This window comes from Pseudonocardia xinjiangensis (assembly GCF_050948425.1).
GTDB lineage: Bacteria > Actinomycetota > Actinomycetes > Mycobacteriales > Pseudonocardiaceae > Pseudonocardia > Pseudonocardia xinjiangensis.
Map to the genome: position 1 here is coordinate 4,838,085 of NZ_CP192009.1, position 57,236 is coordinate 4,895,320.

At 71.2% G+C, this 57,236-nt stretch carries 50 protein-coding genes (2 of these 50 cut by a window edge); 22 read left to right on the top strand and 28 right to left on the bottom strand.

Features of this window, described 5'->3' with window-relative positions:
* From ACQPZA_RS22765 to ACQPZA_RS22785, 5 genes are all read left to right on the top strand, one after another.
* Window positions 1-520: the 3' portion of a TetR/AcrR family transcriptional regulator gene (locus tag ACQPZA_RS22765; protein ID WP_169393604.1), read on the top strand. It extends 125 nt beyond the left edge of the window; 520 of the gene's 645 nt are visible here — the last part of the coding sequence; its start codon lies beyond the left edge, outside the window; it ends in the stop codon at window positions 518-520.
* Between the two features lie 144 nt (window positions 521-664).
* Window positions 665-2,008: an MFS transporter gene (locus ACQPZA_RS22770; protein WP_433273547.1), complete on the top strand. Its 1,344-nt coding sequence runs from the start codon at window positions 665-667 to the stop codon at window positions 2,006-2,008.
* 119 nt (window positions 2,009-2,127) lie between these two features.
* On the top strand, window positions 2,128-4,131 hold the full coding sequence (locus ACQPZA_RS22775) for a serine hydrolase domain-containing protein (protein ID WP_433273549.1): 2,004 nt from the start codon (window positions 2,128-2,130) through the stop codon (window positions 4,129-4,131).
* 54 nt (window positions 4,132-4,185) lie between these two features.
* The gene (locus ACQPZA_RS22780) at window positions 4,186-5,631 is read left to right on the top strand and encodes a sensor histidine kinase (RefSeq protein WP_433273551.1); all 1,446 of its coding nucleotides are present in this window, start codon (window positions 4,186-4,188) and stop codon (window positions 5,629-5,631) included.
* On the top strand, window positions 5,628-6,338 hold the full coding sequence (locus ACQPZA_RS22785; RefSeq protein WP_433273553.1) for a response regulator: 711 nt from the start codon (window positions 5,628-5,630) through the stop codon (window positions 6,336-6,338). The genes ACQPZA_RS22780 and ACQPZA_RS22785 overlap by 4 nt, the downstream gene beginning before the upstream one ends.
* On the opposite strand, the gene ACQPZA_RS22790 is transcribed toward ACQPZA_RS22785, so the two are convergent.
* Window positions 6,302-7,486, bottom strand: coding sequence for an acyl-CoA dehydrogenase family protein (locus ACQPZA_RS22790; protein ID WP_433273555.1), 1,185 nt, complete (start codon window positions 7,484-7,486; stop codon window positions 6,302-6,304). The two genes, ACQPZA_RS22785 and ACQPZA_RS22790, sit on opposite strands and share 37 nt — an antisense overlap.
* Window positions 7,487-7,684: 198 nt before the next feature.
* The gene (gene oxc, locus ACQPZA_RS22795; protein WP_169393609.1) at window positions 7,685-9,424 is read right to left on the bottom strand and encodes an oxalyl-CoA decarboxylase; all 1,740 of its coding nucleotides are present in this window, start codon (window positions 9,422-9,424) and stop codon (window positions 7,685-7,687) included.
* Between the two features lie 232 nt (window positions 9,425-9,656).
* Between oxc and ACQPZA_RS22800 the strand changes: the two genes are divergently transcribed.
* A complete protein-coding gene (locus ACQPZA_RS22800) occupies window positions 9,657-11,288 on the top strand; it encodes a FadD7 family fatty acid--CoA ligase (RefSeq protein WP_433273558.1) in 1,632 nt (543 codons plus the stop codon).
* Between the two features lie 20 nt (window positions 11,289-11,308).
* Here ACQPZA_RS22800 and ACQPZA_RS22805 read toward each other — a convergent pair whose 3' ends face one another.
* Both ACQPZA_RS22805 and ACQPZA_RS22810 read right to left on the bottom strand, forming a co-directional pair.
* Entirely contained in the window at window positions 11,309-12,241 is a 933-nt protein-coding gene (locus ACQPZA_RS22805) for a LysR family transcriptional regulator (RefSeq protein WP_169393611.1), read from the bottom strand.
* 284 nt (window positions 12,242-12,525) lie between these two features.
* A complete protein-coding gene (locus ACQPZA_RS22810; protein ID WP_433273560.1) occupies window positions 12,526-13,506 on the bottom strand; it encodes a cation diffusion facilitator family transporter in 981 nt (326 codons plus the stop codon).
* Between the two features lie 116 nt (window positions 13,507-13,622).
* Between ACQPZA_RS22810 and ACQPZA_RS22815 the strand changes: the two genes are divergently transcribed.
* On the top strand, window positions 13,623-13,988 hold the full coding sequence (locus ACQPZA_RS22815) for an ArsR/SmtB family transcription factor (RefSeq protein ID WP_433273562.1): 366 nt from the start codon (window positions 13,623-13,625) through the stop codon (window positions 13,986-13,988).
* Between the two features lie 3 nt (window positions 13,989-13,991).
* Here ACQPZA_RS22815 and ACQPZA_RS22820 read toward each other — a convergent pair whose 3' ends face one another.
* Window positions 13,992-16,787, bottom strand: a complete 2,796-nt coding sequence (locus ACQPZA_RS22820) for a Pls/PosA family non-ribosomal peptide synthetase (protein WP_433273564.1) — start codon at window positions 16,785-16,787, stop codon at window positions 13,992-13,994.
* A gap of 970 nt (window positions 16,788-17,757) precedes the next feature.
* On the opposite strand from ACQPZA_RS22820, the gene ACQPZA_RS22825 reads away from it, so the two are divergent.
* A complete protein-coding gene (locus ACQPZA_RS22825; RefSeq protein WP_433273566.1) occupies window positions 17,758-19,206 on the top strand; it encodes a glycosyltransferase in 1,449 nt (482 codons plus the stop codon).
* Window positions 19,207-19,221: 15 nt separating this feature from the next.
* On the opposite strand, the gene ACQPZA_RS22830 is transcribed toward ACQPZA_RS22825, so the two are convergent.
* Window positions 19,222-20,082: a polysaccharide deacetylase family protein gene (locus ACQPZA_RS22830; RefSeq protein WP_169393615.1), complete on the bottom strand. Its 861-nt coding sequence runs from the start codon at window positions 20,080-20,082 to the stop codon at window positions 19,222-19,224.
* Between the two features lie 229 nt (window positions 20,083-20,311).
* Here ACQPZA_RS22830 and ACQPZA_RS22835 point away from each other — a divergent pair, with 229 nt between their 5' ends.
* The 3 genes from ACQPZA_RS22835 (at window position 20,312) to ACQPZA_RS22845 (ending at window position 24,769) form a co-directional block, all read left to right on the top strand.
* The gene (locus ACQPZA_RS22835) at window positions 20,312-21,901 is read left to right on the top strand and encodes an ArnT family glycosyltransferase (RefSeq protein ID WP_433273568.1); all 1,590 of its coding nucleotides are present in this window, start codon (window positions 20,312-20,314) and stop codon (window positions 21,899-21,901) included.
* Between the two features lie 124 nt (window positions 21,902-22,025).
* Window positions 22,026-23,462 carry a lipopolysaccharide biosynthesis protein gene (locus ACQPZA_RS22840; RefSeq protein WP_169393617.1) on the top strand — a complete coding sequence of 479 codons (1,437 nt, stop codon included), beginning with the start codon at window positions 22,026-22,028 and terminating at the stop codon, window positions 23,460-23,462.
* The gene (locus tag ACQPZA_RS22845; protein WP_169393618.1) at window positions 23,459-24,769 is read left to right on the top strand and encodes a glycosyltransferase; all 1,311 of its coding nucleotides are present in this window, start codon (window positions 23,459-23,461) and stop codon (window positions 24,767-24,769) included. The genes ACQPZA_RS22840 and ACQPZA_RS22845 overlap by 4 nt, the downstream gene beginning before the upstream one ends.
* Before the next feature lie 3 nt (window positions 24,770-24,772).
* On the opposite strand, the gene ACQPZA_RS22850 is transcribed toward ACQPZA_RS22845, so the two are convergent.
* The 6 genes from ACQPZA_RS22850 to ACQPZA_RS22875 all read right to left on the bottom strand — a co-directional run bounded on the left by ACQPZA_RS22850 (window position 24,773) and on the right by ACQPZA_RS22875 (window position 30,883).
* Window positions 24,773-25,339: an acyltransferase gene (locus ACQPZA_RS22850; RefSeq protein ID WP_433273571.1), complete on the bottom strand. Its 567-nt coding sequence runs from the start codon at window positions 25,337-25,339 to the stop codon at window positions 24,773-24,775.
* Entirely contained in the window at window positions 25,336-26,463 is a 1,128-nt protein-coding gene (locus tag ACQPZA_RS22855; protein WP_312858846.1) for a DegT/DnrJ/EryC1/StrS family aminotransferase, read from the bottom strand. Before ACQPZA_RS22855 ends, ACQPZA_RS22850 begins: the two co-directional genes overlap by 4 nt.
* 64 nt (window positions 26,464-26,527) lie before the next feature.
* A complete protein-coding gene (locus tag ACQPZA_RS22860) occupies window positions 26,528-27,667 on the bottom strand; it encodes a DegT/DnrJ/EryC1/StrS family aminotransferase (RefSeq protein ID WP_433273573.1) in 1,140 nt (379 codons plus the stop codon).
* Between the two features lie 46 nt (window positions 27,668-27,713).
* Complete coding sequence (locus tag ACQPZA_RS22865; RefSeq protein ID WP_169393620.1) at window positions 27,714-28,709, bottom strand: SDR family NAD(P)-dependent oxidoreductase; 996 nt, start codon at window positions 28,707-28,709, stop codon at window positions 27,714-27,716.
* Window positions 28,706-29,848 carry a Gfo/Idh/MocA family protein gene (locus ACQPZA_RS22870; RefSeq protein ID WP_169393621.1) on the bottom strand — a complete coding sequence of 381 codons (1,143 nt, stop codon included), beginning with the start codon at window positions 29,846-29,848 and terminating at the stop codon, window positions 28,706-28,708. Before ACQPZA_RS22870 ends, ACQPZA_RS22865 begins: the two co-directional genes overlap by 4 nt.
* A 402-nt stretch (window positions 29,849-30,250) precedes the next feature.
* A complete protein-coding gene (locus ACQPZA_RS22875) occupies window positions 30,251-30,883 on the bottom strand; it encodes a TetR/AcrR family transcriptional regulator (RefSeq protein ID WP_433273576.1) in 633 nt (210 codons plus the stop codon).
* 49 nt (window positions 30,884-30,932) lie between these two features.
* Between ACQPZA_RS22875 and ACQPZA_RS22880 the strand changes: the two genes are divergently transcribed.
* The gene (locus ACQPZA_RS22880; protein WP_433273578.1) at window positions 30,933-31,865 is read left to right on the top strand and encodes an NADP-dependent oxidoreductase; all 933 of its coding nucleotides are present in this window, start codon (window positions 30,933-30,935) and stop codon (window positions 31,863-31,865) included.
* Between the two features lie 20 nt (window positions 31,866-31,885).
* On the opposite strand, the gene ACQPZA_RS22885 is transcribed toward ACQPZA_RS22880, so the two are convergent.
* Complete coding sequence (locus ACQPZA_RS22885; protein WP_433273580.1) at window positions 31,886-32,581, bottom strand: TetR/AcrR family transcriptional regulator; 696 nt, start codon at window positions 32,579-32,581, stop codon at window positions 31,886-31,888.
* A 103-nt stretch (window positions 32,582-32,684) separates the two neighbouring features.
* Between ACQPZA_RS22885 and ACQPZA_RS22890 the strand changes: the two genes are divergently transcribed.
* From ACQPZA_RS22890 to ACQPZA_RS22910, 5 genes are all read left to right on the top strand, one after another.
* Window positions 32,685-33,899: a PQQ-dependent sugar dehydrogenase gene (locus ACQPZA_RS22890; RefSeq protein ID WP_433273582.1), complete on the top strand. Its 1,215-nt coding sequence runs from the start codon at window positions 32,685-32,687 to the stop codon at window positions 33,897-33,899.
* Between the two features lie 36 nt (window positions 33,900-33,935).
* Window positions 33,936-34,268, top strand: a complete 333-nt coding sequence (locus ACQPZA_RS22895) for a hypothetical protein (protein ID WP_169393626.1) — start codon at window positions 33,936-33,938, stop codon at window positions 34,266-34,268.
* Window positions 34,269-34,599: 331 nt separating this feature from the next.
* A complete protein-coding gene (locus ACQPZA_RS22900; protein ID WP_433273584.1) occupies window positions 34,600-36,162 on the top strand; it encodes a sulfatase-like hydrolase/transferase in 1,563 nt (520 codons plus the stop codon).
* Between the two features lie 227 nt (window positions 36,163-36,389).
* Complete coding sequence (locus ACQPZA_RS22905; protein ID WP_433273586.1) at window positions 36,390-37,133, top strand: SDR family NAD(P)-dependent oxidoreductase; 744 nt, start codon at window positions 36,390-36,392, stop codon at window positions 37,131-37,133.
* A 35-nt stretch (window positions 37,134-37,168) separates the two neighbouring features.
* Complete coding sequence (locus ACQPZA_RS22910) at window positions 37,169-38,059, top strand: ABC transporter substrate-binding protein (RefSeq protein WP_433273588.1); 891 nt, start codon at window positions 37,169-37,171, stop codon at window positions 38,057-38,059.
* Between the two features lie 10 nt (window positions 38,060-38,069).
* Here ACQPZA_RS22910 and ACQPZA_RS22915 read toward each other — a convergent pair whose 3' ends face one another.
* The 8 genes from ACQPZA_RS22915 to ACQPZA_RS22950 form a co-directional block, all read right to left on the bottom strand.
* Window positions 38,070-38,414: a nitrile hydratase accessory protein gene (locus tag ACQPZA_RS22915; protein WP_433273590.1), complete on the bottom strand. Its 345-nt coding sequence runs from the start codon at window positions 38,412-38,414 to the stop codon at window positions 38,070-38,072.
* On the bottom strand, window positions 38,411-39,007 hold the full coding sequence (nthA, locus tag ACQPZA_RS22920) for a nitrile hydratase subunit alpha (RefSeq protein ID WP_433273592.1): 597 nt from the start codon (window positions 39,005-39,007) through the stop codon (window positions 38,411-38,413). Before nthA ends, ACQPZA_RS22915 begins: the two co-directional genes overlap by 4 nt.
* Window positions 39,004-39,669, bottom strand: coding sequence for a nitrile hydratase subunit beta (nthB, locus tag ACQPZA_RS22925; RefSeq protein ID WP_433273594.1), 666 nt, complete (start codon window positions 39,667-39,669; stop codon window positions 39,004-39,006). The genes nthA and nthB overlap by 4 nt, the downstream gene beginning before the upstream one ends.
* Before the next feature lie 103 nt (window positions 39,670-39,772).
* A complete protein-coding gene (locus ACQPZA_RS22930; RefSeq protein WP_433273596.1) occupies window positions 39,773-40,144 on the bottom strand; it encodes a DUF1622 domain-containing protein in 372 nt (123 codons plus the stop codon).
* 111 nt (window positions 40,145-40,255) lie between these two features.
* Window positions 40,256-40,669: a hypothetical protein gene (locus ACQPZA_RS22935; protein WP_433273597.1), complete on the bottom strand. Its 414-nt coding sequence runs from the start codon at window positions 40,667-40,669 to the stop codon at window positions 40,256-40,258.
* Between the two features lie 42 nt (window positions 40,670-40,711).
* The gene (locus tag ACQPZA_RS22940; RefSeq protein WP_433273599.1) at window positions 40,712-41,506 is read right to left on the bottom strand and encodes a PrsW family intramembrane metalloprotease; all 795 of its coding nucleotides are present in this window, start codon (window positions 41,504-41,506) and stop codon (window positions 40,712-40,714) included.
* A gap of 145 nt (window positions 41,507-41,651) precedes the next feature.
* On the bottom strand, window positions 41,652-42,326 hold the full coding sequence (locus ACQPZA_RS22945) for a M23 family metallopeptidase (RefSeq protein ID WP_433273601.1): 675 nt from the start codon (window positions 42,324-42,326) through the stop codon (window positions 41,652-41,654).
* Window positions 42,327-42,584: 258 nt separating this feature from the next.
* Window positions 42,585-42,836, bottom strand: coding sequence for a hypothetical protein (locus ACQPZA_RS22950; protein ID WP_433273603.1), 252 nt, complete (start codon window positions 42,834-42,836; stop codon window positions 42,585-42,587).
* A 155-nt stretch (window positions 42,837-42,991) separates the two neighbouring features.
* Here ACQPZA_RS22950 and ACQPZA_RS22955 point away from each other — a divergent pair, with 155 nt between their 5' ends.
* Window positions 42,992-43,591: a kinase gene (locus tag ACQPZA_RS22955; RefSeq protein ID WP_433273605.1), complete on the top strand. Its 600-nt coding sequence runs from the start codon at window positions 42,992-42,994 to the stop codon at window positions 43,589-43,591.
* A gap of 60 nt (window positions 43,592-43,651) precedes the next feature.
* On the opposite strand, the gene ACQPZA_RS22960 is transcribed toward ACQPZA_RS22955, so the two are convergent.
* Together ACQPZA_RS22960 and ACQPZA_RS22965 are read right to left on the bottom strand one after the other, a co-directional pair.
* Window positions 43,652-44,392 carry a YoaK family protein gene (locus ACQPZA_RS22960; RefSeq protein WP_433273607.1) on the bottom strand — a complete coding sequence of 247 codons (741 nt, stop codon included), beginning with the start codon at window positions 44,390-44,392 and terminating at the stop codon, window positions 43,652-43,654.
* Between the two features lie 492 nt (window positions 44,393-44,884).
* On the bottom strand, window positions 44,885-46,234 hold the full coding sequence (locus tag ACQPZA_RS22965; protein ID WP_433273609.1) for a Rieske 2Fe-2S domain-containing protein: 1,350 nt from the start codon (window positions 46,232-46,234) through the stop codon (window positions 44,885-44,887).
* A 197-nt stretch (window positions 46,235-46,431) separates the two neighbouring features.
* Between ACQPZA_RS22965 and manD the strand changes: the two genes are divergently transcribed.
* From manD to ACQPZA_RS22980, 3 genes are all read left to right on the top strand, one after another.
* A complete protein-coding gene (gene manD, locus ACQPZA_RS22970; protein ID WP_433273611.1) occupies window positions 46,432-47,643 on the top strand; it encodes a D-mannonate dehydratase ManD in 1,212 nt (403 codons plus the stop codon).
* A gap of 112 nt (window positions 47,644-47,755) precedes the next feature.
* Window positions 47,756-49,969 (top strand): GH92 family glycosyl hydrolase, encoded by a 2,214-nt coding sequence (locus ACQPZA_RS22975; RefSeq protein WP_433282943.1) that lies wholly within the window; start codon window positions 47,756-47,758, stop codon window positions 49,967-49,969.
* Between the two features lie 29 nt (window positions 49,970-49,998).
* Window positions 49,999-51,264, top strand: coding sequence for a glycosyltransferase (locus ACQPZA_RS22980; RefSeq protein WP_433273613.1), 1,266 nt, complete (start codon window positions 49,999-50,001; stop codon window positions 51,262-51,264).
* Here ACQPZA_RS22980 and ACQPZA_RS22985 read toward each other — a convergent pair.
* Together ACQPZA_RS22985 and ACQPZA_RS22990 are read right to left on the bottom strand one after the other, a co-directional pair.
* On the bottom strand, window positions 51,261-52,442 hold the full coding sequence (locus tag ACQPZA_RS22985) for a C45 family autoproteolytic acyltransferase/hydolase (protein WP_433273615.1): 1,182 nt from the start codon (window positions 52,440-52,442) through the stop codon (window positions 51,261-51,263). The genes ACQPZA_RS22980 and ACQPZA_RS22985 overlap by 4 nt on opposite strands.
* 23 nt (window positions 52,443-52,465) lie before the next feature.
* Window positions 52,466-53,008: a GNAT family N-acetyltransferase gene (locus tag ACQPZA_RS22990; protein WP_433273617.1), complete on the bottom strand. Its 543-nt coding sequence runs from the start codon at window positions 53,006-53,008 to the stop codon at window positions 52,466-52,468.
* Between the two features lie 544 nt (window positions 53,009-53,552).
* On the opposite strand from ACQPZA_RS22990, the gene ACQPZA_RS22995 reads away from it, so the two are divergent.
* Window positions 53,553-53,930: a hypothetical protein gene (locus tag ACQPZA_RS22995; protein WP_433273619.1), complete on the top strand. Its 378-nt coding sequence runs from the start codon at window positions 53,553-53,555 to the stop codon at window positions 53,928-53,930.
* Between the two features lie 158 nt (window positions 53,931-54,088).
* Here ACQPZA_RS22995 and ACQPZA_RS23000 read toward each other — a convergent pair whose 3' ends face one another.
* The 3 genes in view from ACQPZA_RS23000 to ACQPZA_RS23010 are tightly spaced (each overlapping or abutting the next) and all read right to left on the bottom strand, a layout consistent with a single transcriptional unit that may run on beyond the window.
* Window positions 54,089-55,066, bottom strand: coding sequence for a biotin-dependent carboxyltransferase family protein (locus ACQPZA_RS23000; RefSeq protein WP_433273621.1), 978 nt, complete (start codon window positions 55,064-55,066; stop codon window positions 54,089-54,091).
* Complete coding sequence (locus ACQPZA_RS23005) at window positions 55,063-55,959, bottom strand: 5-oxoprolinase subunit B family protein (RefSeq protein WP_433273623.1); 897 nt, start codon at window positions 55,957-55,959, stop codon at window positions 55,063-55,065. The genes ACQPZA_RS23000 and ACQPZA_RS23005 overlap by 4 nt, the downstream gene beginning before the upstream one ends.
* On the bottom strand, window positions 55,956-57,236 hold the 3' portion of the coding sequence (locus ACQPZA_RS23010) for an acetyl-CoA carboxylase biotin carboxylase subunit (RefSeq protein ID WP_433273625.1). 78 nt of this gene lie beyond the right edge of the window; the window shows 1,281 of its 1,359 coding nt (coding positions 79-1,359); the start codon falls outside the window, past its right edge; its stop codon occupies window positions 55,956-55,958. The genes ACQPZA_RS23005 and ACQPZA_RS23010 overlap by 4 nt, the downstream gene beginning before the upstream one ends.

The following is a 57,236-nucleotide window of genomic DNA, read 5'->3' on the forward strand; positions in this document are numbered from 1 at the left end:
CGCCGCCAAGACCAGCACGACGAAGCGGATGCTCTACTACTACTTCGGCAGCAAGGAAGGGCTCTACCTCGCGGTGCTCGAGCGGGCCTACGCCGGCATCCGCGCGCTCGAGCAGGAGGTCGACGTCGAGCACCTCCCCCCGGAGGCTGCACTGCGCCAGCTCACGGAGCTGACCTTCGACCACCACGAGTCCCACCCGGACTTCATCCGCCTCGTCAGCATCGAGAACATCCACCGGGCCGAGCACCTCAGGAAGTCGCCGGCCCTCGACGGGTTGGCCGGCCCCGCGCTCGACGTCCTGACCAGCATTCTCGAGCGGGGCCGCACCGCCGGGGTGTTCCGCGACGACGTCGACGCGCTGGACGTGCACATGCTGATCAGCTCGTTCTGCGTCTTCCGGACGGCCAACCGGCACACGTGGAGCGCGATCTTCCGGCGGGACATGCTCGACCCCGCCCGCCGGGAGCACTACCGGAAGCTGCTGGCCGACGTGGTGCTGGACCACCTCACCGCGCGCTGACGCCCGCCTCCTCCCGCCGCAGCCCTTGACAGGTACGGGACGCTAACTCACCATCCGGTACATCACTGAACGGTACATAACCGTTCGGTCCATAGCGGTCCCCCGCCCCTGTCCTGCAGCGACGCATCCCTCAGGGAGCCCAACGTGACGTCTGACCCCGCACCGGCCACGGGCAAGCCCCGAAAGGCGGCCCTGGCTGCCTGGATCGGCAGCGCGCTCGAGTACTACGACTTCTTCATCTACGGCACGGCTGCGGCACTGGTCTTCGGGAAGATCTTCTTCCCGTCGTCGGCACCTGCCACCGGCACGCTGCTGGCGCTGGCCACGTTCGGGGTCGGGTACGTCGCCCGGCCCGTCGGTGCGGTCGTGCTGGGCCACGTCGGTGACCGTTTCGGGCGCAAGCGGGTGCTGGTGTTCACGATCCTGCTGATGGGCGTCTCGACGTTCCTCGTCGGATGCCTGCCCGACCACGGGCAGATCGGCACCCTCGCCCCGGTGCTGCTGGTCGTCCTGCGGCTGTTGCAGGGGATCTCGGCAGGCGGCGAGCAGGCCGGGGCCAACTCGATGAGCCTCGAACACGCACCGGAGCACCGGCGCGCGTTCTTCACCAGCTTCACCCTCAGCGGGACGCAGGCCGGTTCGATCCTCGCCACCGCGGTGTTCCTGCCCGTCGCCGCCATGCCGGAGGACATGCTCCTGTCCTGGGGCTGGCGGGTGCCGTTCTGGCTCTCCGCGATCGTCGTCATCGTCGCGTACATCATCCGGCGCACGCTGGAGGAGACCCCGGTCTTCAACGCCGAGGTCGAGCAGAACGCGCGCGCCGAACTTCCGCTCGCGGTGCTGCTGCGTGACCACTGGGCCGACGTCGTGCGCGTCGTCGTGGCGGCCACCGTTGCCGCCGTGAGCACGATCTTCGGCGTCTTCGCCCTGTCGTTCGCCGTCGACACCGCCGGGCTGGACCGCTCCGCGATGCTGTGGGTGGCGATCCTCGCCAACGTCGTGGCACTGGCCGCGATCCCGCTGCTCGCCTCGCTCGCCGACCGGGTCGGCCGCAAACCCGTCTTCATCGCAGGCGCCCTGGGCAGCGCCGTGCTCACCGCCATCTACCTCTGGTCGATCACCACCGGCTCCTACCTGCTGGTGTTCCTCGCCGGGGTGCTGCTGTCCGGAATCGTCTACAGCGCGGCCAACGGGGTCTGGCCGGCCTTCTACGGAGAGATGTTCCCCGCGCACGTGCGCCTGTCGGGCACGGCCATCGGCACGCAGATCGGCTTCGCGATCGGCGGCTTCGCGCCCACCGTGGCCGCGGGCCTCGCCGGAGGGAGCACGGCGGGCTGGGTTCCGGTCGCGGTGTTCACCGCGGCCCTCTGCGTCCTGTCCGCCCTCGCCGCCGCGACAGCGCGGGAGACCTACCGGACCCCCATGAGCGAGCTCGGCCGGAAGCCGGCAGCGGCGGACGAGCCGGGGGTCCGGGCAGCCCGAGGCTGAGCGACGGGTAGCGCACCCATCGGGTGGTCGGGAGTCGGCTCCGCCTCCTCCGAAGGTCGCAAGCGCATCGGGTACCTGCGCCCGATGTGAGAGCGAGTCCGCACCGAGAGGCTGGACGGGTGACCACACATGCCCCGGTCCGGCGCTCGTCCCGCGGCACCCGGGCCACGGCGCTCGCGGCCGCCGGTGCCGTCGCCGCGCTGCTGGCCGGCTGCGGTGCCGCGGCGCCCGCGACGACGCCCGCTCCCCCGATCCCGGCCCCCGGCACCGCGACGCTGACCGCCCCGGACGTCGACGCCTGGCTGGACGGGCTGGTGCCGGCCGCGCTCGACCGGTCCGGCATCGCCGGTGCCGCGGTGACCGTCGTCCACAACGGGCAGGTGCTCAGCGCCCGCGGGTTCGGCTACGCCGACTCCGGTTCCGAGGGCACCCCGCCGCGTCCGGTCGATCCCGACCGGACGCTCTTCCGGGTCGGGTCGGTCTCGAAGGTCTTCGTGGCGACCGCGGTGATGCAGCTGGTCGAGCAGGGGAAGATCGACCTCGACGCCGACGTCGGCCGGTACCTCGACTTCCCGCTGCCCCGCACGTTCGACCGCGCCATCACGATGCGCCACCTGCTCTCGCACACGGCGGGCTTCGAGGAGCGGCTCGAGAACATCATCACGCTCGGCGAGACCACGGTGAACCTGCGGGACACCGTTGCCGTCGAGCCTCCGGACCAGGTGTTCGAGCCCGGAGCCGTGCCTGCGTACTCCAACTACGGCTACGCGCTCGCCGGCTACGTCGTCGAGCGCGTGAGCGGCACGCCGTTCGACGACCACGTCGAGCGCACCGTGCTCGGCCGGGCCGGCATGACCTCGTCGAGCTTCGCGCAACCGTTGCCGCCGGAACTGCGCAGCCGCCTCTCCCACGGCTACGCCACCGACTCCGGCCCCGCCGCTCCGTTCGAGACCGTCGGGCCCGCTCCCGCCGGCGCGCTGACGGCGTCCGCCACCGACATGGGCCGGTTCATGCTGGCGCACCTCGGCGAGGCCGGTCCGGAGCAGACGCTGCTGCGCCCCGGCACGGCGGCGCTGATGAGGCAGCCCGCGCTCGACTCGACCTCCCTCGGCACCCTGGCCGACGGCCCCCGGATGGCGCTGGGCCTCTTCGACGAGAGCCGCAACGGTCACCGCATCGTCGGCCACGGCGGCGACACCCAGTACTTCCACTCCCACCTGCAGATCTATCCGGACGACCGGACCGGGGTCTTCGTCACGCTCAACAGCACCGGCCGCGGTGCGACCGACACCCTCGACCTGCGGCAGTCCCTGCTCGACGGGTTCGCCGACCGGTACTTCCCCGCAGCGGCGGCGTCCGCCGCACCCAGGACGGCGACGGCCACGAGCCACGCCGCGATGGCCGCCGGCACCTACGAGAACGCACGGGCACCGTTCAGCACCTTCCTCTCCGCGCTGACCGTCACCGGTCAGACCCGGGTGACGGCGCGTGGGGACGGGACCGTGCTCATCGAGCCGGGGCCGCTGAGCCTGTACCCGGCGCTCTACGAGGAGATCCGGCCCTGGGTCTGGCAGGAGGTCGGCGGCCGGCGGATCGTGACGATGCGCGCGGCAGGCGACCGGGTCGAGGCGATCAACGTCGCCGCGGCGTTCACGCTCCTGCCCACCGGGGCGGCCCGCGACGCGGGGATCGCCGTGCCGGTGCTCCTGGCGTCGGCCGCGGTGCTGCTCATCAGCCTGCTGGCCTGGCCGATCGGCGCGATCGTCCGCCGTCGCCACTCCCTGCCCGCACCCGCGTCCCTGGGTCGGGTGGGCCGCACGGCGCGCATCCTGACCCGGGTCGCCGCGGTCGCAGGCGTGCTCGCCCTCGCCGGGTGGGCGGTCGTCATCGTCACCATCTCGGGCCTGCAGGACCTGCCGGCGCCCCTCATCCACGCGCTGCAGGCCGCCCAGTGGGTGGCACTGGCCGGCGTGGTCCCGGCCGCGGTCGGCCTGGTCGTCGCCGTCCGGCGGCGCGCAGGCCGGGCGACCGTCCTCGGCAGCGTGTTCCTGTTGCCTGCCCTGGTCGGGATCTCGTGGTTCGCGCTGGTCTTCGGCCTGCTCTCACCGTCGGTGTCGTACTGACGGCCCGGTCTGGCATCGTCCACACTCTCCGATTCACGAAGATCCGGTGATCGCATGACCTCGCACGGCGGCGGCCCCCGCCCGGATGTCCCTGCTCTCGTCGAGTCCGACATGGCGAACGGCTGGCCGGACCGGTTCTCGGCATGGGTCGACGACCGGCTCACGCGGGTGGGGCTGACCAGCAGCTTCCAGCGGGACTGCGCGCTGGCGGTGGCGGTGGTCCTGGCCTCGACCGTCCTGTTGCTGGTGCTGTTCGCCGACTCCGGGGAGATGGAGAGTCTGGGCTTCGGGCCGTTCCACATGGCCGCGGTGTTCGTCGTGATGACCGCGCAGGCGCTCCTGCTGTGCATCCGGCGCGTGAACCCCGTGCTCTGCCTCGCCGTGGTGGCGGTGCTGCAGGTGGCGCTGATCGCCGTGCTCCCGGTCGAAGGCGCCGTCCGCGGGTTCGCACCGTTCGTCGCCGCGTACACCTGTGGTGTCCTGCTGCCGGTTCGCCGGGCGGTCCGGGTCGTCACCGGCGTCGCGGTGTTCGAGACCGCCGGGTTCGTGGTGACGCACTTCGTCCCCGGCCTGACCATGGCAGCGCAGCTCGGCGGGCAGGCACCGGACGCGTCGTGGACGTCGGCGGTGTGGCTGGCGATCGGCCAGCTGGTCTCGAGCGTGCTCACCTACGCCGCGGCGGCGGCCGTCGGGGCGTACGCCGCCACGCGCCGGCAGTACGTCGAGCTGCTGCGGGTCCGGGCCGCGGAGGCGATCGAGTCGCAGCGGGCGCGAGCGGACGCCGCCATCGGGCTGGAGCGGTCCCGGATGGCCCGGGAGCTGCACGACATCGCCGCTCACCACCTCTCCGGCATGGTCGTCCAGACGGCGGTGGTCGAACGGCTCATCGACCGCGACCCGCAGGCGGCGAAGGACGCGGCAGCGTGGATCCGGGCGCAGGGCAAGGAGACACTGCACAACCTGCGCCTCGTCGTCGGCACCCTCCGCGAACCCGGGCAGGGCGACGCCCGTGGTGACGCCGGTGTCCTGGAGGACGGCGGAGCCCCGGTGCCCGGCCTCGCGGTCCTCGATCGCCTGCTGGGGACGGCGCGTGAGCTCGGGACGCCGGTCGAGTTCGTGCAGGAGGGCGACCGGCGGGAGCTGCCGCCGATCGCCGACGTGACGTTCTACCGGGTCGCGCAGGAGGCACTGGCGAACGCCAGGGACCATGCGCCGGGTGCACCGGCGCGGGTCCTGCTCCGCTTCCTCGGGTCGGAGGTCTCGCTGGACGTCGTCACCGATGCCGGCCCGCCGCGCGACACCGCGACCCCGCCGCGCGGCCATCGAGGGTTCGGCCTGGTCGGGATGAAGGAGAGGGCACAGGTGATCGGCGCGACCTTCGACGCCGGGCCCACCCCGTTCGGCGGGTGGCGGGTGTCGCTGGCACTTCCGGTCGACCGGGAGACCCCGGAAGCGGCGGCACTGCGCGCCTGGGGCACCAGCACCGGCGGTACGTCATGATCAGGGTGGTTCTCGCCGACGACCAGTTCGTGGTCCGGGCGGGGTTCCGGGTCATCCTCGAGCTCGCCGGTGACATCGAGGTCGTGGGCGAGGCGTCCGACGGCCCGACCGCCGTGGCACTCGCCCGCCGCCTGAACCCCGACGTCGTCTGCATGGACGTGCGCATGCCCGGCGGCAACGGGCTGGCGGCCACCCGCGAGATCGTCACCCGGGGAGTCGTCACCGGCGCGCCGCCGGAGTCGTCGCCTGCCGTGCTCGTCGTGACCACCTTCGACCTCGACGAGTACGTCTTCGGTGCGCTCGAAGCCGGTGCGAGTGGGTTCATCCTCAAGGACACCGAGCCCGACGACCTCGTCGACGCCGTCCGGCGGCTCGCGAACGGGTACGGGCTGGTCGACCAGGCCGTGACGCGGAGGGTGATCGCCGAGTTCGCCCGGCGGCGTCCCGCGCAGCCCCCAGGCACCGGCGCCGCGCAGCAGCTCACCGCCCGGGAGACCGACATCGTGCGGCTGCTCGCCCAGGGGCTGTCGAACGCCGAGATCGCGAAGGAGCTCGTCATCGAGACGAGCACCGTCAAGTCCCACCTCGGGCGGGCCATGACCAAGATCGGCGTCCGGGACCGGCTGCAGACGGTGGTGTGGGCCTACCGGAACGGCATGCACACAGCTCCTCAGAGCACGGGCATCGACGGGCTCCGGCCGAAGTAGAGTCCCCCGGCCCATTCCCGCATCAGCTCCTGACCCACGATGTGCTGGCCCAGCGTGGTCAGGTCACGCAGCTGTCGCTCGAGCGGGCACGTCTTCCTGATGGCGGCGGTGCCCACGGTGTCCACGAGGATCCGAACCGCGTCACGACACGTCGACACCGTGTGGACGTAGCAGCCGGCCAGGTCGGCTCGCTGTTGGAACGTCGGCTCGTCGCCGGCCTCCACGGTGGTCCACAAGGAGCCGATGGTGTCGTGCGCGTAGCTGCGGGCCGAGCCGACGAGCGCCCGGGCGCGGGCGATTCCGGATCGCATGCGAGGTTCGTCGCTGGCCGGAGTCATCTGGGGCATCAGCATTTTTCCGGCGATGATGTCGGCGGCCGTCTCGCAGGCGTCCAGGGCCACCCCCACAGGCACTCCCACAACATTGGCCACGAACATTCCGCGCCAGGCGTAGAGCGTTCCGGAGCGATGAGTCTCGCCGGGAAACCAGGTGTTCTCAGCGGGGACGAATGCGTCGGTGATCGTGTAGTCATGACTGCCGCTGCCGGCCAGCCCTGTCGTGTTCCAGGTGTCGAGCACCTGCCACTGGGCCGCGGGGAGCATTGCTATCCGGAACTCCGGCGTACCGTCGGCCGTGATTCGAGGTACCCCGTTCTCGGTCACCTGGGCACCACCGGTGATGACGTCGGCATGGGTCGACCCGCTGCCGAACGACCATCGACCCGACAGCCGGTAGCCGCCCTCGCAGACCTCGAGGGTCCCGGCCGGGGAGATCCAGCCGGCGGTCACCGCGTCGAGGTCGGGGTAGAGCGACCGGGCGGTGGCCTCGTCGACGTAGCCGCTGTAGTAGCCGCTGTCCGATCCGATCATCGCGCACCAGCCGGCCGAGGCGTCGGCTCGAGACAGGGTCTCGATGATCTCGATCTGTTCGAAGATGTCGAGTTCGGGTCCGCCCCAGATCTTGGGCATCGCCATTCGGAAGACACCCGTCGACCGGAGCGCGTCGATGACCGGTTTGGTCAGGCGGCGGGCGGATTCCACCTCGTCGGCATGCTCCCGCAAGAACGGCCCGATCTCGGCCGCTCTGGCGAGAATGGTCGAACTGTCCGGTACCGACTCGGTCTCTGTCACCATCTGCATGATCCCCATGACCGGCACCGTAATCCCGGCCGTTCCGAAACGGTAGGCGCCCCCACGTTGATTCGGTTGCCTTTACCGGGATTTGGAGCGATGCAGATTTATGAATCACTTTCGAGAGGGTGGACACCCACGACGAGCTGCAGCCCAGCTCCTCCACGAGCGAGGAGCTGGGCTGCAGGCCGGTAGGCACTACCGGGCGGGAGTGGCCTACTTCTTCTTCGTCAGGCCGATGCCCTTCGGGTTGAGGTGCCCGATGTTGCCGCTCTCGGTGCCGGCGGAGGGGTCGATCACGCAGTCGATGAGCGCCGGGCCACCCGAGGCCAGTGCCTCGGTGAGGGCCGCGGTGACCTCGGCCGGCGTGGTGGCGCGGTAGCCCTTGCCGCCGAACGCCTCGATCATCTTGTCGTGGCGCGCCTCGATCATCAGGGCCGTCGGCGCCGGGGCGTCCCCGAGCGGGTTGACGTCGTCACCACGGTAGACACCACCGTTGTTCATGATGACCGTGACGACGGGCAGGTTGTAGCGGCAGATCGTCTCCAGCTCCATGCCGCTGAACCCGAACGCGCTGTCGCCCTCGACGGCCACGACCGGGTCGCCGGTCTCCACGGCGGCGGCGATCGCGTAGCCCATGCCGATGCCCATGACGCCCCAGGTGCCGCTGTCGAGGCGGTGGCGCGGCACGTGCATGTCGATCACGTTGCGGGCGAGGTCCAGCGCGTTGGCGCCCTCGTTGACGATGTAGGTCTCGGGGCGCTCGTGAACGACGTCCCGGATCGCCTTCAGGGCACCCATGAACTGCATCGGGTGCTTGTCGGCCTTGAGGCGCTCCGCCATCTTGGCGACGTTCTGGGCCGAGCGCGCCGCCAGCTCCTCACGCCATGCGGTGGGGGCCGCGATCTGGCCCGGCTTGGTCCGCTCGGCGAGCGCCTCGAACACGGACTCGATGTCCCCGACGAGCGGGGCGGCGATGGGCTGGTTGCTGTCCATCTCCGTGGGCTCGATGTCCACCTGGACGAACTTCGCGTCGGGGTTCCACTGCGGGGCCTGGCCGTGGTTGAGCAGCCAGTTCAGCCGGGCACCGACGAGCATCACGACGTCGGCCTTCTTCAGCGCCAGCGACCGGGCGGTGGCCGCCGACTGCGGGTGGTCGTCGGGCAGCAGGCCCTTCGCCATCGACATCGGCACGTACGGGATGCCGGTGGACTCGATGAACTCGCGGATCTGGTCGTCCGCCTGCGCGTACGCGGCGCCCTTGCCCAGCACCACCAGCGGCCGCTCGGCGGTCGCCAGCACCTCGATCGCGCGGTCCACCGCCTCGGGCGCGGGCAGCTGGCGCGGCGCGGGATCGACGAGACGGCTCAGCGTCTTGGCGCCGGCCTCCGCGTCCATGATGGAGCCGAGCACCGCGGCCGGGATGTCGAGGTACACCCCGCCCGGACGACCGGAGATCGCGGTGCGCAGCGCGCGGGCGATGCCACGGCCGATGTCCTCGACGCGGCTCACCCGGTACGCGGCCTTGCAGAACTGCTGCGCCGCGGCGAGCTGGTCCATCTCCTCGTAGTCGCCCTGCTTGAGGTCGACGACGTGCCGCTCGCTCGAGCCGGAGATCTGCACCATCGGGAAGCAGTTCGTGGTGGCGTTGGCGAGCGCGACGAGCCCGTTGAGGAAGCCCGGCGCGGATACCGTCAGGCATACGCCCGGCTTCTTGGTGAGGTAGCCGGCGATCGCCGCGGCGTGCCCCGCGTTGCTCTCGTGCCGGAAGCCGATGTAGCGGATGCCCTCCGCCTGCGCGAGCCGGGCCAGGTCGGTGATCGGGATGCCGACGACCCCGTAGATGGTCTCGACGTCGTTGAGCTTGAGCGCGTCGACGACCAGGTGGTACCCGTCGGTCTGCTCGGCCGGAACGTCGGGGGTCGGCGCAGTCTCCTGCGCTGAAGGGGCGGTCATGGTCCGAGGTCCTCCTGGGGCGGCTGTGCCTGTTCGGATGCTCCTGATCACTTTCCGCAGCGTTCGTCCTCGCGTCCAAGACCTAAAGACGACCAGCCGATAAACAACATCTATCAAATGGTGATCGTTGCATGTCCCACGGGTCGTGAGGCAGGTTGATAGATGCTCGCTATCGGCTGGTCGCCGGTGCGTATTGGACGCACGCTCCGCGCCCGCGCAGGCTCGCCGGGGCATGCTTGATCAGAACTGGCGCGAGGAGGTGGTGATCATCGCGGTTCCGACGGCGGCGTCGGTGAGCGACGCCAACCGGTACCGGCCCCCGGCGGTCACGGGCCTCGCCGACCTCCTCGACCGGCAGGTGCGCGACCACCCCCACGCCCGGGCGCTCGTCGTCACCGAGGCCAGGGCACACTTGTCCTACCACGCCCTTGCGGCCCTGGTCGAGGACGTGACCGGCCGGCTCGGCGGCACGGGGCTGCGCCGCGGCGACGCGATCGGCCTCGTCTGCGCCAACACCGCCGAGTTCGTCGTCGCGCTCCTGGGCGCGGCGCGGGCGGGGCTGGTGGTCGCCCCGATCGACCCCACGCTCCCCGCCTCGCAGATGTCCGCCCGCATCGGGGCGGTGGGGGCACGGGCGATCCTCCTGGGGCCCCCGGCGGCAGGCGACGCACCGGTCGCACAGGCCGACGTCCCGTCCTGGAACCTGCGGCTGGACATCTCCCCGGCCGGGACCGCGACGGTCGAGTTCGAGACCGGTGGGCCCGTGGTGCCACCCGTCCGTGGGGCACGTCACGACCTCTCGGCCGACGACGCGCTCGTGCTGTTCACCGCGGGCACCACCGACCAGGCCAAGATGGTCCCGCTCACCCACGCCAACGTGGCGGCCTCCGTCCGGGACATCTGCGCCACCTACGAGCTCGGCCCCGACGACGCGACGGTCGCGGTGATGCCGTTCTTCCACAGCCACGGCTTGTTCGCGGCGCTCCTGGCCTCCCTGGCGAGCGGCGGGTGCGTGCTGCTGCCCGGGCAGGGGCGATTCTCGGCCGACACGTTCTGGGACGACATGCGGGCCGCGGCCGCCACGTGGTTCACCGCGGTCCCGGCCGTCCACGAGACCCTCCTGGACCGATCGGCGGTGGAGTACCCGGGCCCGCAGGTCGTGCCCGTGAAGTTCGTGCGCAGCTGCGGCGCCCCTCTCAACACGGCCACGCAGCGGGCGCTGGAGCGCACGCTCGGCGCCCCGCTGCTGTCCGTGTACGGGATGACCGAGTCCGCGCACCAGGTGACCAGCGAGCCGCTGCCGCAGCAGGGACCGCTGAAGCACGGGTCGGTCGGCCGGTCGACCGGCGTGGATCTCCGTGTCGTGGACGACCACGGGCACCCGTGCCCACCGGGCACCCAGGGCGAGGTGTGGGTGCACGGTCCCACCGTCACCCGCGGCTACCTCGCCGACCCGGGCGGCACGGCGCAGAGCTTCCCCGACGGGTGGTTCCACACCGCCGATCTGGGCTTCCTGGACGAGGACGGCTACCTGTTCCTCACCGGGCGCATCGCGAGCCTCATCAACCGCGGCGGCGAGAAGATCTCGCCGGAGTACGTCGAGGACATCCTCGCCGGGTGCCCCGGTGTCGCCGAGGCGGCCGTGTTCGCCATCCCCGACGCCGTCCACGGGCACCGGGTCGGCGCCGCCGTGGTGGTCGAGCGCGAGGGCGAGGGCGTCGGGCCCGAGCAGATCCTGCAGTACTGCCGCCAGCGGCTGTCCGCCTTCGAGGTACCCGACCGGCTCGAGGTCGTCGCCGCCCTGCCGCATACCGCCGAGGGCGGGCTGGACCGGCGGGCGGTGGACGCCCTGTACGCGCACTGACCCGGCCGGCCGGCCCGGTCTCACCTGACGCGGTGCTCGGTCGGCAGGGGCTGGTCGAACAGCTCGGCCAGCGACAAGCCCGTTGCCGCCTTCACGAACGCCCGGGCCGCCACCGACCCGGGGGTGGCCGAGTGGATCCCCACGGAGACCTGCGCCCTGACGACCGGGTCGACCAGGCGGACGGCCCTCGTCCTGCCGATCACCGGCATGGCCCGCAACCACGTGTGCGGCACGATGCTCGCCCATTCCCCCGCGCCCACGTGCGCATACAGCGACGCGACCGAGTCGGTCTCCACCTGCGGGGTGACCGCGACCCCGATGTCGGCGAAGGCGCTGTCGATGACCTGGCGGTTCCTCATGTCGGGCGTCAGCAACGCGAGCGGCAGCTGCGCCGCGTCCGCCCACGTCATGGTGTCGGTCTGGGACACCAGCTGGTCGGCCGACACCAGCACCACGTACCGCTCCTCGTAGAGCGGCACCACCTGCAGGCTCTCCCGGTCGTCTGGCGCAAAGTGGGCGATCGCGGCGTCCAGCTCGTACTCGCGCAGCTGGCGGTGCAGGTCCGCCGTGGACAGTCGCGAGCTGACCTGCACCTTCGCCAGCGGGTGCGCCGAGCAGAACGCGGCCACGGGGATCGCCAGGGTGGTGGATGCCGTGGGTTCCGTCCCCAGCCGCAGCGTCCCGGTGATGCCGGACTGGACGGCGGCCACCTCGGCCTTGAACGCGTCCTGCTCGGCGAGGATCCGCTTCGCCCACACGACGAGGCGTTCGCCCTCCGGGGTGAGGCCCTCGTAGTTGTGCCCGCGGTTGATCAGCGTGACGTTGAGCTCCCGCTCCAGCTTGGCGATCGCCGCCGAGAGCGCGGGCTGCGAGACGTAACAGGCTTCCGCCGCCCGCGCGAAGTGCCTCTCCCTGGCCACTGCCACGAAGTACTCCAGCTGGCGGAACAGCACGAGCGACTCCTCTCTGCCTGGGCACCGCGTCGGACCCGGCCGCTCGGTTCGGTCGCTCCGGCGACTCCTCCCATCATCCTGTGGGTGCCGGCCGACGGTGTCACCGCCTCCGCCCGGCGCTCCGTTCCGGTGGCGAGATCGCCGGGCGGCCGGCCGGACCGGTCCGCTGCCGGGCCCACGGCGTCCGATAGCGGAGGAGGAACCCGCTGGGGTGGAGGTTGTCCTCGACGGTGACGGCACGAGCCGCACGGCGCCCTCACGGGTAGGCCGAGCCCCTCCGGGCCCTATCCGGAGATCGCCCCTGCCTCCAGCGCGGCGGGATGGTGGGCGAGCACGGCGTGGTGGTCGCGGTCGCCGGTGTCGCGCGGGCTCACGTGGACCGTGGCCGCCACCAGGCGGGGCACCCCGTGCAGGAGGTTGTGCTCGGCGGTGGTGGCGATGTCGTGGGCCTCCACGATGCCCAGGCGCGGGTCGACCACGATGCCGGTCTCGGCGCGGACGCGGTGCCCGATCCAGCGCAGCCGCAGCTCCTGGACGTCCACGACGCCGGGCACGGCCCGCAGGGTCGCCTCCGCGGTGTCCACGAGCTCGGGGTCGACGGCATCCATGAGGCGGCGGTAGATCTGCACCGCCGCCCCCTTGAGCACCACCAGGATCGCGGCCGTGATCAGCAGCCCGACGATCGGGTCGGCCAGCGGGAACCCGGCCAGCACCCCGAGCGCACCGGCGACCACGGCGAGGGAGGTGAACCCGTCGGTGCGGGCATGCAGGCCGTCGGCCACCAGGGCCGCCGACCCGATCCGGCGCCCGACGCGGATCCGGTAGACCGCCACCAGCTCGTTGCCGGCGAACCCGACGAGCCCGGCGGCGATCAGCACGCCGATGTGCGTGACCGGCTGGGGGTCCAGCAGCCTGTGGACCGCCTCGTACCCGGCCACCACCGCGGACAGCGCGATCATCGCCACGATGAACACCCCGGCCAGGTCCTCGGCGCGCCCGAAGCCGTAGGTGTAGCGCCGGGACGCCGCCCGCCTGCCGAGCACGAACGCGATCCACAGCGGCACCGCGGTGAGCGCGTCGGAGAAGTTGTGGACGGTGTCGGCGAGCAACGCCACGGACCCGGTCAGCACCACCACCGCCGCCTGAGCCGCGGCGGTGATCCCCAGGGCGACCAGGCTGATCTTCACCGCGCGGATGCCTGCCTCGTCCGCCTCCAGCGCCGCATCCACGGAGTCCGCCGCGTCGTGGCTGTGGGGCCGGAACACGGACCGGGCCCACCCTCGCAGGCCATTCGCGTGCCCGTGCCCGTGTCCGACGGCTCCCGAGTGGTGGTTGTCGCTCACGGTTGTGACGATCCCCGACTTCCCGCCATTATGCAACCATGCGCGCGCACGATGAACTGGCAGATGCCAACCGCCTGCAGCCGCCCGTGGTGGGCGATCAGCTCGTGCTGGCCGCGGAGGTGTTGGGACATCTGGCCGACCCCACCCGCCTGCACCTGCTGCGGTTGCTCGCCGGCGGCGAGCAGGACGTCACCGGCCTCACCGCCCAGGTCCCGGCGTCCCGCTCGTCGGTCTCCCAGCATCTGGGGCGGCTACGCCTGGCCGGCCTGGTCCAGGCCCGCCGCGAGGGACGCCGGATGGTCTACCGCCTCACCAGTGACCATCTGCACGCGCTCGTCGAGGAGGCCTACCAGTTCGCCGGGCATCTCGTGCACCGGATCCCGCACCACAGCGCGGAAGGGTGATTCCTAGTCCCCGACCGGTCCGACCTCCATCGCGGGATTGCCCGCCCACCGGGTGCGTGGTGGCACTTCCTCGCCCTTCATGAGGAAGGAGTCGGGCTCGAGCACCGAACCGTCACCGACAGTCGTGCCGTAGTGGACGAAGGCGCCGACCCCGAGCGTGACCCCGGAACCGATCGTGACGCGGTCGGACTTGAAGGCGCCGTCCTCCTGGGAGTGGCATTGGATGACCGAACCGGCATTGAGGATGACGTCGTCACCGATTGTCACCATCGTCTTCTCCACGATCTCGCAGCCGTCATCGAACAGCCGCTTCCCGACCCGCATGCCCAGCAGCCGCCAGATCACACTCTTGAACGGGGTGCCGTTGAAGATCGGGAAATTCGCCGTCACGGAGAGTTTCCAGAACCGCTCGTGCCGCCAGAAGTCGACGTCATAGATCGAGCAGCCCGCCGGCCGCAAGGTCTGCAATGACATGACCGCCCGGGCAATCAGCACGAAGTAGGCAACAGTGAATACAACGATGAGCGTCGTGGCTGCGGCGATCGCGGTCGCACCGAAACTCTTGTAGAGGTCCACCCCGGCCATGGCGATGAGCGTGACACCGAGAAAGAAGACCCAGCCCGCCAGGAGGAACAGGACCATCGTGACGATGTTGTGCCGGTTCTTCGCGGCGAGGCGGCGGTGCAACTCGTCGCGGCTCTCGAGGTCGAATCCGACATCCCGCCGGACCGATCTCGGAATCTCGAAGCTCGGCGAACCCAGAAGTCCGACACCCTCTCTGATCCGACCGTCCAGCGGAACCATGACCTTCGTCGCGAGAAGACAGTTGTCACCCGTCCGACCCTGCGCCGGATAAGCAATCCTGTTGCCGAGAAAGTTGTGCGCCCCGATCGACGCACGGGACACCCGAAAAGATGTGCTCGAGAACTCCGCATTCATGATCGACAGCCCGTCGGCAACCATTGTCCCGCTACCGACCGAGCTCAGGTACGGGGACTCGTGCTTCACCTCCAGACCGAAGTTCGACCCGGTCTGCTCGACCTGTGAAAGGTCGTGCCCGAGGCGGCCCAGATAGTTGACGATATAGGAGCTGTCGCCGAAGAGGATGGTGAAGAACCGCAGGTTCGTCATGCGCGAGATCGCGTGATGGGCCCAGTAGTGAATGCCGTACAGACGGTAGACCTGGTCCGGCTCGATCAGGCGGTTCAGGACGCGGGGCACGGTGACCACGACGAGGAGAGCTACGAGTGACGAGCCGAAGAAGAGCACGACAGAGGCGATCAGCGCGTCGAGGTAGAAGATCGGGTCCGCCATGCCCAACGACCGCGGATCCAGGAGTGCGGCCAGCTTCGGAAACTCCAGGAGCAGCATGGAGACGCCACCGAGGAGCAGCGGCAGACCGACGACCAGCACTCCCAGCAGTTGCAGGGCGGGGTAGACGACCCTCCTCAGGGTGCCGCAGCCGGCGGGCTCGACGGACTCGTAGTCCACGTCCGTCCGCCGCGCGGGCGTGCCGTGCCAGTGCTCGCCGTCGGGCACGGCCTGACCGGAGTGCAGCGACGAAGAATGACCCAACTGGGATTCGTCACCCATCGAGGTGTCGATGTCGACGACCGTCGCCTCGCCGACGAATACGTTCTGACCGAGAGTCACCGTACCGGTCTGGATCAGTCCGGCCTGGGCGCGATAGCAGTTGAAGAACGAGTCCTTCCGGATCACCGTGCCGTCCCCGATGGTGAGCAGGTCGGTGCATACCGGCACGTTTCGGGAGAAGATGGCCACCCCTCGTCCGACACGTGCGCCGAGCGCCCTCAGGTAGAGCACGTGAAGCGGCGAACTCGAACTCGTGCGCGACCGGCCACCCGCGACCAGCAGCAGCGGATTCGACCGCACCAGCGACTTGACGAGCCAGAAGCGCACGTACCCCGGACTCCAGATGCGGATCTGCCGGGGCCGCCACCGACCGATCAGCACCCACTTCGCCAGAATCGGAAGTAGGCACAGAGCCACGAAGCCGACGACTCCGAACAGCACGGACCGCAGATAGATGTCGACGAGGCCGGAACCTGCGGAGATCCACTCGAAGCCGCGCTCGAGGATGAGTCCGGAGAGATAGGCAAATCCGAGGAAGACCAGGAGTTGGAGCACTCCGCACAGCACGTACTGGATCCGGCCGACCGGCTGCACCTGCGGGACGGGCGCCGTTGCCACCGCCTCGGCCGGAGCGGGAGCCGGTTCCACGAGCGCGGTCGCGAGCCCCCGGATGGTGGGGCTCCGGTAGACGTCCTGCATCGAGACGGACGGGAGATCTGGCCGCTTCCGGACTCTCGCGCAGAACTGGGCCATCACCATCGAGTCCGCACCCAGATCATCGAAGAAGTGACTGTCCGCCGCCACCTGCGGCACATCCATGAGATCGGCCAGAACCTGTCCGAAGGCCTTCTCGAGGGAAGTGGGCGGAGGCGCCACGAGCGCCCCGGCAAGGGCTCTGACCGTCGGATGTCGATAGACATCGGCCATCGAGACGGACGGGATGTCCGCTCGCTTCCGCACCTTTGCACAGAAGCGTGCCATCACCATCGAATCAGCACCCAGGTCGTCGAAGAAATGACCCTCCACCGACACCTTCGAACAGCCCACGAGTTCTGCCAGGACCTCAGAAAAAATCTCCTCGACAAAGGTCGTCGGGCCAGCGCACTCCCCCTCTACGACCGCCGCGTCAACCAGATCAACCATCAATACTTCTCCAGATTTCCGCACGAATCCGAATGCACACGAGACATGGGTCAGCACGACCACTGGGCCATCCGGTGGAGCCATGGTCCGGGCACTTCATTCATGTCACGCAGGACGAGGTAGCAGGGGGTGAAAGGTCGTGAACGGTCCGTGTCCGGGCAACATTTACGGAGCCGACGAATCGTCGACTCGATCCCGACAAGGCAGACTAGTCACCCGTTCTGCCGAGGTGTCAAGAGCGGGTGGAAAAGTAAAAAAATGTTTGCCGACCACACCGGGAGCAGGTCCGGGTATCCACCCCGCACAGTGCCGCGGATTGTTGGTCCGAATGCCCGGCGCTCCTACGTCGTTTGGTTCCCTAATACCGGGCGAGCCGCATGAATGTGAACACACGGCAGGGCCGCGATCGCGAAGCGTGAGCACTCCGGCAGGTCGGCGCAGCAGCAGTCTGCGCCGGGCGCCCCGGGACGCCTCCCGGCGAGGACCGGCGCCGGAGGCGGGGCTGAAGCACCTCGACGCTGCGTTACGGTGTTGTCTACTCTTTCCGGGTGACGCAAGGGCTGCTGCACGGCCACCTGATCGGCTTTGCCCGGACGGCAGTGTCGGCCGTCGCCACCGCGTCGTACGACGGGCACCTGGGGCGACGCCCGTTCCGGGAGAGGTTCAGCTGCGCGGTAACGCCACGCAGTCGATCTACGAAAGTCCGGATGCCGGGTTTCGCTCAGTGTGGGCGGGTCGTCCGGTTGCTCGGGAACCGCACACACGCACCAGCACGATGCTCAGGCACAACACGGAGGAAGGGGCTGAGGCGTGACCAGCACTCCGTGGACGTCCGGGTCCGGAGCGGCGCTGCGCTTCCCGGCTCCGGTCCGTCCCGCCCGTTCCCCGTCCGGCTAGATTGTCGTCCCGCTCGCTCCCACCCCGGCGAGGTGTTCGGCCCGCTCCCGCTCCACCCGCTCGTCGTCCCGCCCGAATCCGTCGCTCGCTCCCTGTCCGGCCCACTCCCCGTCCGGCCCGCCATCGAGGAATCTGCATGAACACCCCGCCCGAATCCGCTGCCGCGCCGCTGAAGCCCGCCGAGCTGATGTCGGCAGGCTCCCTCGGGGACGGTCGCCGGAGGCAACCCGGCGCACCGCTCGCCCCAGCGGCCACCGGCGCCTTCGAGCCGATCCAGGTGGTCACCATCGACCTGGCCGAGCCGTTGGAGGCGCTCGAGCGGCTCCCGTCGACGAGCGGCGTCCCCTACTGCGGGGTGCGGGTGCTGGTGCTGCTGCACGACATCCCGATCGGGGTGGTCTGGGTCGGCTTCGACTCCGACAAGCTCTCGGCGCCGACGCTCGCCGAGGCGATCTGCGCCGAGCTCGGCGACCACCTCATGGATCACCTGATCCGCGACGGAGTCGACCCGGAGACGGCCCGCTCGGCGTTCGACCCCGAGGCGCTGGCGCTCGGCTTCCCCGGCACCTGCGCCGCGGTCCCGTCGGCGCTCCCGGGCGTCCGGGCCAGCGTCGTGCTCGCGACCCGCGGACGGCCGGCGTCCCTCCCGCACGCCCTCGACGCCCTGCTGCGGTCGGATCACCCGGACTTCGAGATCGTGGTGGTGGACAACTCGCCCTACGACCTCCGCACGGCCACGCTCATCCACGAGCAGTACGCGGACGACCCGCGCATCAAGCTCGTCCCCGAGCCCCGGCCCGGCCTGTCGTACGCGCGCAACCGCGGCCTGAACGCCGCCGAGGGCGACATCATCGCGTTCACCGACGACGACGTCGTGGTCCAGCCGTCGTGGCTCAGCCGCATCAGCGCCGAGTTCGCGGATCCGGCCGTCACCTGCGTGACCGGTCTGGTCGAACCGGTGGAGCTCGAGTCGTTGTGGCAGTGGTGGTTCGAGTGCGCAGCCGGGTTCGGCCGGGGCACCGAGCGGCGCGTCTACCACCTCACCGCCTCACCCGCCGCGTCGCCGCTCTTCCCGTACGAGCTGGGCAGCTACGGCACCGGTGCGAGCATGGCGCTGCGGAAGAGCGCGCTCCCGCCGGGATGGGCCTTCGACGAGGCACTCGGCGCAGGCAGTCCGGCCGCGGGCGGCGAGGACCTCGACCTGTTCCTGGACGTGCTCACCCTGAGCGGCACGCTCGTGTACCAGCCTGCGGCGTTCTCCTTCCACCGCCACCGCGCCGACGGCGCCGGCCTGAGCGCGCAGATGCGCGGTTACGGCCGCGGGCTGACCGCTCTGCTCGCCAAGCGGCTGCTGACCCGGCCGCAGGAGCGCGCGCTCCTGCTCAAGAAGGCAGCGGCCGGCGTCCGCCACGTCCTGGGCCCGGAGTTCCGCACCGGGGCGAAGGACACGGTCGCGGCAGCGCCCTATCCCCGTGCGCTGCGGATCCAGGAGGCGCTCGGCATGCTCCAGGGCCCCGCGACCTACCTGATGGGCGTGCGGCGGGCGCGGCGGCTCAGGAAGGTCTGGGGCCCTGGCGGCCGGTAGCCGGCCGGGCGGTCGTCAGTACCACTCTTCCCAGTTGTCGTAGCAGCCCGCCAGCGCGGCGCGGAACAAGCGGGGGCTGTCGAGCCGGGTGATGAACGTCCGGGGCACGGTGCCTGCCGGCCGGGTGTCGACCGACTGGGCGTACACGATCTTGTAGCCCACGTCTGCCGCTGCGGCCCGTGCCGCGTCCGACCAGTTGCGGGACTGCCCGAACGGGATCGCGAACTCCTCGACGGGCTGGCCGAGCACCTGCTCCATCCGCTCCCGGGACACCTCGAGCTCCGCGCGCGCTTCGGCCGCCCCGATCCGGCCGAAGTCGGGGTGGGTGGCCGAGTGGCTCGCGAGGCTGATCCCGTAGTCCTGGAGCGCTCTCACGCCCCTCCAGTCGAGCACGTGCCGGTACTGCTCGGGGTGCTTCCCGTCGGCCCATCCCGAGACGACGAACATCGTCGCGGGGATGCCGTGGTGGCGCAGCACCGGAGCGGCGTTCGTGAGGACGCTCGTGACACCGTCGTCGAAGGTCAGCGCCAGAAGCTGCTTCTCCGGTTCGGCCATCACCTCGGCCGGTGTCGCGAAGCTCCAGCCGTCGTCGGCCGCGAGCTGGAGATGCCGCTCGAACTCCCGTGGGCGGACGTCGTTCACGCCCCACGAGGGAGTGCCGATCGAGTGGTAGGCGAGGATGCGGCCGCGCCGCGCCGACGGTGCCCATTCGAGCATCCGCCGGGCGAGGGCCCAGCGCTCGACGCCGAGCCGCCCGGTCACCGCGCAGCCGTAGGCGACCTGCGCCGCGCGGGAACCGACCACCGCCTTGCGGATCGACGCCGCGTTGATCCCTGCCTTGCCGGTCGACGCCTCACCGGTCGACTCCGTGCTCATGTAGCAGCCACCTCTCCATTTCCGGGTCGTCGCTCCATGGCTTCCGACGTTCAGCGGCTCGGATCAGCCCCGGCACCGCGCGCCGCAGCCTATGGCCCGTTCGGGGCCCGGCCGGACCGGGCCGGGGCGCAGCCCCGCGGTCACCGATGCACAACGAAGCTGAAGGTGCACTGAGAACACAAAGCCCACGCTCAGCGTCCCCACAGGGACGAGTGAAGATCCTTCAGTTGTGCTCAGTGCCCAGCTACCCCGGACCCGCCCTCCTGCACCGCCGTCGACGACCGGGCGGGAGCCGATCGGCAGGGCGGCGCTCTCCGTGGTCGCCGTCGTCACGCTGCTGTCGGTGGTGCGAGCCTTCGGTCCGCTGACCTACCCCGGGGACATCTGGCGCCAGTCCGACACGGCGACGATCGCGCGGAACTTCGCGACGGGCGGGATGCAGCTGTTCTACCCGCAGATCAACTGGGGCGGCGCCGGACCCGGGTACGTCGAGACCGAGTTCCCGCTGATGCCGTGGCTGAGCGCGGCGCTCTACGAGGTCTTCGGAGAGCACGCCTGGCTGGGCCGGCTGGTCTCGCTGGTGTTCATGCTGGTCGCGACGGCCGCCTTCTGGGGACTCGCCCGGCGGCTGCTGCCGGTGCGCGTCGCGCGGTGGGCGCTGGTCGCCTTCGCCGTCTCCCCCGCCTTCATGCGCTACGGCACCGCCTTCATGCCGGAGGCGACGGTGCTGGCCTGCTACCTGCTGGCGCTGCTCGCGTTCTGCCGCTGGCTGCAGGAGGACCGCCGGATCTGGCTGGTGGCGGCCGCCGCCGCGACCTCGGCCGCGGCGCTGGTCAAGCCGACGTCCCTGCACATCGGCGTGGTGCTGGGGATCTGGCTGGCCCTCGCGGCGCCGTCGCGCCTGCGGCGCCCGTCGCTCTACCTGGCCGGGGTCGCCGCACTCGTGGCGCCGGCGCTGTGGCTGTGGCACGGCGCCCGGTTGCACGCCGAGTACGGCAACACCTTCGGTGTGCTCTCCGGCGGCGACAGCAAGTGGGGGAGCCTCGCGCTGTGGTTCTCCCCGGCCTTCTACCTCGGGAACCTCAAGACCGAGACGATCTTCGTGTACGGGCTGGTCGGCGTTCCGCTGGCCGTGCTCGGCGTCGTGTGGCTGTGGCGGCGCCGCTCGGCGGGTACGCCGACCGGCTCGGTCTTCCCGCTCGTGGTGGGCGGCGTGGTCGCGCTCGTCGTCTACTACTTCGCCGTCGGCCGCTACAGCAGCTCCGACCTGGGGATCCAGTACCACATCTACTCGTTGCCCTACGCCGCGATCTGCACCGGTGCCGGCCTCGCCGCGGCGGCGGAGTGGCTGCGCCCCAGGCTGTCGGCAACGGTGTTCGCCGTCGTCTCCGGGCTCGCGGTGGTCGCGCTCGGCGCGCAGTCGGTCAACGTCCTCGCCGAGTCCCTCCGGTCGAGCGCGGGAGCCTTCGGCACCTGCGCCGACGCCCTCACCCAGGTCTCCGCACCCGGCCAGCTCGTCGTGGTGGGCACGACGAGCCGGAGCGTGGAGAACGGGGTGCCCAACAACTACCAGGAGCCGGTGATCTTCTACCTGGCCGACCGGAAGGGGTGGAGCCTCGCGGCCGACCAGCAGGACCCCGCGCTCCTCGCGCAGTACCGGCAGGAGGGCGCCCGGTTCTACGTGGCACCCGACTCCGACCTCGTGCCCGCCGGTGGCGCGCTGTCCCAGTGGCTCGGCGCGAACGCCACCCAGGTCCGGTCCAGCGGGTCCGACGGCTGCGCCGTGTGGGCACTCGACCATCCGGTCACCACCTCCTGACGACCTCGGAGCGCGGTGATCGGGTCACCCGACCGGGGTTGTACGATCGCGCGGTGCATGTCGACGACAAACAACTCGTCGACGCCGAAACAGTGCACGGAGGCCTCCAGAGGGTCCACCGGGGATGACGCAGCCCAGCAACGCTCCCCACTTCGGTCGCCCGGATCTGGAGGCCACGGTCCGCCTCATGGCGGTCTCGGCCGACGGGCCCGAGCCCGCGGCGGAGGATCGCCGGCGCGGCGTGCGCAAGCTGCTCGGCGGCGGCCTCGAACTGAACGCGATCGCTCTCATGGCCACCTCGGGGATGACGGCGCTGTTCGGCCTCGTCTTCTGGGGTGTGGCCGCGAGCTACCCGGCGGAGGAGGTGGGCCGGTCCTCCGCGCTGATCTCCACGGCCATGATGATGAGCGTCGTGGCCAGCCTCGGGGTCGGCCTCCTCTTCACGCGGTTCCTCGGGTCGGCCGGTCACCGGGCGCGCGCGATGGTGCTGGCGGGATACGGGGTGGCGGCCGTCGTCGCCGTGGTGCTCGGCGGCGCCTTCGTCCTCTTCTTCACCGACGACACCCTCTTCGGTTCCGGTTCGGAACGCGCCGCGTTCCCCCTGCTCGTCGTGATACTGGCCCTCTTCGCGCTACAGGACTGGGTCCTGATCGGCATGCAGGCCGCGCGGTGGGTCCCGATCGAGCAGCTCCTGTACTCGGGCCTGAAGCTGGGGCTCGTCGCGCTGTTCGCCGTCACGGCGATGCGGAACGGGATCGTGCTCGCGTGGGTCGCGCCCGCCGCCCTGGCCGTTCTCGTCGTCACCCCGGTGCTCCTGCTGCGCGTGCTGCCCCGGCGCGGTTCCAAGGAGGGCGCGGTCGCGCTGCCGGGCAGGCGCACGCTCGTCGGTCTCTTCGTCGGTGAGTACGCCACCGGCGCCACGTCGGTCATCGTGCCGCTGTTCATGCCGCTGATCGTGGTGACGATGCTCGGCACCGAGGCCAACGCCTACTACGCGCTCCCGTGGCTGATCAGCGAGGCCGTCACGGTCCTGCTGTGGAACATCTCGTCGTCCTACATCACCGAGGCGTCGAACGACGTCCGGCAAGGGCCCGCGCTGATGCGCCGCGCGTGGCGGCTCTCGTGGCTCATCGGGGTCACCGGAACGCCGTTCCTGCTGGTCGGCGCCCCGTGGTTGCTCTCCCTGCTGGGCGACGCCTACGCCGAGGAGGGCACCACGCTGCTCCGGCTCATGGCCGCGGCGCTGCCCTTCACGATCGTGCACAGCATGTACATCGCGTTCTCCCGGGTGAAGCAGCAGATGGGCCGGGTCGTGGCCCTGCAGACGCTGAGCGCCGTGATCGTCGTCGTCCTCGCCCTGGTCCTCGTCCGGCCGCTGGGGGTGGCCGGGGTCGGCGTGGCGTACCTCTGCGCGGAGGCCATCGGCTGCGCGATCGCCGCCGTCCCGCTGATCCGCGCCTTCCGCGCAGCCGCCGCCCAGGACGGCGCGCAACAGGGAGAACCCGAATCCGAACCGGTGACCGAGCCCATCGGCTGGGTCAGAGCGGAAGGTAGAACGTGAACCCCACCTCGTCGATCCACGACAAGCGGGTGGCTCGTCCGCTGCGCATCCTGGTCGCCGTCCACCAGCTCGACCTCGGTGGCAGCCAGATGAACGCCGTCGACCTCGCGTGCGGCGCCGCCGCCCGGGGCCACGACGTCCTCGTCGCCGGCCCGGACGGACCCCTCGTCGACGTCCTGCGCGAGCGCGGCGTCCGCCACATGCACATCCAGCTCGACAGCATGGACGGGGCAGCGGGGTCCTACCGCAGGCTCTCGGAGCTCACCCGCATGTTCCGGCCGGACATCCTGCACGCCTACGAGCTCACCCCGTCGCTGCTCGCGTTCTTCGGCCCGCACCGCAACAGCGGGGTGCCGATGACCATGACGATCAACAGCATGTCGGTGCCGGACTTCATGCCGGGGTCGGTGCCCCTGCAGGTCTGCAACCCCGTGATCGCCGCGGCCGTCCGGCCGCGCAGCGGGCGGGTCGGCGTGCTGGAGATCCCCACCGACTGCGTCGGCCAGAACCCGGGCTTCCCCGGCGACGGGTTCCGCACCGAGATCGGCGCCGCCGACGACGAGCTGCTGGTCGTGGTCGTGAGCCGCTTCGCCCGCGTCCTCAAGCAGGAGGGCCTGGAGACCGCCATCCGGGCCGCGGGCCGGCTCGCGCCGCGCCACCGGATGCGCCTGGTCCTCGTGGGCGACGGCCCGGCCATGCCCGACCTGCGCGCGCTCGCCGACAAGACCAACGCCCAGGCGGGCCGAGAGGTGGTCGTGCTCACCGGCCAGCGCCCGGACCCACGCTCGGCCTACGCCGCCGCCGACGTCATGCTGGGCATGGGCGGTTCGCTGCTGCGGGCGATGGCCTTCGGCAAGCCGTGCGTGGTGCAGGGCGAGCACGGGTTCTTCCGCATCCTCGACGCCGGGTCGGCCCGCCAGTTCCGCTGGCACGGCTTCTACGGCATCGGCGACGGCGGCACGGGCGAGGACACGCTCGTGCAGCTCCTCGACCGGCTGCTCGGCGACGAGGGGCTCCGCAAGGAGAACGCCGACTTCGCGCTGTCGCTCGTGCGCCAGTTCTACAGCCTGGAACACGCCATCGACGTGCAGCTGGACTGGTACGACCAGGTGCTCGCCGACCACCGGCCGCCGCCACTGAGCGAGGTCGCCCGCACGGCCAAGGCGGTAGGGACCTGGGTGGCCGAGCGCGCGGTGAACCGGCGCCGGGGCACCGCCCAGGAGGACGTCTTCAACAGCGCTGAGCGGATCCGGCCCGGGTTCGTCAACCCGGTGCCCGACTGGTTCGACCCCGAGCCGGTCCGCTGAGCGTCAGAGGGCGCGCAGGCCCGCTCCTGCGCGCTCGTGCTTCGTGCCGCAGTCGGGGCAGACCAGGTCGTCCCCGAGCCGCTCCCCGCAGGCGCAGACCCAGCCCTTGACCCGGGCCGGGTTCCCGGCCACGAACGCGTGCGCTGGCACGTCCCGCGTGACCACGGCTCCGGCGCCGGCGAACGCGCTCTCCCCGATCTCGATGCCGCAGACGACCACGACACCGGCGCCGAGCGACGCGCCGCGGCGCACGGTGGTGCGCAGCAGCTCGTCGCCGCTCCGCTTGATCGCCGCGCGCGGCCGCATGTCGTTGGTGAACAGCACGTTCGGACCGAGGAACACCTCGTCCTCGCACGTCACCCCGGAGAAGACCAGGGTGCCGTTCTTGACCGTCACCCGGTCGCCGAGAACGGCGCCGTCCTCGACGAACGCGCCGTCGCAGATGTTGCAGTCGCGGCCGACGCGGGCCCCCGGGAGGACATGGGCGAAAGCCCAGACGCGGGTGCCCGGACCCACGTCCGTGCTCTCGCAGAGGCCCTGCGGGTGGACCCGGACCCCGGGGAGGGTCACCGGCGGACCGCCGCGGCGAGGACGGACACGACGCGCTCCTGCTGTGCCGGGGTGATGTCGGGGAACATCGGCAGGGAGATGATCTCGTCGGCGAGCCGCTCGGTGACCGGGAAGGCGCCGGAGCCGAGGCCGAGGTGGGCGAAGGCCTCGGTGCGGTGCACCGGCACGGGGTAGTGGATCCCGGCGCCGATTCCGGACTCGTGCAGCTCCCGGAGCACGCGCGCGCGCTCGGCGACACGCACCACGTACAGGTGCCAGACCGGCTCGTTGCCCTCGGCCACCACCGGCCCGACCACACCGTCCACATCGGACAGGAGCTCGTCGTAGCGAGCGGCGGCGGCGCGGCGGGCGGCGTTCCAGTCGTCGAGCCGGCGCAGCTTCGCCGACAGGACCACGGCCTGCAGGGCGTCGAGCCGGCTGTTGAACCCGAGCACGCTGTGCTCGTACTTGCGCGGGGAGCCGTGGTCGCGCAGCAGCCGGATGGCCTCGGCGAGGTCGTCGCGGTCGGTCAGCACGGCGCCCGCGTCGCCGTAGGCGCCGAGGTTCTTGCCCGGGTAGAAGCTCGTGCCCGCGATGTCCCCGAGCTTGCCCGCGGCCACCCCGTGCCGGCGCGCGCCCTGCGACTGCGCGGCGTCCTCAAGGATCGCCACACCCTCCGGGAGCACCGCGCGGAGCTCCTCGACGGCAGCCGTCTGCCCGTAGAGGTGCACGGGCAGCACGACGCGCGTGCGCTCGGTGACGGCGGCGGCCGCGGCCTCGACGTCGATGAGCGCGGTGTCCTCGTCGCAGTCGACGAGCACCGGGGTGGCGCCCGCCCTGGCGACCGCTTCGGCGGTGGCGATGAACGTGTTGGCCGGCATGATGCACTCGTCGCCCGCCCGCACGCCCAGTGCGCGCAGCGCCAGCTCCAGCGCGTCGGTGCCGTTGCCGACCCCGACGCAGTGCCGGATCCCGGACCACGTGGCGTAGTCGGTCTCGAACGCGGCCACGCGTGGCCCTCCGACGAACGCGGTGCGCGCCAGGATGTCGGCCCATCCGGCGGCGATCTCGTCGGCCACCTCGGCGTGGGCGGACGCCAGGTCCAGCAGCGGCACCGGGTCGGTGGTGGGGAGGGTACTGGTCACAGGTGTTCCTCGGTCGTCGTCGAGTGGGTCGTGGTCATCGCAGCGGGGGTCGTCGAGCCGGGGTTCATCGATACGACGGGGCGGCGCTCTGCAGGCCGATCGCCGCGGCGAGGGCCGATACCACGAGGTCCTGGTCGGCGTCGGACAGCTCGTGGTGGAGCGGGAGGATCAGCGTGCGGGCGGTGAGGTGCTCGGTGACGGGAAGCGGCCCGTGCGGGTGCCCCGCGTACGCGGGCTCCAGGTGGGCGGCCATGATCCCCCGCCGCGCCGACACCCCGGCCTCGGCCAGCGCGGTGAGCACCTCGCTGACGGGCGGCGCCGCCTCGGGGAGCTCCACCCAGAAGGACTGGACGTTGGACGTCGCGTTGTCGGGGTCACGCACCGCGCGCAGCCCGAGCGGAGCCAGCAGAGCGCGGTAGCGGTCGGCACGCTCGCGGCGGTGGGCCACGATCGCCGGCAGGCGCCGCAGCTGGACCAGGCCCATCGCCGCCTGCATGTCGGTGAGCCGGTAGTTGAACGCCGTCTCCCCGTACTCCTCCATGACGTTGCGCCCGCCCGCGTGCCGGTCGGCCGCGGACACGCTCATGCCGTGTTCGCGCAACCGCCGCAGCCGCGCCGCCTGGTCGGCGTCGTCGGTGGTGATCATCCCGCCCTCGCCGGTGGTCAGGAGCTTGCGGGGGTGGAAGGACCAGGCCGCCATCAGTGCGCCGTGGCCGACCGGCTTGCCGCCGAGGGTGGAGCCGGCCGCGCAGGCCGCATCCTCGACCACGGGGATCTCGCCGCAGGCGGCCCGGATGGCGGGGATGTCGGCCGGCACGCCGGCCTGGTGCACCACCAGCACGGCGCGTGTCTGCGGCGTGCGGACCGCGGTGATCGTGTCGGGGGTGAGGTTCCCGGTCAGCGGGTCGACATCGGCGAAGACCGGCACCGCGCCGCAGTACCGCACGGCGTTGGCCGTGGCGATGAACGACAGCGACGGGACGATCACCTCGTCACCCGGTCCGATGCCGAGTACGTGCAGGGCGAGGTGCAGCGCCGTGGTGCAGGACGACGTCGCGACACCGTGGGCCGCGCCGACGGACGCGGCGAACTCCTTCTCGAACTCCGCCACCCTCGGTCCTTGGGCGACCCAGCCGGAGCGGACGACGTCGGCGACGGCCTGGGCCTCCTCCTCACCGAGCAGCGGGCGCATCACCGGGATCATTGGTCACCTCTCTGCGGACGGACGGTGTTCGTGGGACGTGCCGGGCTCACCCTGCAGCCGGCTGGGCGGCGTGGCGCCACCACTTGACGAGGTCGTCCAGGCCGTCCTCGAGACCGATCTCGGGAGTCCACCCCAGGTCCTCGGCAGCGGCGGAGATGTCGGCGAGCCGCCGCGTCACCCCGTTCACCGCGCGCTCGGGCCCGTGCTCGGGAGTCATGTCGGAGCCCATGACCTTGAGCAGGGCCTCGGCCAGCCCCTTGAGGCTGGTCTCCGTGCTCGTGGCGATGTTGTAGACGGAGTCGGTGACGTCGGCGCGCGCGGCGAGCAGGTTGGCCCGGGCGATGTCGCGGACGTGCACGAAGTCCATCGTGGCCGCGCCGTCGCCGAAGATCAGCGGCGCCTCACCGCGCGAGATGCGCTCCATCCACCGGATCAGCACCTCGGTGTAGAGCCCGTGGGTGTCCATGCGGGGGCCGTAGACGTTGAAGTACCGCAGCGCGACGTAGTCGAGCCCGTTCATGGCGTGGAAGCTGCGCAGCATGCCCTCGTTGAAGGCCTTGGCGGCCCCGTAGAAGGTGTCGTTGTTGTAGGGGTGGTGGCGCTCGGTGGTCGGGAACGACTCGGCGAGCCCGTACACCGATGCGGACGAGGACGCGACGACCTTCTTCACGCCGGCCGCCACCGCCGCCTCGATCACGGTGAACGTGCCGTCGACGAGCGACTCGAGCGCCAGCCGCGGCTGTTCCGCGCACTGCGTGATCCGCAGCGCAGCCAGGTGGAAGACGACGTCGATGCCGTCCATGAGGTCGCGCACGAGCTCGGGGTCGTTGATGTCGCCGGTGACCACGTCGAGCCGGCGGCCGCCCGTGGCCACCGCGTCGGCGAGGTTCTCCATCCGGCCGCGCGCGAAGTTGTCGAGGACGACGACCTCGGCGGCGTCGGCCTCCAGGAGCAGGTCGACGACATGGGAGCCGATCGTGCCGGCACCGCCGGTGACGAGGATGCGCTGCGCGGCCAGCGGCTGGCCGGTGCTCGTGGTCACTGGGAGATCTCCTGGGGGGAACGCGTGTGGTCGGTCAGAACGGGCATGAAGACGCCACCCTGCTGGAGGCTGGCCGTGGCCGCTTCCAACAGGGCGAGTACCTGGAGGCCGGAGCGGCCGTCGGTGAGCGGCGCGCGCTTCTGCGTGATCGAGTCGGCGAACTCCTCCATCACGGAGCGCAGCGCTTCCTTGTCCTTGAGCGCGGGGGCGACCATGTCGCCGGTGCGGTAGGAGACGATCGTGGCGGCCCGGTCGTCGCGGCCCAGGTCGGCCGGGTCGGCCCGGTCGACGCCGCGGTCGTACACCGACAGCCGCTGCAGCGGGTTGAGGTCGTCCCACACCACCGTGCGAGCCGAACCACCGATCACGATGGTGCGGATCTTCGTGGGCGAGAGCCAGTTGACGTGGATGTGGGCCATCGCGCCGGTGTTCATCTGCACGTTGAGATGGGCCAGGCAGGCCCGGCCAGCACCGACCGGGTCCGACCCCTGCGCCGACACCGAGACCGGCGTGACGCCGTCGGGGAGGATCGACAGGAAGATCGACAGGTCGTGGGGGGCGAGGTCCCACAGCACGTCGACGTCGTGCTGCACGAGACCGAGGTTGATGCGCACGGAGTCGAGGTACTGCAGGGTCCCCAGCCCTCCCCCGCGCACGAGCTCCCGCAGGTACTGGGCCGAGGGCGTGTAGCAGTAGGTGTGGTCGAGCATCAGGACGAGCCCGCGCTCCTCGGCCGCCTCGACGAGCTCGCGGCCCTCGACGAAGCTCGCCGCGAGCGGCTTCTCGACCAGGACGTGCTTGCCGGCCTCGATCGCCGCCATCACCACCGCGTGGTGGGTGGCAGCGGGGGTCGCGACGGCGACCGCGTCCACGGCCGGGTCGGCCAGCACCTCGTCGAGGGAGGCGGAGGCGCGGACGGTGGAGTACTTCCCGAGCACGCGGTGGGCGCGCTCGACGTCGACGTCACACAGGTACTGCAGTTGGAAGGCCGCAGTGGCCTGGGCGTTGCGTACGAGGTTGGGACCCCAGTAACCGGCCCCGACGACGGCTAGGCCGATGGGACTCTGCGTGTTCTCCACGCGTTCCTCCTCCAGCGCGAGCTTCGCGCCGATCGCTACAGCATCAACGGGCCACGTCATGAGCAGTTGCTGTGACCCTGCTCGCCCGGCAGTTGTCGGACAGAACGGGACGCCACCCGGCAGAAGCTCCCCCAGCGCAACCCATCACGTCAGCGATGCCCGACCCGGTCGGCCACGTGGGACGGGCCTGCGTTCCCGTCATCGGCCCTGGACGGTACAACGTCAACAGAAGCGGACCGCGACATGGTCATCGGACCGCCGGATCCGGCGCCTGCGGGAGCGGGACGGGCGCCGCTCATGACACGGGGTGCGACGGTGCGCGATCGGCTCGACACCCGAGCTTGGTCGAATCGCCGCTCGTCAACGGCCGTCACGCACACGTTCAGCCTATCGCCGTGATCCGCGCCCCGTTACCGACCGCGACGACCATGATCGGTCCGGCCGGCAGCTACCGGCGCGCAGTCAGCCCTGGAGGGGCTCCAGCAGCGCGAGGCGGACCGCCGGCGGCAGGGAGCGGGCGCCGGGGCGGGCGGCGAACGACTGGATCAGCAGCGCCGCGAAACGGCGGGAGGCAGCCACCGCGGACGCGGACGAGGTGGCGCGGATCCCGCCGTTGGCCATGAACACCATGACCAGGTCGTCGACGACGAAGTCGGGACGGAGCTTTCCCGCCTCCTTGGCCCGCGCGGCGAGTTCGGCGAGAGACCGCAGTGCCTGGTCGCGGGCCTGACCGAAGTCGACAGCGCTCGGGAACGCGGACACGAACGCCGCGGTGAAGCCGCGGTCCAGTGCGTGCATCACGCAGACCTTCTCGATGACCGTGCAGAAGCCGTGCCAGGGGTCCGGGTCGGCGAGTGCGTCGTCGAGGACGGCCGTGCACGTGGCCATCTGCTCCGCGAACGCCTCGACGACGAGCGCTTCCTTCGTCGGGAACCGGCGGTACAGGGTGGCCACCCCGACCTCGGCCCGGCGGGCGATCTCGCGCATCGTCACGTCGAGCCCGTCGCGGGCGAACGTCGCGCGGGCGACCTCGAGGATCCGGTCGCGGTTGTCCCGCGCGTCCGAGCGCAGGAACTGAGGCGATCGCTCCGTCACCGTTCCCACTTTAGCTAAGTGGACGCGGTGTTCCATTACCGTCCGAGCCATGGAAGCACTGCAGTTCTCGACGTACGGGCCCCCTGATGTCCTCACCGTCGCCGAGGTCGACGAGCCCCACGCCGGTCCCGGTCAGATCCGCATCGCCGTGCGGGCCGCCGGCGTGACGCCGGGCGACCACTACCTGCGATCGGGCCGGATGCGGGACATGGTTCCGATCGCCCTCCCGCACGTCCCCGGCGTGGATGCCGCCGGGATCGTCGACGAGGTCGGCGCCGGCGGCACGGGCGTCCGGCTGGGCGATGCCGTGTTCGGCCTCGTCGACATCGCCCGGCTCGGCGGTGCGGCGGCCGAGTTCGCCGTGCTCGTGGCCTGGGCCCCGAAACCGGAGTCCTTCAGCTGGGAGCAGGCGGGGGGCGCGGCCGCCAACGTCGAGACGGCCACCAGAGCCCTCGACCGGCTCGGTGTCGAGGCAGGCACGACGCTGCTGGTCGAGGGCGCAGCCGGCGGTGTCGGCACGGTCGCGATCCAGCTCGCCGTCGCCCGCGGAGCCACCGTCCTCGGCACGGCGCGCGAACCCAACCACGGCGTCCTCGCCGCTCTCGGAGCGATCCCGACCACCTACGGGCCCGGCCTGGCCGACCGGGTCGCCGCCCTGGCGCCCCACGGCGTCGATGCCGTGCTCGACTGCGCGGGTTCCGGATCGCTGCCCGACCTCGTGGCCATCGCCGGCGGTCCGACGCGCGTCGTGACGATCGCTGACCTCCGCGCCGCCGAGCACGGTGTCGAGATCTCCCGCACCGGCGGGCCCGGTGCGACGGAGGCACCCCACTACGAGAGCCTTGCCGTGGCCGCGGCACTCGCCGACGAGGGCCGCTTCACCGTGCCCCTGGCCGCGGTGTTCGAACTGAAGGACGCCGCCGCAGCGCACGAGCTGAGCGAGTCCGGGCACGCCAGGGGAAAGATCGTGCTGACCCTCTGACCGGGCGGGTCCCGGATCTGCTACCGGTCGGCCGCCAGGCGGTCGAGCCATTCCCCCAGCAACCTCCGCTCCGCGCGGCTCAGCGCCGAGAGCTGCGGCAGTGCGGCACGCAGGGTGACCGCCGTGGCGACGGGCCCGGCGTCCAACCCGGCGTGGACCGACCGGTCCGTGGTGACGGTGGCCAGCACCGATTCCCGGGCGAGCTCGGACAGGGCCGGGTCGCGCTGCTCGGGAGGCAGCCCGATCAGCGTGAACGTGATTCCGCAGCCCGCGGAGTGCACCAGGCGCACTGCACGTTCCTCGCTCACACGCAGCCGACCGGCCTCGGCGATGCGCCGGATCATGCCGGCGAGCACGGCGGTGGCCTCGCGCTCGGCGGCGGACTCGACGTCCGGCCGCGGCTCGCCGTAGATCAGCGCGTAGAGCGCGGGATGAGCCAGGCCGAAGCCGACGTGCAGGTCGAAGCCCCGCCGCAGGTCCTGCACCGGGTCCGGGTCGCGCTCACGCGCGGTCTTGGCGCGCAGGTAGTCGGCGACACCGCGGCTGGCGACCGCGTCGAGCAGGCCCTGCTTGTCACCGAAGATCCGGTAGATGGTCGGCGCCTGCACGCCGGCGGCCGCGCTCACCGCGCGGGTGGACACCGCCTCCCGCCCACCCTCGGCCAGCAACGCCGCGGCTGCGTCCACGATGCGCTCCCGGGTGACCGTCGCTTCCATGCTGCCAACGGTAACACCTAAATGTTAGCAGCGCTGCGCTGACGCCGGCAGCGTGTTTCAGTTACCGGCGGAAGCACGCTGCCGTCGAGCAGGAGAGTTGGCCATGAGAGGGATCGCGAGAGGTCTTCGTACCGCGTTGCCGGCGCTGGCCGTACTCACGCTGGCGGCGGGATGTGCGGCCGGAGGGGGCGGGTCCGACTCCGGCCGCCCCGGCAGCGCCGCCCCTCCCGCCCGGAACTACGCCGACGACAACAGTGCTCCCGCCGTCACACCGGTCGTCCCGCCGGTGACCGCCGCACCACGGGGACCCGTCGCGCCCGTCGACACGTCGACGCCCGGGCGCGTCACCGAGATCGCCTCGGGGCTCCGCATGCCGTGGGGGCTGACGTTCCTGCCGGACGGCTCGGCCCTGGTGTCGAGCCGCGATTCCGGGGAGATCAGCCACGTCCCGGCCGAGGGTGGGCCGGTGACGCAGCTCGGGACGGTCCCGGGCGTGACCGAGAGCGCCGAAGGGGGCCTGCTGGGCATCGCCGCCTCCCCCGGCTTCGCCGTCGACCGCACCGTCTACGCCTACGTCTCCGCCACCCCGGCCAACCGGGTCGTCGCGGTACACGTGGGTGCGGACCTGCGCTCCATGACCCCCGGGCGGACCGTGCTGGACGGGATCGGCACGGCGGACCGTCATCACGGGGGCAAGCTGGCCGTCGACCGGGACGGCAACCTGTGGATCGGCACCGGCGACGCCTTCGAGGAGAACCGCTCCCCCGACCCCGGGTCACTCAACGGCAAGGTGCTGCGGATCCGGCCCGACGGTTCGGTGCCCCCGGGCAACCCGGACGGCACCGCGGTGTACTCGCTGGGCCATCGCAACGTGCAGGGGATCGCGTTCGGCCCCGATGGCACGGTGTACGCCTCGGAGCTCGGCCACCGCACCTGGGACGAGGTCAACGTGCTGCGTCCCGGCCTGGACTACGGCTGGCCCGGGGCCGAGGGCGTCGACGGGTCGACCGGCGAGCCGCCGATCTTCGCCCTGCATCCGGATGAGGCCTCGCCGTCGGGCATCGCCTTCGCCGGCAACTCGCTGTGGATGGGGGCGCTGTCCGGGCAGCGGCTCTGGCAGCTCCCGGTGAGCGCCGGGCAGGCTGCCGGGCCTCCCGTCTCCCACTTCGTCGGCGAGCACGGGCGGATCCGCGCGGTCGAGGCGGCGCCGGACGGCGCGCTGTGGATCGTCACGTCCAACACCGACGAGGCGACCTGGGGCGGCACCGACCCGCGCCCCGGCGACGACCGCATCCTCCGCGTCGAGCTGGCCGGATAACGGGTGGGACGGCGTCTCCTGCCCTACCGTCCAGGCGTGAGACACGAAGGCATCACCGCTGCCGTCAACACGGCCATGGGCGCCATCCGGCTCGTCGTGGCCGAGCACGAGAACAGGTTCGAAGGCTCCGGCAACGCGGTCGTCGAGCTGCTCGAGGCCCTCGGCGAGGAACACGGGCACCGCGCCGTCGAGATCGCGGGGCTCTTCCTGGCCCGGGCAGCGGCTGCGGGCTTCGAGAACCTCGCCCGCGCGGAGGGCGATCCCGTGGAGGACGTGCTGGCCCAGTACCAGGAACACGTCGAGACGAACGTCGACTTCACGTTGATCGTCGCGGGGCTCGACGAGGACGACCCTCCGGCCGCTCCCTAGAACCCGGATGTGATCCCGAGGCGGAATCAGGTGAACCTCCGGTTCGCCGGATCCGTGCGAACAGTGTGGATCGAACATCATCCAGCGACTCTGATCCGGTCCGTCGATCACGTGGACCGGTCCCCCCGTGCTGCGCGGGAGACATCTTCCGCCCGCCGAACCACGGGCACCGGACCGCCGCACAGGAAGGATCTCCAGCTTGTCGCTTCGCACCCCACCCCGCCCGCACGCTCGGAACGAGCCGGCAGGGGGTGCCACGGCAGCCCGGAGCGACAAGCGATCCCGACGCGCCGCGATCCCGGCGGTTCTCACGTGCCTGGCCGGGATACTGGTGTTCGTCGCCCTCGTCGCGCCGCGGGAGGTAGGACAGGTCAGCCTGCCTGCGCTCCTGCGCATCCCGATCGAAGGGCTGCTCGGCGTCGCGCTCCTGATCGTCCTGCCCCCGCGGGCCCGTCGGGTGGTGGCCCTCGTCGCCGGGGCGGCGCTCGGCCTGCTGACACTGCTGCGGGTGCTGCAGATGGGCTTCCTCGCGATCCTGTCCCGCCCGTTCGACCCGATCTTCGACTGGTCCCAGCTGGCCAGTGGCGTGAAGCTGGTCGAGGACTCGATGGGCCGGACCGGCGCGATCAGCGCCGCGGTCGGCGCGCTCGTCGCGGCCGCCGCCCTGGTCGTGCTCATGGCCCTGTCCGTCCGGCGCCTGGCGAGCCTCGCGGCCCGTCACCGGACCGCCTCGATCCGGACCGTCGCGGTGCTCACCGCCGCCTGGCTCGCCTGCGTCGTGTTCGGTGCCCAGATCGTCGCGCCCGTGCCCGTGGCGGCCAGGAGCGCCGTCGCACTCGGCGTCCAGACGGCCGAGCAGGTGTCCACGAGCCTGCGGGACCAGCAGATCTTCGACGAACAGGCCGCCTCGGACCCCTTCAGCGGCACACCGGACGCTGACCTGCTGACCGCGCTGCGCGGCAAGGACGTCGTCCTCGCCTACGTCGAGAGCTACGGGCGCTCGGCGCTGGAGAGCCCCGAGTTCGCGCCGACGGTCGGTGCGGTCCTCGACGACGGCACCCGCACGCTGAGCGCGGCCAGGTTCGCCTCCCGCAGCGCCTACCTCACGTCCTCGGTGGCAGGCGGCGGCAGCTGGCTGGCGCACGCCACGCTGCTCTCCGGACTGCGGGTCACCAACCAGCACAGCTTCGACAAGCTCGTCACGAGCGACCGCTTGACCCTCACGAGCGCGTTCCAGCGCGGCGGCTGGCAGACCGTCTCGGTCATGCCGTCGAACACCGGTCCCTGGCCGGAGAAGGAGTTCTACGGCTTCGACCGGAGCTACGACTCCGCCAACCTCGGTAACCGGTCGGAGACCTACTCCGGCTTCCAGACCCCCGACCAGTACACGCTGTCGGCCTTCGAGAAGGCCGAGCGCAGCAAGCCGGACCGCGGGCCGCTCATGGCCGAGATCCCCCTCGTCTCCAGCCACTGGCCGTGGGCGAAGGTCCCCCGCCTCCTCGACTGGGACGCCGTCGGCGACGGTTCGGTGTACGACCGCCCGGGCGCCGGGCAGAACGATCCCGTGCAGGCCGTCGAGAGCGACCCCGACCGCATGCGCGACGGGTACCGCCGCTCCATCGAGTACTCGCTGTCGACCCTCGTGTCGTACGTGCAGACCCACGGCGACGACGATCTGGTGCTGGTCTTCCTCGGCGACCACCAGCCCGCTGCCTTCGTCGCCGGGGACGACACCGGCCGGGACGTCCCGATCACGATCGTCACCCGGGACCGCGCCGTCCTGGACCGGACCGCCGGGTGGGGATGGCAGGAGGGGCTGCGGCCCGGCCCGCAGGCTCCGGTCTGGCCCATGGAGTCCTTCCGCGACCGGTTCCTGACCGCCTTCGGCCGGTAGGCCGGCGCCCGCGGAGCCTGGTTGCGGATCGAAATCACCCTCTCTATCGTCATTTCCGTCCACCAGGATTCGGAATCTTGGCCATTCCGACAGCCCGGACACAGGGGATATTCGGGAGCCATCTTTTCTGCGGCGACCTCTTCTTCACCGCGTCCGAAAGGCACCGGTATCACGACCGGCGGCCGCGGGCCGCAGGCAACCGGAAACGGCGGGAAGGAAGGCCACGAATGTCCTATGTCGCAGTGGTGACGGGCGCGAGCCGCGGAATCGGGGAAGCCTGCGCCACGTTGCTCGCCGAGCGCGGGATGCGGGTCGTGGTCAACTACCGCTGGAGCCGCGACGAGGCCGACGCGGTCGTCACCGCGATCAGGACGGCCGGTGGAGAGGCGTTCGCCGCGCAGGCCGACGTCACGGTTCCCGATGACGTGGATCGCCTGGTCGGCGACGTCCGTGATCGGTGGGGTGGGGTCGACGTGCTCGTGCACAACGCACTGGCCCCGTTCGCGATGACCTCGTTCCAGGACATCACGTGGGAACAGCTCGGCGGAAAGCTCGACCAGGAGATGCATGCCGCGTTCCTGGTGACCAAAGCGGTGATTCCCGACATGATCGAGCGGCGGCGTGGGCGGCTGGTCTACCTGAGCACCGGGCTCGCCCGGCAGCCCCGTCCCGGGATGATCGCACTCGGCACGGCAAAGGCGGCCCTGGGCCAGTTCGTCCGCTTCGTGGCCCAGGAACTCGGGCAGCACGGCATCACGGCCAACGTCGTGGCCCCCTCGACCGTCGACCAGACCTGGGCCACCGAGAAGCTCGACACCGCGCTGATCGAACAGATCGCGGCAGCCACGCCACTGGGACGACTCGCCCGCCCGATCGACGTCGCTCGCACCGTGGCGTTCTTCGCAGGCGACGAGGCCGCATTCACGACGGGCAGCTTCGCACCCGTCAACGGCGGCCAGGCGATGGACTGAGTCACGGACCGACCGAGCTGAAGGGCACCACGACGATGGAGACACTCGATCTCGCATATGTCGGGCGCGGCATCCACGAGGAACTGGTCGCCTACATCGCGGACCAGGAAGGCTACTTCCAGGACGAAGGCGTACACGTCGCGCTGCGCGACGGGGGCGCCTGGGACATCGAACGGCTGCGTCGTGGCGCGACGATCGGCTTGGGCCGGTCCATGCTGTCCCGGCTCACCGACGGCATCCCGTGGACCGGGCTGAGCGTCAGCACCCACCGGCCGTTGTTCTGGTTCCTCGCCCGAGGCCCCCTGGAGTCGTTGCAGGATCTCAAGGGCAGCAGGCTCGCCGTGCATGCCCCGGGGACCGCGCCGGGATGCTTCGCCCGGATCGTGCTGCGACGCAACGGCATCGATCCGGACAACGACCTCGAGTGCCAGTACCGCTCGCCCGGTGACTACGGGATGCACCTGCGCAGGCTCCGGGCAGGCGAGATCGACGCCGCACTGGTGGGCAGCACGATGGCGCCTGAACAGGTGGCCGAACAGGAGGGCTGGCGCGTGCTGGCCTGGGTGGGCGACCACTTCCAGATCCCGACGGTGGGAGTGATGGTGGACCCCACCTACGTCCCCCTCGACAGCCCTGCGCTGCACGCGGTGGTCCGCGCCAACCGACGCGCCCTGCGCACCATCCACGAGCGACCGGACACCGTGGTCGGGCACGTCCGCAGCTTCATGGGCCGCCACACCGACGAGGAGATCCGGGCCCATCTCGACCGCTTCGTCACCCCGTACTTCACCCGGGACGGCCAGGTCGACCTCGAGATCGGCGACGCCGCGATCGCCGCCGTTGCCCACGAGCTGGGCGTCCCCGCGAGCTTCCGGGCCGCCGACGTCTACCGCACCGACCTCGTCCCCGTCGGCCACGACGCCTGAGAGTTACCGATCAGTGGTCGTGGTCGTGGTCGTGACCGGCGGGGCGCTGGGCCAACGTCCGGGCTCGCGCGGTGACCTCGTCGGCGAACCGCGGGTCCCGGCTTGCCAGCACATCCTCCAGCGCGCCCAGCCAGTGCACGTAGTAGTTCCAGCTCTCGCCCCCGGTGGCGGCGGCCTCCCAGGCCGCGATCCGGGCGACGAGCGCGGACCGGAACTGCGGCCAGGTGAACACGTCCGCATCGTGGAGCGTCACGGCCATGCCGAAGGCGCGGCTCTCCCACGGTTCGGCGAACACCAGCTCGCCGTTGGAGCGCGGCGGCGCGGCCGGCCCGTCGAGGTCCAGCGGGGCGGTCATGGCGCGCTGACCTTCGCCACACCGACCATTGCGTCCCGGCTGACCAGCGGCACGAGCTCGTCCTCGGTGAGACCCTCGGTACCGGCCGGACGTTCGGGCAGCACCAGCCAGCGCACCTCGCTGCTGGAGTCGTGCACCCTGATCTGCACGTCGTCGGCGAGCTCCAGGCCCATCTCGGACAGCACCGTGCGCGGTTCCCTGACCACCCGCGCCCGGTAGGCGGGGTCCTTGTACCAGCTCGGTGGCAGGCCCAGAACCGACCACGGGTAGCACGAGCACAGCGTGCAGACCACGACGTTGTGCGTGGTCGCCGTGTTCTCCACGACCACGATGTGCTCGCCCTGCCTGCCGATGAAGCCCAGTTCGCGGATGGCGGCGGTGCCGTCGGCGAGGAGCCACTGCCGGTACTCCGGGTCGGTCCACGCCTTGGCGACGACCTTGGCGCCGTTGAGCGGACCCACGGTCGTCTCGTACTCGGTGATGAGCTTGTCCATCACGTTCGGGTCGATCAGACCCCGTTCGGTGAGCAGCTGCTCGAGAGCCTCGGTGCGCAGCGGGGCGGGGATGCGGTCGGCGGATCCGGTGCTCGTCATGCCGTCTTCTCCAGATAACTCTCGAACAGCTCGACGGTCACGGCGAAGGGCTCGGCGTCGGGACCCCACAACTCCTGCGAGTCGAACCTCACCGTGTAGACGTACTGCGGGTTCTCTCCCAGGAAGTGCGCATTGGTGTCCGGCAGCACCGCGGCGGGCTGGACGAGCTCGACGACTCCGATGTGCCCGCGCACGTAGCGCGCCAGTCTGGTGTGCCCCGCAGGCGACATGTCCGTGGCACGCACCCGCTCGCCCGTGGCGAAAGCCGGCTCGACGTCCACGGTGCGCAGCGAACCCGGGGCGGTAGGGGCGTAGTCGGGCCTGGCCGGCTCGGGGACCGGCGGTTCCTCGACGTGCTCGCCACGCAGGTTGCGGGCGCGGGCGTCGATCGCTCCCGGGGCCAGGATGGCGCTCCGGGTGAGCATCCGCTCGGCGGCGTTGAGCCAGCGGCCGTAGTAGCCGTCGTCCAGGTACGCGGCCCGGTCCAGGCTCTCCAGCGCGTGGCGGAAGGCGTCCACGTTGTATCCGGCCACCCGCTGGGACAGCAGGGTCACTGCGAACGCCCGGCCCTGCCAGGGTTCCTCGAAGACCCGCTCGCCTCTGCGGGGCGGGTGGGTGGGGCCCCAGCCCTCGGTGCCCCCCATGTCGGCTATCCCGTCCACGGCACCACCTCTCGTAGGGCACATGCCCAGCGTCCCCGGTCCGGTATAGCCCACCTCCACCGGGCGCGGCCATCCGGACCCGCTGAACCGGCGGATCGGGGAGCTACCGGGCTGGTCGAGCGCCGGCGGCGGCCACGTCGACAGTCTTCTGCCACGGCCACCGGCCGGTGATCTCCAGCTCCAGCGAGAAGCTGAGGAAGGTGCGGATGGCCACGATCAGAGCCAGCACCCCGACGCTCGCGTAGGTCGGTGAGACCGCGACGGTCCGGATGATGTCACCGGCAACGAGGAACTCCAGCCCGAGAAGGATCGACCGGCCGAGGCGACGGCGATAGTCGCTGTACACATCTGCCCGCCGGTGGGCCAGCCCGAGAGCCGCGAGAACGCTCGCCACGACCGTTCCCACGACGATCGTGGCCACCCCCACGGCATCGACGGCCGTGCCCACCAGCTCCACCACGTGTTGGAACTGCACCGGTTCTCCTCCGTCACCGACCCGCTCATCGGCGGACCGCTACGCAGCCTGCGGCCGGCCACGGGCCTCCCACCACCCACGGCCGATCGCTTCACCTCATGTGGTGAGTGGTCACCGCATGCGGACCGCGGCGAGGACGAGCCCGTAGCTGAGCGCGTCCTCCGCGACCGCCGCCGCCAGCTGAGCCGGTCGGCCCTGCACCGTCGTCCGCAGCCGCGAGCCGGCGAACGCGGTGGCCAGCGCCGCGACCGCGGCGATCCCCGCGCCCTCCCAGCCGCCCAGATCACCTCCCCCGGTGCTCGAGAAACCGAGCCGTAGCCCCAGGCCCCGCGGGGCCAGCCGGCTGCCCATCTGCGGCTGCTTGTCCGCGATGACCTCGCCGACAGCTGCACCGAAGGCGATGAACCGGGCAGCTCCGGCGAGGGGCCCACGACCGTGCAGGGCCAGTGCCACGGGTGGCGCGAAGGACCGCAGACCTCCGCCGAGGCCGAGCAGGGCGGCAGCAACCAGTCGTCGATCACTCACGAGAATCTCCCTCCGACTGCGGTGTGCACCATCGTCCAGCCGTCAGCGCGGACTGACGCCGGGCGCCGGACGCAGGCTCCGGTGCCGGGACTGGTGTTCGCCCAGCCGATGCGCCGCGTACGTCAGCAGCCAGAGACTGATCGCCGCGAGGACGACGAACCCGACCGTGCTCCCGATGCTGTCCCATGCGGTGTGCAACGCCACCGCGGCGAGGAAGACGAGGACGAAACCGCCGATCGTCCTGGCCGACCAGCCCTGGCCGGCGGCGCGCCACAGCGCTGCGGCCGTGAGGCCCGTCCATGCCATGTGCGCCGCGGGGCTCAACAGGCCTCGCAACAGCAGCACACCGTCGACCGCGGCGAGGTTGCCGCCGGACTCGACGAGCACGACGAACGCGTAGCCCATGGTCTCCAGCACGGCGAAACCAGCGCCGGACGCGACACCCAGCACCAGCCCGTCCGCGGGATGGCGGGGCCGGATGACGAACAGGAGCACGACGGGGACGACGAGCTTGGCGGCCTCCTCGATGAACCCGACGGCGATCATGGGCACGACGTCGAGGTCACGCAGCGTGTCGTACTCGAGCGTCCCCGCGGTGACCACGCCGACCACGCCACCGAACAGGGCCGTGAGCCCGATCGTCGCGCTGCCGACCCCGTACTGCAGCCTCCGGCCCGCGATGAACGCGACGAACGTGACCGGTACGACGGCCGCACCGAGCAGGATGAGCGCCGGCACGAGGTTCGGGTTCCCCGTGTCGATGAGGGTGTGTCGGACGGCCTCGAACAGCAGCAGCCCGACGACCAGCACCCCCAGCCAGGCCCATCGCCGCGTCATGTGCATGCCGTTCCTCCGGTCGGGTCGTCTGCCTGCCCGGCAGCAGCCTCCCCGCGGCCGCTTCCCGCGCACATCACATGAACGCGTGATCCGTGCGGGACGCGGCGGTCCTGACCGGGTCTCTCCGCGACGCAGGCCGGCCGCGTCACAGCGGTTCGACGACCTCCGACTCGCCGGGGACGCCCTGCTCGACCTCGACCGGCGGCCCGTCCGCCCGGCTCCACAGCCGGTAGTCCCGGAAGGACATGGGGAGGCCACGCGCTGCGAACGGGTCGGCCGAGTCCATGACCTGGATGTGCAGGTGGGGCTGCGTGGAGTTGCCCGAGTTTCCGCAGGCGCCCAGCTCCTGGCCGAGCGCGACCGGCTCGCCCTCGCCCACCCGGATCGAGCCGGCGCGCAGGTGGGCGAGCACGACGTACCCGGCATGACCGGCCAGCTCGAGAATCACGTGGTTGCCTGCGATGGCGCCCGCACCCCCGCGGACCCGGGCCGCCTGGGTCAGGGCGTAGGGCAGCAACGCGAGCTGCGACCGCCGCGCCTCGTGGTCGGTCTCCCCGTCGTGGACCGCCACCACCCGGCCGGCCGCCGGTGCGAGGATGGGTTGGCCGAAGGCGAAGAACCGGTCCGCCGGCTCCGTGGACACCAGCGTTCGCCAGTCCCGCGTCATTGCCGTGCGCCGTCCCCTGACGGCGATGAAGTCCACGGCGTACGTCGTGGCGAAGAGATGGGTGCCGTGGCTCGGGACGCGCCGCGCCGGGCTGTTGCGGGTGAGCCATGTGCCACGGAACGGCAGCGTGAGTGCGACGTGGTCGAGGGTCATGGTGGCCCCTCCCGTGTCACGCACTCGTGGCCCGGCGGCGAACCCTACCGTTACGGCTCGGTGCGGCACCGCTCCGTCGCCACGGTCGGCCGGGCCGTCACGATGACCTCACCGCCGCAGTTCCAGCAGCTCGGCTCGTTCTCCGGGTCACGCCCTTCGACATCGCACGTCCGGCACAGCCACTGCGCAACGACGTGGAACCTCATGGCCGTCTCCCCTCCGGGTGGGAACCACCCTGGTACCGGATCACCGCTGCCGTCATGCGGCGTCGGTGATCTGGAGGTCCAGTTGCAGGAACATGCGCCGCTCGAGCAGCAGGTCGATGTCCGCCCAGAGGTCCTGGATGGAGCTCGCCGATTCCGCGCCGTCGATCCGCCGGTACAACCAGGCGATGTGGTTGTCGACCGCCGAGACGTCGGGGCAGGCATACGGAGTGCCGCGTACTCCGATCACCGAGATGAGGTACACGTCGTGGGCGCGATGGCCTGACCCGGCGCTCCGTTTGGGCATACCACAAGCGTCGCGGCCACACCTGCTGCGCGCATTACCGCCAGCAACCGTCGCGGTCTGGTGCTGGCCGGGGTGGACCACCCCTGCTGGCAGGGAGCCACGCCGGCACGTCGCCCGCGGCTTTCCCCGGCCGAGGCCTCCGCCACGATGAGCGGATGGTGAACGAGGGGCCGAGGACGACCGAGGATGCGCCGGTCGGAAGCCCGGACACGTGCCTGGTCATCCTGCGTGGCAACTCCGGATCCGGGAAGTCCACCATCGCCCGCGCCGTCCGCGACCGCTACGGCCGCGGCTGCGCGCTGGTCGAGCAGGACTACCTGCGCCGGACGGTGCTGCGCGAACGCGACGTGCCGGGCGGCAACGCCGCCGCGCTCATCGAACACGTCGTCCGTTTCGCCCTCGACGTCGGCTACCACGTCATCTGTGAAGGCATCCTGCACGGAAGCCGCTACGGCCCGATGCTCACCCGTCTCGCACACGCGCACCGGGGCGCGACGACGGTTTTTTACCTCGACGTGCCCTTCGACGAGACCCTGCGTCGCCACACCGGCCGTCCGCAGGCACGCGAGTTCACCCCCGACGACATGCGCGGGTGGTACGTCCCGCACGACCTGCTCGGCATTCCCGGCGAGCAGGTGATCGACGGCAGCAGGTCCCTCGACGACGCCGTGGGGCTCGTCGCCGCGCACCTCCCGCCGATCGCCACACCGTTGCCCGTCGCGAACGGCAAGGAGGAGTGGCGACCGCGCACATGACGGGGCTCCCGTGCACGCGAACCGGGTGCACGGGAGCCGCCTGGTGGACTTGTCGGTCGGCTACCGCCGTTGGGCGTGGTCCTCCTTCAGGGAAACCGCAGCGATCACGATCACGATCCCGATCACGATCACCGGCAGGACCGCGGCGTACGGGTGCGCGTGCTTGAGCAACCAGGTGCCCACGAACGCGCCCAGGATCAAGGCCACGACGACCCCGGTCAGGCGACGTGCCGCGGGCGCCTTGTGCGACCAGGTTGCGGCACCGGTTGCCAAGGTGATGAAGGTGGCGGTCGCGGCCGTGGTGGAGATGCCCGGCACGTGGAGCGACCGGATGGCGTTCATCTGCATGCCCAAGGCGAACGCACTCAGGGCGACCAGGATGTTCTCGACATCGCTGGACAGCGGGAAGGCGACCCACAGGGCGAGAAAGGCGACCTGTGCGACGAGCGCGACCCCGAGTGCGGCCGACACGCGGCGCGGCCAGACCTGGAAGACTTCGTCGTCCTCCAGTTCCTCGTCGCCGTCGAACGCCTTCAGGATCCGCACCGCCACCATCGCGCCTATCGCGAACGCGGCGAGGGATATGAGGACGCGTACCTGGTCCGGACCATCGGGCGGCCGGACGCCGGCGATACCGAGACCGAGAAACACGATGTTTCCGGTCTGGAACGCCGTGAAGACTTTACCGAAGGAAATGAAACAGACCGCCTCGTAGATACCTGACGCGAACGCCAAGCACACGAGCAGCCGATCCCGGACCGCCAAAAGGCCTGGTGACGCGGTTGCGGCGGCCAGGTCCACACTACGGTCGTCCGGTCGGTCGTCAGGTCTGGTACTTCTGGACGTGGTCAACCGATTTCACCCCCATCGCGGAATTCGCGCGGCGTCACGCTGACGCACACGCCGGCGCTCTGACGTCTCCGCAAGGGTCGGTCGATCCCGCTGATGCTCGACGTCGTCGTCTTGTACACGCCGACTACGTTCAACCGCCGTTTCGCTGATGTCAAGCTCGGATTCGAGTCGGTACTTCCGCTGTAACAACCTTCCCGCACTCCCGGTGCGGTTTCGCCGGATTCGGATGCCGGCGCAATCGGTCGGTTGTTGTCAATCGCCCCGGATGGGCCGTTCCGGTTCAATCGGACGAACAAGGATCCGGCACGACCGGCGCGGCATCCGACGGGGTGAGGAGCGAGAGAAGACTGCCGACGCTCCGGTGCTCGGCTATCCGTCCGGAAACCACGCCCATGGCGTCGACGACTCGAACCGACCCTCGCGGCAGGCCCGGGGCAGCGGTCAGGACCCCGCGACGGGAGCGCGGTCGGATGCCCAGGCGATGTCCATCTCCTTGACCAACGGATCCTCGTTGGTGCCGAGAATGCGCCACTCCTCGCCCGGCTCCAGGATCTTCTCCGCCGAACGGACCTCGCGGTAGTCGTGGTCGGCGGAGGTGGCAGGCGCCGCGCCGCCGTCCCGGACGTGCTTGGCTGCGGCGATCAGCAGCCGGCGCATCCGGATGATCGCCTTGTCGGAGGTGCCCAGCCGCTCCTGGGTGCGGTCATAGATCGGACCCATCGACTCGGTCACCATGAGGTCCTGGCTGGCGAACTCGGCGACGCCCGAGTAGGTCGTCGACCGCTGCTCGTCACGGTCGATGCCGTAGTCGTTCTCGGCCGTGTACTCACGGGGGACGATCCCGTTGCCGTTCACCTCGGCCCGGGCGAGCCGGAACGGCGCCACCGCGAACAGGTTCGCCCCGCCCACGCCGCGGGAGTTGTCGATCACGCGGGTGGTGAAGCTGTACCGCCAGCAGTTCTCGTCGTCGATCGGCACGAACATGCTCTGCCGGACACCGAACGGAATGGTCGCGACAGCCGTGTTGTACGGGTAGCAGAACGCGGTCATCCGGACGTGGGTGAACCCGTTGGGAGTGGTGCGGATGCCGGCGTACTTGAAGCCGTACCAGGTGTCCTCGATCTCCAGTCGCGGCGCCCGGTCGTGGCGCCAGAACTTCCACGACATCGCATTCGACGGGTAACCGGGCTTGTCGCTGCCGTCGTCGGGGATGTCGTCGATGCCGTCCCACTGGTGCAGCCACGAGACGTGGGAGGTGTCGAGGTTGCCCTCCATCGCCTGCACCCAGTTGCACGTGGTGTGCATCTTCGTGGCGGCGACGTGCTCGGGCGCGAGGGACTCGGTGCCGAAGTCCCGGAACGGGGTCATCTCCTCCGGCGGGCCCATGTAGGTCCACACGATCCCCCCCGACTCGTGGGTCGGGTAGGCCGTGAGCTTCACCTTGCCCTTGAAAACGCTGGTGGACGGCTCGCTGGGCATGTCGACGCACGCGCCGTCGGCGTCGAACTTCCAGCCGTGGTACGGGCAGCGCAGCCCGCACTCCTCGTTGCGTCCGAAGTAGAGCGACGCGCCGCGGTGCGGGCAGTTCTCCTGGATCAGCCCGACCCGGCCGTTCGTGTCGCGGAACGCCACCAGGTCCTCACCCAGCAGCCGCACCCGCACGGGATCGCCGTCGGGGGTGGGCGCCTCGCTGACCAGGAGCGCCGGGGTCCAGTAGCGGCGCAGCAGCGCGCCCATCGGCGTGCCGGGCCCCACGCGGGTCAACAGCTCGTTGTCCTCGGCTGACAGCATTCGTCCTCCTCGCCGCGACACCGTCCGGGCGCCCACCATGGCGTCCGAATGTGCATTGCTAACCATAACGGCCGCCACCGGCAGTGGCAACGAGATTGTTAACAATCTGGCCCCGCCGGATGCGGTCAAGCGGCTTGATCGTCGGCCACGGACGCTGAACGCTCGAACCCCGACAGCTCCCCCACGGAAGGAACCCCATGCGGATCACCGGAGCGGACGTCATCGTCACCAGCCCGGGACGCAACTTCGTCACGCTCGCGATCACCACCGACGACGGCCTGACCGGCTACGGCGACGCGACGCTCAACGGCCGCGAGCTCGCGGTGGCGAGCTACCTCGCCGACCACGTCGCCCCCCTGCTGATCGGCCGCGACGCGCACCGGATCGAGGACACCTGGCAGTACCTCTACCGCGGCGCGTACTGGCGGCGCGGCCCGGTGACCATGGCCGCCATCGCCGCGGTGGACGTGGCGCTGTGGGACCTGAAGGCGCAGGTGGCGGGGCTGCCGCTGTACCAGCTGCTGGGCGGAGCGAGCCGTAGCGGGATCCGCGCCTACGGGCACGCGAGCGGGCGCGACCTGCCGGAGCTGCTCGACTCGATCCGGGCCCGCCGGGAGCAGGGCTTCCGATCCATCCGGGTGCAGTCCGGCGTGCCGGGGCTGGAGACGATCTACGGCATCTCCGACGCCGCCGACCGCACGTCCGGGGACGGCCGCCACCCGCAGCCGCCGGAGGAGATCTGGGACACCCAGGCCTACCTGCGCCACCTGCCGACGGTGTTCGAGGCGGTGCGCAACGAGTTCGGCCCCGAACTGCCGCTGCTGCACGACGTGCACCACCGGCTCACGCCGATCCAGGCGGCGAAGCTGGGGAAGGCGCTCGAGCCCTACGACCTGTTCTGGCTGGAGGACTGCACACCGGCGGAGAACCAGGACGGCCTGCGGCTGGTCCGCCGGCACACCACCACCCCGCTGGCGATCGGCGAGGTCTTCAACTCGGTGGTCGACTACCAGACGCTGATCCGCGAGCAGCTGATCGACTACGTCCGCTCGGCGGTCACGCACGCCGGCGGCGTCACGGCCATGCGCAAGCTGTTCGACCTCGCCGCGCAGTACCAGATCAAGTCCGGCATCCACGGCCCCACCGACATCTCCCCCGTCGGAATGGCCGCCGGGCTGCACCTCGACCTGGCGATCCACAACTTCGGCATCCAGGAGTTCATGCCGCACAGCGCGCAGACCTACGAGGTGTTCCCGCACTCCTACACGTTCCGGGACGGCTACCTGCACCCCGGCGAGACGCCCGGCCTCGGCGTCACCGTGGACCGCGCGGCCGCGGCGCGGTTCGAGTACCGGCCCGCCTACCTCCCGGTGAACCGGCTGCGGGACGGGACCGTGCACGACTGGTGACATTCGGTCCATTTCGGACACTTCGAGGCGGGCGGCGAGTTCACACCGGCGCAACCTCCAGGTCGCACCCGCCATCCATACTCTGGCCATCCTTCACGACGTCGACCCCTTCATCGGGACCGCCGCGACGAGCCTGCCTCCCGCGAGCGGTCTCGCAGCGACCTGGTGGTCCCCCAAGCCGCAGGTCGGCAACACCCACCCCGGCGCCACGTCGCCGCTGGGCATGGTGTCGGCGTGCGCCTACTCGGGGGCGTACCCCACCGGTTACGGGCGCTACGCGAAGAGCACCGAGGGCGTGCCCGAGGAGATGCTCGAGTCCCTCCAGGCGTCGGGCTTCACGCACTTCCAGCAGTCCGGCACCGGCGCGATCCGCAAGTACTACAACTACGTGCGGGTCACGCCGATGGTGCAGCCACTGGACGACCTCGGGGAGGCGTGGCCGCTGCAGGACGAGACGGCCGCGGCCGGGTACTACGCCGCCACCCTGGACACCGGCATCCGGTGCGAGCTCACGGTGGGCGAGAAGACCGCCGTTCATCGCTACACGTTCCCCGCGAGCAGCAGCGCCCGTCTGGTGCTCGACCTGTCGTGCGGCGGCCTCGCCATCGAGCACGGCCGGACGGTCCCCCTGCGCGCCCACGTGGAGAGCCTCGGGCACGGCCGGGCGCAGGGCACGGTCGTGATGGAGGGCGTGCCCCTGTCGGTGTACGTCGAGGTCCACAGCCCGAACTGGCGGCAGATGCTCTGGTACGACCGCCGGCTCGTCGAGGGCGGCACCCGGCTCGACTTCGACAGCATCCGGCAGACCACGCTGCGCCCCTTCGGGCTGCTGTTCATGGGCCGCTCGCTCGCGGGCCAGGCGGTCGAGGTGCGGCTCGGTTTCTCCCTGCGCGGCTGCGACCAGGCCCGGGAGAACCTGCGGCGCGAGTGCGGCGAGGGGGAACAGTCCTTCGACGACGTCAGGACCCGGACCACCGCACGGTGGGCCGACCACCTCGACCGCGTCCGGGTGGACGGCGGCACGCCCGCGCGGCGGACGGTGCTCACCACGGCGCTCTACCACTCGCTGATCAAGCCGTGCTTCGGCGACGACGAGAGCCCGTTCTGGCCGGCGTCGGGCCCGTTCGCGTTCGACGTCTGCACGATGTGGGACATCTACAAGACCCAGATCCCGCTGATGATGGCGATCACGCCCGACCGGGCCGCCGACCTGCTGGAGTCGTTGATCCGGGTCTGCGAGGAGGAGGGCAACTTCCCCATCGGGTACCGGATGGCCCGCGGCGCGGACCGGTTCTTCCGGCAGGCCAGCGCGCTCGCCCACACCGCGCTGGCCGACGGCCACGCCGCCGGGATCGGCGACCTGGACTGGAGCTGGGCGCTCGTGCACATGGAGGCCGACCTGCGACGCCTCTACGGCGAGGACTTCTTCGAGCACGGCGTGGCCTACCCCATCTCGCACACGCTCGACCTCGCCTATGCACACCAGTGCACGGCCCGGATCGCCCGGGCACTGGGCGACAAGAGGCTGGCCGACGAGCTGGACGCGCGGAGCCGGCTCTGGGTGAACGCGTTCGACTCCTCCACCGGCCTGCTGCGCGACTCGGAGTTCTACGAGGGCGGCAAGTGGAACTACTCGTTCCGGCTGCTGCACGACATGCGGGCGCGGGTCGCCATGGCAGGCGGCGACGACGCGTTCGTCGCCATGCTCGACGCGTTCTTCGGCTTCGGCGCAGGCCCCGTCACCCAGCCCGGCCGGCGTCCCTCGCCCACCACGATGGCCGCGGGCTACGCCCTCAACCGGTTCGAGGGGCTGAACAACGAACCGGACATGGAGGCGCCGTGGGCCTACCACTACGCGGGACGCCCCGACCGGACCGCCGAGCTCGTGAACGCCGCCCTGACCTGGCAGTTCGGCACCGGCGCCGGTGGGCTGCCGGGCAACGACGACTCCGGTGGGCTCAGCTCGTGGTACGTCTGGGCCTCGCTGGGGCTGTTCCCGGTGGCGGGCCAGAGCCTGTTCCTGGTCAACACGCCGGCCTTCTCCCGGGCCGCGCTCAGGGTTGCCGGCGGCGAGTTCGTCATCGAGACCACCGGGCACCGAGATACGCCGATCGGCGCCGACGGCGCCGAGACGACACCCCCCACCCAGTACGTGCAGTCGGCGACGCTGAACGGACGGCCATGCGAGACAACCCACATCAGCGCGGCGGACGTGTACCGCGGCGGCGTCCTGCACGTGGAGCTCGGCCCGGAGCCGTCCCCATGGGGACGCTCGGCCCGCCCTCCCTCGCTGTCCGACTGCCGACCGGAGGCAACGAGGGCGTAGAGCGTCCCGAGCGGCGGCTCGTCATCGTCGTGCGCGCGGACCCGGTGATCTGCGGCCACTCCGGCGAGGCCCGCAACCTCGCCGAGGTGGCACTGACCCGGGGGTTCGACGACGTGCGCCTGTTGACGTGGCCGATCGCGACGCTGCAGGCCGCCGGGCTGCCGCTCAAGCCGCTGGACCGGCTGCAGCCCTACAGCGCCGGGATCACCGTGGAGCGCCCGGAACCCGTCGGCGACTACCGGGTGCCGGACGGCCGGCACCTGGCCGGTCTCACCGGGCGGCTCGTCGAGCTGCTCGCCGAACCGGTACCGACCACGTGCCTGTCGATGTACCTGGCGCCGCACGCGAACGTCGTCATGGACGCCGTGACGGCGGCGGACGCGGCCGGCGTCCTCACCGACGTCCACACGATCGCCAAGGCGGTGGGATCGGACATCACCAACGTCATCCGCTCCAGCCTGCGCGAGCAGCGGTTCGGCGCCGCCATCACGACGCTGACCACCTACCTGGCCCACGACGAGGTCGTGGCGGTCTCCGAGTACACCCGCGAGCAGATCGTCGCCTCCGCCGAGGACGTCGACCGGCACTGCGGCACCCTGTTCGCCCAGCAGTGCCGCGCCAGGGTGACCGTCAGCTACCCGCCGATCGACACCTCGGCCTACCTCGACCTCGATCCGCAGGCGGTGGACGCCGCGCTCGCCCGGCGCGGCCTGCACCGCGACGGCTATGTGCTGTTCCTGTCCCGGGTGACCAGGGCGAAGGGCATCCACGACCTGGTGGCGGCCTACGCAGCGTCGCGGGCCCGGGAGCAGGTCAAGCTCGTCGTCGCAGGCACCGGCCCGGCACTGGCCGAGGTCCGGGAGCTGGCGGGCGACGACGACCGCATCGTCTTCCTCACCGACGTCGACGACGACGAGAAGCCACTGCTGATGCACGGCTGCGCCACCTACGCCCTGCCCACCAAGGAGGAGCCGGACTTCGTCGAGACGTTCGGCATCGCGCTGGCGGAGAAGCTGCTGGCCGGCGGAGGGCCCGTGATCACCGCGCTGACCGGCGGCTCCGGAGAGGCCGTCGGCGACGCCGCCGTCATCGTGGAAGCCGGCAACGTCCCGGCCCTGACGGCGGCGCTGGACCGCGTGGTGCTGGAGATGTCGGAGCACGAGCGCCGCTCCCTGGAGCGGCGCGGCCGTGAGCACGCCATGGCCTTCGACCGCGCCCGGGTCTTCGACGACCTCTTCCGCACCGAGATGCCCCCACGCCGGACGATCACGTCGCTCGGGCCCCACGACGACTAGCGCTCGCCCAGCACGGCTGCCGGGACGGCCACCGCGAACTCCAGCTCGGGGCTGTAGCGCGGCGCGCCGTCCGCCGCGTCGCCCAGGTAGAACTGCGTCGCCATCGTGCCCAGCTCCAGGTCGAACACGGTGCGCCAGACCGTCCGGACGGGGTATCCCGTGTCGGTTGTGGCGTCGACGCGCACCGCGTCGAGAGCCTCGCGCATCCGGTCCCCGGACAGGCCCTCGCCCGCCGAGCGCTCGGAGATCGTGCGGTAGCGCTGGTAGGTCAGCATCGTCTCCGCGTTGTCCACTGGGAGGTCAGCCGGGTCGCGGTGGCGGTGCAGGAGGTGGTTGGTCACGCAGAGCGCGCCGCCGGCGGCCCGGACGACGTGCTCGTCACCGCCCGGACCACGCTCCCAGACGAAGGCGTCCCCCGAGCGGTCGGCCACGAGGTAGTGCAGCGGGGTGCCCAGGTCGTACTGCTTGGCGCCGAGCAGCGCGTCCACCGCCTCGGCGGCCGTCGCGCAGGTGTCGAGCAGGAAGCGCGGCAGCTGGACGCTGGAGACCCCGACCTGCGGGCCGGCGTCCACCGGACCGGACGCGGACTCGGCGTCGGCGATCAGCAGGGCCACCGCGAGCCCGTGCTCGTTGATGCCCTCCATGCAGCCGTCCAGCTCGTTCATGCTGAGCACGGTGGTGGCCGGTCCGCCGTCCGGCACGCTCGTGAGCACGTGCGGCCGGGAGGACATCGGTGGCTCGTTCCCGTCCGGGGCCGGGGCGCCGGCGAGCAGCGCGAACAGCGCCGTCGCGCTCGTGGTGAAGAAGTCGTAGTTCCGGCCGAGCACCGCGCGCCCGTCGACCGTGCTCGCCGGCGGGTAGTAGCTCGCCGAGCAGGCCGATCCGGTCGGGATGCCGGTGAGGCCGTCCAGGTACACCTCGTCGGCCTCGAGGTCGAGACCGAGCGCCTCCGCCGCGCCCTGCATCCGCTCCAGGTGCTGGGGCCAGTGCCGGGCGAACCAGGCGCGGCGGGCGCGGGCCTTGACCCGGTCGGCGGGGACCGGCGTCCAGTCGTAGGCCTGCCGGGCCTGAGCTGCGAGCGCGCGGCCGATCTCGACCTGGCTGCCGGACGCGGTGACGTGCCGCACGGCCAGGAAGTCGGTGCTGCTGCCGGCGACGGTCTCGGTGGTGACGGGCATGGTTCCTCCGGTTCGGGTGGGGTTCAGGGACGGGGGTCGCGCCACATGGGCCACAGCGGCGGACCGTCGGGCAGGGTGATCGGATCGCCGGTGACGCGGAACCCGTGGCGCTCGTAGAGCGGCAGGTTGCGGGGCGAGCTCGCCTCGAGGTAGGCGGGCACCCGGGCGTCGTCGGCCCGGGAGAGGCGGTCACGCAGCAGCGCCCCGCCGAGCCCGCGGCCCTGCGCGTCGGGCCGGACGCCGAGGAACACGAGGTAGAGGTGCGCGCGGCCGCTCGGGTGCCGCCGCTCGGTCAGGGTCATGAAGGTGCGCAGCCGCACGAGGTGGTCCGGGAGCGACTCCACGTCGGATACGGGCGGCTCCGCTCCCCGCGGCAGCCAGACGGCGACGGCCGCTCCGTCGGCGGAGACGGCGAGCTCGCCGAGCGCCGCCGACTGCTGCACGACCGGACGGAACACCCGCTCGGCCGCGCCGCCGGGAAGGAGCCACCGCGCCACGGGATCCTCGGCGAACGCCGCCACCAGGGCGCGCACCGCGGCCTCGCAGTCGGGAGTTGTCGTCGGCATGCGTACACCGTATGAGCAGCGTCGATGACGACGCGAGTACGAGCAGTGCACTTCCCGTAGTGCACCAGTAAGCCCGATCGATCCGGGTGGGAAACGCGAGCTCGCCGCCGTTCCATCACCAATACGTACTAGTGCAGTTGAGTCGTCTCGTGACCTGGACGGCCCGGCAGCACGGCCGCACGGATCGGGTCGCCGGCATCTCGTGTTCGTCCGGTGTGGCAGCACCCAACATCACGAGTGAGGACGAAGCCATGGAACCCGTTTCGGTGGTCGACGGCAGCGCGCCTCAGGAGAACCCGAACGCGACGGGCAGCCCGGCACGGGTTCCCCCACTCGGGAGCCCCGCGCGAGCCGATCCGGTCCTGCCCCACCTCGGATACCTGCCAGCATCACCCCGAGGACGCCCGTCAGCACCTGACGATGACGACCGCTGGCGGTGATGCGCAGGAGTGGGTGTGACCGCGATGCTGCTCGTATGAAGCGGAAACCGGTCCCGCTCCTCGTCGGTGGCGGAATCGGTGGTGATGGTGGGGAGGTCGGCGGCATGAACCAGCGGGAGCCCCGTGGTCAGGTGCGCAGCTCGACCGATCATGACTTGGCACACTGGCTGTCCGCGGAGGACCAGGCGGAGGACGCCGGCCGGCTCGACCCCGACGATCGGCTCACATGCCACGTGCACGGCCGGTGGATCCACCAGTGCGTCTCTTCACCGGTTCACGTCAACCCGGTCACGCGACACCGCTGGTGTCGTGACTGCGCAGCGGAGCTGACCGTTGCGGTGGACGAACTCGCACGCACGGTGACGATGCGATGCCCACAGTGCAACCTGGGCAGTAGCGCCGCCACCGCCCGGCTGTTGACGGCCTGCCGTGCCAGCCTCAGCCAGGCCGGCCGCAAGATCCAGCCCCGCCTCGTGGCTTGACGCAGTGACGTCGGGTGTGAACGCCGGTAGCGCGCCGCAGCCGCAGCGCGTTCATCGGAGGTGGACTCGACGCGCACGGCCTGCGCGTGGCCCGGCGGGAGCCGGCGTTGCGGACCCGTGCCCGACGGACCATGCCGCCACGGTGGTCAGGCTCGCTCTCACGACCGGTCCCCCTGAAGGGCCTCGGTCAACCGGCCGGTGCGCGCTCGGTAGTCGGCCCGAGCGGCGAGGGCGCCGTCCAGGTCGACCGCGACGAACCGGGTGCGGGTGTTGGGAGCCGACTGCGCAACCATGTCGAGGTCGCCGGACAGGACGGTGGCCACCATCATGTAGCCGCCGCCCGACACCGCGTCGCGATGCAGGATGATCGGCTCGACGCTGCCAGGCACCTGGATGGAGCCGATCGGGTACGGCGCGTCCACGATGTTGGACGGGTCCTGCCCCGCACCGAACGGGGCCTCCCGCTCGACGGTCTCCAGCTCGGCACCCTTGTAGCGAAAGCCGATGCGGTCGGCCACCGGCGTGAGCGTCCACGTGACGCCGAGGAAGCTCTCCCGGCCCGCGGCGGTGAGTCGGTGGTCGTAGAGGCCCATCATCACGCGGACCTCCACGTCCTTGGAGTAGGACCGCCGCAGGTCGAGTGGCACGCTGCGTCCCGGCGTCGCGCCAGACGATGCGCCGACGGGGAGCTTGTCGCCGGTCTGCAGGGGGCGGCCCGCGAAGCCCCCGAGGGCGCCGAGGCCGTAGGTGGAGCGGCTGCCGAGAACCTGGGGCACGTCGATCCCGCCCGAGACGGCGAGGTAGGCGCGCGCGCCCGCCGTCAGGTAGCCGAAGTCGAGCACGTCGCCCGCTGCCACGGGAAACGACTCCCACAGCGGCCGCTCCTCGCCGTTGATACGCGGGGTCATGCTCGCGCCCACCACCGCGACGACGGCGGGCGCCTCGAACGCCAGCTCCGGTCCCATGTAGACGATCTCCAGCGCCGCGGCACCCGCCGGGTTGCCGACCAGCAGGTTCGCTGCACGCAGCGCGTACTGGTCGAGGGCACCTGATGGCGGGATGCCGACGTCGTAGTACCCGGTGCGGCCGGCGTCCTGGACGGTCGTGGACAGGCCGGGCTTGCGTACCTCGATCACCGCAGCACCTCCAGCAGCCGGGCGTTGTAGCCGTCGGGGTCGTCGAGGAACTCCTGCAGCGCGAACTCCGCCGGGGCCGTCCGGATCCGGAACGTCCCCGCCTCGACCTCGGCGACGTGCGCGTCGTACTGCTCGCGGTCGATCGGGGTGTACTTCACGATGTCGCCGGGTCGGAAGAACACCATGAAGTCGGTGAAGTCGGGCAGCTGCTGGGTGGGGTCGTAGATCGGCGCCGGGGTGATGCCGAACATCTGGTAGCCGCCCGCGCCGCGCACCGAGTAGATGCAGGCGAAGCAGCCGCCGTAGCCCACGGTCTGCTTCGGGGTGTCGGTACGCGGGCGTAGGTACTTGGGCACGATGATCGCCCGCTCCCGGGGCACCATCTGGAACTTGAACGGCAGCCCGGCCACGAACCCGACCATGGAGACGAACCACGGCGAGCCGGCGTGGGCGTCGATGAACTCCTCCACCGTCGAGTAGCCGTTGATCCGTGCCGCGTACTCGATGTCGGTGGCGTCCGGGTCCTGGTGGCGGTCGCGGAAGCGCATCTGCGTCTCGGTGGTCCACGGGTCGCGGTAGAACACCGGTATCTCGACGACCCGGGTGGGCAGCGCGAGGTCGTGCGCGTCGCCGACCTGCTTCTCGAGGTCCTGCAGCAGCCCCAGCAGCTTCCGTGGCTCGAGCACGTCCGGGTCGTAGCGCACCTGGTAGGACGCGTTGGCCGGGCAGATCTCCAGCACGCCCTCGGGGCGGATCTCGCGCAGCGCCTTCGTGATGGCCATGACCCGGAAGTTGGCCTGCAGGCTCATCTCCTCGGCCAGCTCCACGAACACGAACTCGTCGCCGCCCCAGCTGTAGCGGGCGGCCTGCACGTCCGTCACCGTCACGTTCACGTTGCTGCCTCTTTCCGCTCGGCCAACCACTGCTCCAGCGCGCCGGTGTGGAAGTCCGCCGCGGCGAACCAGTCCTCGCCGAGGATCTCCGCGCCCAGCGCCGCGGTGGTCGGCACGCCGTCCAGGGCGAACTCCCCCAACGCACGGCGCCCACGGCGAATCGCGGTCTCCCGGTCCTCACCCCAGACGACCACCTTGGCCAGTAGCGAGTCGTAGAAGGGCGGGACCGTGGCGCCGGGCTCCAGCCACGTGTCGACGCGCACCCACGGCCCGGCGGGCAGCACCAGCCGTTCGACCTTGCCGGGCGAGGGCAGGAAGTCCTTCTCGGGGTCCTCGGCGCACACGCGGAACTCGATCGCCGACCCGCGCGCGACGATCTCGTCCTGCGCGAACCGCAGCCGCTCCCCCGCGGCGATCCGGAGCTGCTCGGCCACGAGGTCGACGCCGGTAATCAGCTCGGTGGTCGGGTGTTCCACCTGGATCCGGGTGTTCATCTCGATGAAGAAGAACTCCCCGGTGTCGTCGTCGACGAGGAACTCGGCAGTGCCCGCGCTCGTGTAGCCCACCTCCCCGGCCAGCCGCACGGCCGCCGCCGTCATGGCCTGCCGAACGCCGTCGTCGATGCCGGGGGCGACGGCCTCCTCCACGACCTTCTGCCTGCGCCGCTGGAGCGAGCACTCGCGTTCGAACAGGTGCACGACGTCGTGCCCGTCTCCGAGCACCTGCACCTCGACGTGCCGGGCGCGGCGGAGGAAGCGCTCCAGGTACATCGCGCCATCGCCGAACGCGCTGGCGGCCTCCTTCGACGCCGCGGGGAACGCCGAGCGCAGGCCGGCCTCGTCCGCGACGACCCGGATGCCACGCCCGCCGCCGCCCGCCGCGGCCTTGAGCATGATCGGGTAGCCGATCTCGGCGGCCGCGGCGACCGCGGCGTCGACGTCCGCGACTCCGCCCGGGGTGCCGGGCACGGTCGGGACACCGGCTGCTGCGGCCACCTGGCGGGCACGCACCTTGTCGCCCATCTGCTCGATCACCGCAGCCGACGGCCCGACGAAGGCCAGGCCCGCGCCGGCGACCGCCGCGGCGAACGACGCCCGCTCGGAGAGGAAGCCGTAGCCGGGATGCACGGCATCGGCACCGGTCTCCGTGGCCGCGTCGAGGATGGCGTCGGCGAGCAGGTAGCTCTTCCCCGCGGGCGGCGGCCCGATCTCGACAGCGGCATCGGCCAGCCGGACGTGCAGCGCGTTCGTGTCGGCGGTGCTGTGCACCGCCACCGT

What these genes read in the sequence shown, in the direction of transcription:
- ACQPZA_RS22880 (WP_433273578.1), top strand. Translation starts at nt 30,933, where the DNA reads ATGGAAGCACTGCAGTTCTCGACGTACGGGCCCCCTGATGTCCTCACC.
- ACQPZA_RS22985 (WP_433273615.1), bottom strand. Translation starts at nt 52,442, where the DNA reads ATGCCCGTCACCACCGAGACCGTCGCCGGCAGCAGCACCGACTTCCTG.
- ACQPZA_RS22800 (WP_433273558.1), top strand. Translation starts at nt 9,657, where the DNA reads ATGCTTGATCAGAACTGGCGCGAGGAGGTGGTGATCATCGCGGTTCCG.
- ACQPZA_RS22965 (WP_433273609.1), bottom strand. Translation starts at nt 46,234, where the DNA reads ATGCTGTCAGCCGAGGACAACGAGCTGTTGACCCGCGTGGGGCCCGGC.
- manD (WP_433273611.1), top strand. Translation starts at nt 46,432, where the DNA reads ATGCGGATCACCGGAGCGGACGTCATCGTCACCAGCCCGGGACGCAAC.
- ACQPZA_RS22870 (WP_169393621.1), bottom strand. Translation starts at nt 29,848, where the DNA reads ATGACGTGGCCCGTTGATGCTGTAGCGATCGGCGCGAAGCTCGCGCTG.
- ACQPZA_RS22945 (WP_433273601.1), bottom strand. Translation starts at nt 42,326, where the DNA reads ATGACCCTCGACCACGTCGCACTCACGCTGCCGTTCCGTGGCACATGG.
- ACQPZA_RS22830 (WP_169393615.1), bottom strand. Translation starts at nt 20,082, where the DNA reads ATGAGCACGGAGTCGACCGGTGAGGCGTCGACCGGCAAGGCAGGGATC.
- ACQPZA_RS22910 (WP_433273588.1), top strand. Translation starts at nt 37,169, where the DNA reads ATGGAGACACTCGATCTCGCATATGTCGGGCGCGGCATCCACGAGGAA.
- ACQPZA_RS22990 (WP_433273617.1), bottom strand. Translation starts at nt 53,008, where the DNA reads ATGCCGACGACAACTCCCGACTGCGAGGCCGCGGTGCGCGCCCTGGTG.
- ACQPZA_RS22995 (WP_433273619.1), top strand. Translation starts at nt 53,553, where the DNA reads ATGAACCAGCGGGAGCCCCGTGGTCAGGTGCGCAGCTCGACCGATCAT.
- nthA (WP_433273592.1), bottom strand. Translation starts at nt 39,007, where the DNA reads ATGACGAGCACCGGATCCGCCGACCGCATCCCCGCCCCGCTGCGCACC.
- ACQPZA_RS22915 (WP_433273590.1), bottom strand. Translation starts at nt 38,414, where the DNA reads ATGACCGCCCCGCTGGACCTCGACGGGCCGGCCGCGCCGCCGCGCTCC.
- ACQPZA_RS22825 (WP_433273566.1), top strand. Translation starts at nt 17,758, where the DNA reads ATGAACACCCCGCCCGAATCCGCTGCCGCGCCGCTGAAGCCCGCCGAG.
- ACQPZA_RS22785 (WP_433273553.1), top strand. Translation starts at nt 5,628, where the DNA reads ATGATCAGGGTGGTTCTCGCCGACGACCAGTTCGTGGTCCGGGCGGGG.
- ACQPZA_RS22815 (WP_433273562.1), top strand. Translation starts at nt 13,623, where the DNA reads ATGCGCGCGCACGATGAACTGGCAGATGCCAACCGCCTGCAGCCGCCC.
- ACQPZA_RS22885 (WP_433273580.1), bottom strand. Translation starts at nt 32,581, where the DNA reads ATGGAAGCGACGGTCACCCGGGAGCGCATCGTGGACGCAGCCGCGGCG.
- ACQPZA_RS22950 (WP_433273603.1), bottom strand. Translation starts at nt 42,836, where the DNA reads ATGCCCAAACGGAGCGCCGGGTCAGGCCATCGCGCCCACGACGTGTAC.
- ACQPZA_RS22780 (WP_433273551.1), top strand. Translation starts at nt 4,186, where the DNA reads ATGACCTCGCACGGCGGCGGCCCCCGCCCGGATGTCCCTGCTCTCGTC.
- ACQPZA_RS22890 (WP_433273582.1), top strand. Translation starts at nt 32,685, where the DNA reads ATGAGAGGGATCGCGAGAGGTCTTCGTACCGCGTTGCCGGCGCTGGCC.
- ACQPZA_RS22955 (WP_433273605.1), top strand. Translation starts at nt 42,992, where the DNA reads ATGGTGAACGAGGGGCCGAGGACGACCGAGGATGCGCCGGTCGGAAGC.
- ACQPZA_RS22790 (WP_433273555.1), bottom strand. Translation starts at nt 7,486, where the DNA reads ATGGGGATCATGCAGATGGTGACAGAGACCGAGTCGGTACCGGACAGT.
- ACQPZA_RS22840 (WP_169393617.1), top strand. Translation starts at nt 22,026, where the DNA reads ATGACGCAGCCCAGCAACGCTCCCCACTTCGGTCGCCCGGATCTGGAG.
- oxc (WP_169393609.1), bottom strand. Translation starts at nt 9,424, where the DNA reads ATGACCGCCCCTTCAGCGCAGGAGACTGCGCCGACCCCCGACGTTCCG.
- ACQPZA_RS22860 (WP_433273573.1), bottom strand. Translation starts at nt 27,667, where the DNA reads ATGATCCCGGTGATGCGCCCGCTGCTCGGTGAGGAGGAGGCCCAGGCC.
- ACQPZA_RS22905 (WP_433273586.1), top strand. Translation starts at nt 36,390, where the DNA reads ATGTCCTATGTCGCAGTGGTGACGGGCGCGAGCCGCGGAATCGGGGAA.
- ACQPZA_RS22940 (WP_433273599.1), bottom strand. Translation starts at nt 41,506, where the DNA reads ATGACGCGGCGATGGGCCTGGCTGGGGGTGCTGGTCGTCGGGCTGCTG.